Source organism: Flavonifractor sp. DFI.6.63 (assembly GCF_024462255.1).
GTDB lineage: Bacteria > Bacillota > Clostridia > Oscillospirales > Oscillospiraceae > Lawsonibacter_A > Lawsonibacter_A hominis.
The window spans coordinates 1-55,515 of sequence record NZ_JANGBE010000006.1; the positions used below are offsets into that span (position 1 = coordinate 1).

Below are 55,515 nucleotides of genomic sequence, written 5' to 3' on the forward strand. Positions count from 1 at the left end.
CTTTAACAGGGAGCCTTTTTCTTTTCTACTTTTCTCCTCGCTATAAGCTACTTTTTTACCCCCGGCTTAGCCGGGGGTTGCCTGCGGTACTACCAAAGCGACCGCGCGGCAGGCGTACGCCTGCCACGCGGTCGTTATGTTTCACCGGAGAGCAGCTCGGTCAGAGCGCCTGGATCCCGAATCTTGATGCTTTTATATCCGGTCTCGATCCAGCCCTGACGGTCAAATTCACCCAGGACCCGGCTCACCGTGACCCGGCTTACCCCGACGGTGGAACCGATATCTTCATGGGTGCAGTGGAGCAGACCCTGCGGGTCGGGGGAGAGGGAGAGCAGGTGCCGGGCGATGCGCCGGTCGGCCTGGAGAAAGGCGCCGTCCACGTGGACGGAGAGCAGGCGTATGGTACGGGCCAGATATTCCAGCATGGAGACGGCCAGATCCGGATGCAGGGCAAAGACCGTCTCCAGCCGGGAGCGGTCCACGGCCACCAGCTCACACCGCGTGACGGCTACGGCGGAAGAGACCCTGGGCTGGCGGTCGAAGAAGGCGGCCTCCCCGATCAGGTCGCCGGCGTGGTGGAGCGTAAGGGTACGCTCGTCCCCCTCCGGAGAGCTGATAAAGCACTTCACGGTGCCGGAGCGGATATAGTAGAACTGGAGCGCCTGGGTATCCTGGAGATAGATCAGGCGGCCGGGCGGATAGGACTGGGGCTGCTGCTGTTCCGCCAGGGGGGCCCATATGTCTCTGGAAGTCATGCCGTTCACCTCTTTTTTTGATTGTAACACGTTTTACATTCTTTCAGCAAGCCCCATGTTATGCTGTGGAGGAAAATCATAAAGGAGGCGCCCAAAGATGGGAATGACAATGACCCAAAAGATCCTGGCCCGCCATGCCGGGCTGGATCACGTGGTGCCCGGCCAGCTGGTGGAAGGCAAGCTGGATCTGGTGCTGGGCAATGATATCACCACCCCTGTGGCTATCTCAGAATTCAATAAGGCGGGTCTGACCCGGGTGTTCGACCGGGAAAAGATCGCTCTGGTGCTGGATCATTACACCCCCTGTAAGGACATCAAGGCGGCTCAGCTCTGCGCACAGGTACGGGAATTTGCACAGAAGTATGAGATCACCCATTTTTATGATGTGGGCTGCATGGGGGTGGAGCACGCCCTTCTGCCGGAAAAAGGACTGACCGCCCCCGGAGAGTGCATGATCGGCGCGGACTCCCATACCTGCACCTATGGCGCGGTCGGAATGTTCTCCACCGGTGTAGGGTCTACCGATATGGCGGCCGGCATGGCGACCGGCCTTGCCTGGTTCCGCATCCCCGCCGCCGTCAAAGTCACCCTGAAGGGGAAGCTGCAGCCCTGCGTGTCCGGCAAGGACGTGATCCTCCATCTGATCGGGACCATCGGTGTGGACGGCGCGCTGTACAAGTCCTTGGAGTTTGCGGGGGAGGGAGTGGGCTCCCTGTCCATGGACGACCGGTTCACCATCGCCAACATGGCCATCGAAGCGGGCGCCAAGAACGGCATCTTTCCGGTGGACGGCAGGACCCGCGCCTATCTGGAGGGCCGCGTGACCCGCCCCTGGCAGGCCGTGGAGGCCGACCCGGATGCGGAGTATGAGCGGGAAGTGGTCATCGACCTGGACCAGCTCCAGCCCACCGTAGCGCTGCCCCACCTGCCCTCCAATACCCGCACCGTGGACCAGGTCGCGGGCACCCACATCGATCAGGTGGTCATCGGCTCCTGCACCAACGGCCGCCTGGAGGACCTGCGCCAGGCGGCGGCGGTACTCAAAGGCCGCCGGGTGGCCAAGGGCGTGCGCTGCATCGTCATCCCAGCCACCCAGCAGATCACTCTGGACGCCATGGCCGAGGGGCTGATCCAGACCTTTATCCAGGCCGGCTGCGCCGTGTCTACGCCTACCTGCGGCCCCTGCCTGGGCGGCCATATGGGCGTGCTCTCCGACGGGGAGCGGGCCATCTCCACCACAAACCGCAATTTCGTGGGCCGCATGGGTCCCGTCACCTCGGAGATCATTCTGGCCAATCCCGCGGTGGCCGCCGCATCCGCCGTGGCGGGCTGCGTGGCCGACCCCAGGACGCTGTAAACGGCGCCGCTTCCGTTTCCCCTTGGGGCGGGTCAGCCTGTCCCTGCGGCAGGCGCTTGCGGTCCAGGCCGCTTGCTGCGCTCCGCTTGCGCGTCCCGTCTGCGACGGGTCCAAAATGACCGGGCGGGAACGTTCCCCGCCGCGTTAAGAAAGGATCGTTACCATGAAGGTTTACAAATATGGCGATAACGTGGATACCGACGTGATCATCCCCGCCCGGTATCTGAACGCTCCCGACGAGAAGTCTCTGGCCTGCCATTGTATGGAGGATATCGACGCGGGTTTTGCTTCCACCGTAGAGAAAGGCGATATCGTGGTGGCTGGGGCCAACTTTGGCTGCGGCTCCTCCCGGGAGCATGCGCCCCTGGCCCTCAAGGCCTGCGGCGTCAAGTGCGTCATCGCCCCGTCGTTTGCCCGTATTTTCTACCGCAATGCCATCAACATCGGTTTTCCCATCCTGGAGTGCGCCCAGGCGTCCCGGGAGATCCGGGCGGGGGACCAGGTGAGCGTGGACTTCGCCACCGGGCGCATCACCGACGAGACCACCGGAAAGACCTATCAGGCCGCGCCCTTCCCGGAATTCGTCGGCAATATCATTGAAAGCGGCGGCCTGCTCAAATCGCTCAAGGACCGGGGGGTGGCACGGTAATGAACTACAGGATCGCACTGATCCGCGGCGACGGCATCGGCCCCGAAGTGGTGGGGGAGGCCGTCAAGGTACTGGAGCGCGTGGGGAAAACGTTTGGACACACTTATGAATTCGTGGACGTACTGCTGGGCGGCTGCGCCACCGATGCGGTGGGGAAGAGCTACCCCGACGGCACGGCGGAGAAATGCAGGGCCTGCGACGCGGTGCTGCTGGGCGCCGTGGGCGGCCCCAGGTGGGGCGCGGACAAGCCCGCAGAGCAGCGGCCCGAGACCGCCCTTCTGGCGATCCGGAAGGATTTGGGGCTGTATGCCAACCTGCGCCCCGCCACGCTGCGTCCCGCCATGATTGACGCATGCCCCCTGAAAACCGAGACCGCCCAAAGGGGCATCGACCTGATGATGGTGCGGGAACTCACCGGCGGCATCTACTTCGGCCGGCGGGAGAAGTATGAGACGGACGATCGGGGCGTGGAGTGTGCCGACCGGATGGCTTACTCCGAGCATGAGATCGAGCGTATCGGACGCCGCGCCTTTGAGCTTTCCCGCTTGCGCCGCAGGAAGGTCACCAGCGTGGACAAGGCCAACGTCCTGGAGACCAGCCGCCTGTGGCGCAGCGTCATGCACCGGCTGGCCCAGGAGTATCCCGACGTAGCCTACGAGGATTTTCTGGTGGATAACTGTGCCATGCAGCTGGTCCGGGACCCCGGCCAGTTCGATGTTTTGGTCACCGAGAACATGTTCGGCGACATTTTGTCCGACGAGGCCAGCATGGTCACCGGCTCCATCGGACTGCTTCCTTCCGCGTCCATCGGGGACAGGGCGCCCGGCCTGTATGAGCCCATCCACGGCTCTGCTCCCGATATCGCCGGCCAGGACAAGGCAAACCCCATCGCCACGATTCTGTCGGCGGCCATGATGTTCCGTTACTCCTTCCAGCGGGCCGCTGAGGCCGACGCCATTGAAGCGGCGGTGGACGCAGTCCTGGCGGAGGGCTGGCGTACCGCCGACATCGCGGAGCCTGGCGTAACGCCCGTCGGCACCCGTAAAATGGGCGAGCTGATCTGCCAGAAGTTGTAAAGGCAGTACTGCAAAACAAGCGCAAGCCTGCCGGAAAGGCCGTGCCCCGCGGACAAAATTGCCGCGCGGGGCGCGGCTTTCTTGACGTGCCGCCGTCTTTCTGCTAGAATGATGCCTGACGGACCGGCCGGGAAGGGCGGATTCCGTGCGGCAGCGCCGCGCACCCAGCGGTTTTGCCTTACGTGCACTCAAAAAGCGCTGGAACAACGAAACGATAGGGGAGGGGGAGCGTCCGTGATCCTGGCGGTAGATGTAGGCAACTCCAATACCACGGTCGGCCTGTTCGACGCCGCGGGCAGGCTGTCCTTCCTCTCCGCGTTGGAGACGGACAAGGACAAAACGAAAGACCGCTGCGCCATCGACCTGCTGGGGGTATTCGGCCTTTATGGGGCGGAGATCGGCTCGGTGGACGGCGCGATCCTCTCCAGCGTGGTCCCCTCCCTGACGGCCACGATGACGGCTGCCGTGGGACGCTTGATTGGATGCAGCCCCATGGTCGTGGGACCCGGCATCAAGACCGGTCTGAACATTAAGGCGGAGATCCACAACCAGCTGGGCAGCGATATCGTGGCTTCCTCCGTGGCGGCCATCCATAAGTATCCCAGCCCTTCTGTGGTCATCGATATGGGCACGGCCACCTCCATGTCTCTGCTGAAGGGCAGCGTATATGAGGGGTGCATTCTTATGCCGGGCCTGCGCTTGGCGCTGGAAGCCCTCTCAGAGCGGGCGGCGGCCCTCCCGCCCATCTCCATGGAGACGGCCGCGCCGGTGCCCTTGCTGGGCCGCACCACCGAGGATGCCATGCGTTCCGGCGTGCTTTACGGCCATGCCAGCATGGTGGACGGCATGATCGGGCGTATGGAGGAAGTGGCCGGACAGCCGGTCACGGTGGTGGCTACCGGCGGAAACGCCGCCAAGGTACTGAAATACTGCACACACAATATCATTTACGATGCGAACCTGGTCATGGACGGGCTTTATCTGCTGTATCAAAAAAATGCGGAGAAGCACCGGAGGGCGTGACCCATAAAACGGTACTCAACGGCGTAAGCCGTGAGTAAATATTTGCGCTGCATCTCGGAAAGAGAGCGGCAGCAGGAGGTAATTTTCCTATGAAAGCAAGCGCAAAGACCCAGCGTCTGACAGGACTGGCCCTGATGACGGGCACTATCATTGTCCTGCAGATAGTAGCATCCTTCATCAAGTTCGGACCCTTTACCATTACGCTGGCCCTGGCTCCCATTATCATCGGCGCGGCGCTGTACGGCGCGGGCGCGGGCGCCTATCTGGGCAGCGTGTTCGGCGTCGTGGTGTTCATCGCCTGTGTGGCCGGCTGGGACATGGGCGGCAATATTCTGTTTACCGCCCGGCCTTTGGTTACATTGATCCTCTGCGTCGTCAAGGGCGCGCTGGCCGGGCTGGCCGCGGGGGCGGTCTACCGTGCGCTGGCACAGCGCAGCCCCATGGCCGGTTCCATCCTTGCGGGCATTATGTGTCCGGTGGTGAACACCGGCATCTTCTGCCTGGGACTGGCCGGGTTCTACTATGACACGCTGGTGGCATGGGCAGGCGGGACTGCGCTGGTCTACTATGTCATCACCGTTCTGGTGGGGTTGAACTTCCTTCTGGAGATGGCGATCAATCTGGTGCTCAGCTCCGTCATCGTACGGGTCGTCAAGGCCAGAACGGCAGCCTGAACCGCATCTGCGGGGGACATCCATTGGCAGATTGCCATGGATGTCCCCCTTTTTGCATTATAGACATCATCAACATTCACATTTTGCGGAAAATCAGAAATAAGGACTTGCAATTTTGCAAGTTGGCGCATATAATATGTCATGATTTTGAGTTCAAGGGAGAGATTTCATTGAAAGAGTTGTCCAGGATCGCAGAGGCCGTACAGGCCTCCACCACGATGGCCATCGACGCCATGTTTAAACAGATGAAAGCCGATGGGATCGACGTGATCGGCTTCGGCGCGGGCGAGCCTGATTTTGACACCCCGGACGAGATCAAAGCGGCGGGGATCGCCGCGATTGAAAGCAATTTGACCCGTTATACGCCGGCCGCAGGCACTGTGGAGCTGCGTCAGGCGGTGTGCGACCGCATGAAGATCGACTGTGGGCTGGAGTATGTGCCCAGCCAGGTGGTGGTGAGCAGCGGCGCGAAACATATCGTATATCTGGCCCTGCGGGTGCTGGTCAACCCCGGGGACGAGGTGATTCTGCCCGCGCCCTTCTGGGTGAGCTACTATGAGCTGATCCGCATGGCGGGCGGCGTACCCGTTGTGGTCACCGCTACGGAGGCGGAGGATTTCAAGCTCTCCGCCGAAAAGCTGGCGGCGGCCATTACCCCCAGGACCAAAGCGCTCATCCTCAACAATCCCTCCAACCCCACCGGCATGATGTACGGCAGGGAGGAGCTGGAGGCCATCGCCAAGGTCTGTGTGGAGAACGAGCTTTATGTGATCTCCGATGAGATCTACTACGGTCTGGTCTATGACGGCAAGTCCTTCACCAGCTTCGCCGCACTGAGCCCCGAGGCCAAGGAACAGACGATTCTCGTCAACGGCGTATCCAAGTCCTATGCCATGACCGGCTGGCGCATCGGCTACGCCTGTGCCAACGCCAGGATCGCCAAGGTCATGGCCAATTACGTCAGCCACTCCACCGGCTCTCCGGTGACCATGTCCCAAAAGGCATCGGTACAGGCGCTGACCGGCCCGCAGGAGAAGATCGAACGGATGCGCCGGGCGTTCGAGGAGCGGCGCGATTACATCGTTCAGCGTATGAACGCCATACCGGGGGTCAGCTGTATCAAACCGGAGGGCGCCTTCTATGTGATGATGAACCTGGAACAGCTGATCGGCAGGACCATCCATGGCGTGGAGATCACCAACGACGACGTGTTTGCCGACGTATTCCTGAAATACGGCCTGGTCGCGGTGGTACCGGGCTCCGGCTTTGGTGCGCCCAACTTTGTCCGCTGGTCCTACGCCACCTCTATGGGCAACATCAAAGAGGGACTGGACCGTCTGGAAAAGTTCCTGGCGGGGGAGTAGAGAAATACAGTCTGAACGGCGGGGGCTTGCTCCCGCCGTTCAGACTGCCGGGAAAGCGCCGCCGAGCTCTGCCGCCCGCTCCGCGCCAAGCACCGCCGCAAGGCGGCTTGGTACTTTTTCGGGCGCCGCTGCGGCGGGGGCTTGCCCCCGCCGTGTTCCTGTGGTATGATGTTCCCGTTAAAAAACAAGAAAAAAGAGGTCTTTGCATGAACGATCGCTATGAAAGCCCCCTGTCTTCCCGCTACGCCAGCGACGAGATGCAGTTCATCTTCTCTCCGGACAAAAAGTTCTCCACCTGGCGCCGCCTGTGGGTGGCCCTGGCCCGGGCCGAGATGGAGCTGGGTCTGCCGGTGACGCAGGAGCAGATCGACGAGATGGAGGCGCATCTCACCGACATCGACTACGACAAGGCCGCCGCGTACGAAAAAAAACTCCGCCACGACGTCATGGCGCATGTCCACACCTTTGGCGAGGTGTGCCCCAAGGCGATGCCCATCATCCATCTGGGCGCCACCAGCTGTTACGTGGGGGATAACACCGACGTGATCCTGATGCGGGAGGCTCTGCTGCTGATCCGGGAAAAGCTGGTGCGGGTGCTGAAGCACTTGGCCGACTTTGCCGGGCGCTATCAGGCGCTGCCGACCTTGGGTTTTACCCACTTCCAGCCCGCCCAGCTGGTTACCGTGGGCAAGCGGGCCACGCTGTGGATGAACGAGCTGTTGATGGATCTGGACGAAGTCAGCTACCGGATCGACAGCCTGAAGCTGTTGGGAAGCAAGGGCACCACCGGTACCCAGGCCAGCTTTCTGGAGCTCTTTGAAGGAGACCATGAGAAATGCAAGGAGCTGGATCGGAAGATCGCCGCCGAGATGGGCTTTGCCGCCACGGCGTCCGTGTCCGGCCAGACCTATTCCCGGAAGGTGGACGCGGCGGTGCTGGCCACCCTGTCCGGGATCGCGCAGTCGGCCAGCAAATTTGCCACGGACCTGCGTCTGCTCTGCCACCTGAAGGAGGTGGAAGAGCCTTTTGAAGCCAGTCAGATCGGCTCCTCCGCCATGCCCTACAAGCGCAATCCCATGCGCTGTGAGCGCATCTGCGCGCTGGGACGCTATGTGATGTGCGACGCGATGAACCCGGCCGTCACGGCCGCCTCCCAGTGGTTTGAGCGTACGCTGGACGATTCCGCCAACAAGCGCATCTCGGTACCGGAGGCGTTCCTGGCGGTAGACGCCATCCTGAATATCTATGCCAACGTGGCCTCCGGACTGGTGGTGCATGAGCAGGTGATCCGGCGCCACGTGCTGGAGGAGCTGCCCTTCATGGCCAGCGAGAATATCATGATGGACGCGGTGAAACGGGGCGGAAACCGCCAGGAGCTCCACGAGCGCATCCGGGTTCTGTCTCAGCAGGCCGGGGCCAACGTGAAGGACCGGGGCGAGGCCAACAATCTGATCGATCTGATCGCCGCGGATCCGCTGTTCGGAATGAGCCGGGAAGAGCTGACCGCTCACCTGGAGCCCGAGCGCTACATCGGCCGCTGTCCTCAGCAGGTGGAGGATTTCCTGCGGGAGGACGTACAGCCGGTGCTGGAACGATATGCCGACGCCCTGAATGGGAAGGAGACCGAACTGAAGGTTTGAGCCGGTTCGGCCCCAGATGATTGATAGGAGGTAGTTTTCATGGATCAGCCTGTACGCCGGATCGGCGTTTTCACCAGCGGCGGAGACGCCCCGGGTATGAACGCCGCCATCCGCTCCGTGGTGCGCACCTGCCTGCACATGGGCATTGAGTGCATCGGCGTCCGCCGGGGCTATCACGGCCTCATCAACGGTGACTTTGTGCCCCTGACCTTTGAAAGCGTCAGCGGCTTGTCCCGCCGGGGCGGAACGATGCTCTACTCTGCCCGCAGCGAGGACTTCAAGGCCAAGCTGGGCCAGGAGAAGGCGGCCGCCACCTGCAAACTGCTGGGTCTGGACGCGCTGGTGGGCATCGGCGGCGACGGTACCTTCCGCGGACTGCTCTGCCTGGCGCAGCAGGGGCTGAGCGTCATCGGCATCCCCGGCACCATCGACAACGACATCGCCTGCTCTACTTATACCATCGGCTACGATACCGCATGCAACACCGCCGTGGAGTGCATCGACAAGCTGCGGGATACCATGCAGTCTCACGAACGCTGTTCGGTGGTGGAGGTCATGGGGCACCATGCCGGCCACCTGGCCCTGAACGTGGGCGTAGCCTGCGGCGCTACCGCCGTATTGGTGCCCGAACGCACCCCCGACTATGAGCAGGATGTGATCGAACCCATCCGCCGGGCCCGTTTGGGCGGGCGTACCCATTTCATGGTCATCGTGGCGGAAGGCGTGGACAGCGCCTATAACGTGGCGCAGAAGATCAAGGACGCCACCTCTTTGGATACCAGGGTCACCGTGCTGGGGCATGTGCAGCGGGGCGGGGCGCCCACCTCCCGCGACCGGACCGCCGCCACCTATATGGGTTATGAGGCAGTCCGCCTTCTGGCGGAGGGAAAGACCTGCCGGGTGGTCGCCATGCAGGGCGACGCCTATGTCGATTATGATATCACCGAAGCCCTTGCGATGCAGAAGGGGCTGGATGAGCAGACGTATACCGTCATGCGCGCCCTGACCGGCGTGCAGTAACAGAACTGGTCCGGCAAGGCAGGCGCCTTGCCGGACCAGTTCTCCAGTCTATGCGGTTTAGTGGGCCAGCACCTTCTTGAGCTTGGCGAAGCGGGGAAGGGAGTTGTTTCTGGGGGCGTCGGGCTCGCCCTGGATCAGGGGGAGCACGTAGTCGATAAAGGGCTGTTCCACGCCGTTGCCCACTGCATTGATCCATTCACGGGGGACCTTTTTCTCTGCATTGGCTACGATCTCCAGCGGTTCCAGGCTGGTCTGGCACGTATAGCCGCCTTCGCGGGTGCACCGGAACGCCACCATCTTATCGGTGATGCCGGATACGGCGGCCTCCACGGCTGCCTTGCCCGCAAGGAAAGCCTCGTCGATGTCGGTCTTGGAGGCAGTGTGGGAGCCGCAGCGCTGGAGCAGGGAGAGTTCGATGCCGCGGACCTTGGCCCCGGTCTCCAGCTTTACCGCGTCAGCCAGCATGGCGGCCAGGCCGCCCAGCTGCGCATGTCCAAAACCGTCGGTAGCAGAGGTCTTGGCCTCGGAAATAAACGTGCCGTCGGCACGGTGGATGCCCTCGGACACAGCCACCATGCACTTGCCGGTCTTGTCATACACCCGGTGCACATCGTCCAGGAAGTCGGTCAGATCAAAATCGGTCTCGGGCAGATAGATCAGATCGGGGCCATACCCCGCCCAGGTGGCCAGGGCGGCGGAACCGGCCAGCCAGCCGGCGTGCCGGCCCATGATCTCGATGATGGTCACCATGCCGGTATCATACACGTGGGCGTCCCGGTGGACCTCCATACAGGTGGTGGCGATAAACTTGGCGGCGGAACCAAAGCCGGGGCAGTGGTCGGTGCCGTTGAGATCGTTGTCAATGGTCTTGGGCACGCCCATGATACGGCATTCATAGCCGGCCTTCTGCATATATTTAGAGATCTTATTGCAGGTGTCCATGGAGTCGTTGCCGCCGTTGTAGAAGAAGTAGCGCACATCATATTTGCGGAAAATCTCCAGGATCCGTTTGTAGTCGGTGTCGTCCTTGTCGGGGTCCGCCAGCTTATAGCGGCATGAGCCGAGGGCAGAGGAGGGGGTGTACTTCAGAAGCTCCAGCTCGGCGGCGTCCTCCTGGTCCATATCATACAGCCGATCGTCCAGCACACCTTTGATGCCGTGGGCGGCCCCCAGCACGCGGGTGATGCATTCCGTGTCCAGCGCGGTTCGGATGACGCCCAGCGCACTGGCGTTAATCACCGCGGTAGGACCGCCGGACTGGCCGATAATGCAAGCGCCTCTCAATTCACTCATGGATACTATGCCTCCTGTTAACTCGAGAATTTTTGTCTTTAATGCAAGATTTGCGTGAATATCATACCATGTCCTATTGCAATTATCAATGATAACTGATAAAATTATGAAGCAAACTAAAAAGGAGATGAGCTTCTATGCCATTGGTTACCACTAAGGAAATGTTTAAGAAGGCATATGACGGCGGTTATGCGATCGGTGCTTTCAACGTGAACAACATGGAGATCGTACAGGGCATCACCGAGGCCGCTAAGGAAGTCAACGCCCCCCTGATCCTCCAGGTGTCCAAGGGCGCCCGCGCTTATGCCAACCACACCTACCTGATGAAGCTGGTAGAGGCCGCCATCCTCGAGACCGGCCTGCCGATCTGCCTGCATTTGGATCACGGCGATTCCTACGAGCTGTGCAAGTCCTGCATCGACGGCGGCTTTACCTCCGTTATGATCGACGCCAGCTCCAAGCCCTTCGCCGAGAATATCGAGATCACCAAGCAGGTCGTCGCCTACGCGCACGACCATGGCGTGGTGGTGGAGGCCGAACTGGGCACCCTGGCCGGGGTGGAGGACGAGGTAAAAGTCTCCGCCGAGGATTCCTCCTACACCCACCCCGACGAGGTGGAGGAGTTCGTGACCAAGACCGGCTGTGATTCCCTGGCTATCGCCATCGGTACCAGCCACGGCGCGTACAAGTTTAAGCCCGGCACCAAGCCCCAGCTGCGTTTTGACATTCTGGAGGAGGTCTCCAAGCGTCTTCCGGGGTTCCCGATTGTGCTTCACGGTTCCTCCAGCGTGCCCCAGGAATATGTGCAGATGATCAACGAGAACGGCGGCAATATGCCGGGCGCGATCGGCGTGCCGGAGGATCAGCTCCGTCATGCGGCTTCTCTGTCGGTGTGCAAGATCAACATCGACTCCGACCTGCGCCTGGCCATGACCGGCACCATCCGCAAGTTCTTTGCCGAGCATCCCGACAAGTTTGACCCCCGGGAGTACCTGAAACCCGCCCGAGCCAATATCAAGGAACTGGTCAAGCACAAGCTCATCGACGTGCTGGGCTGCGACGGCAAGGCGTAACGATCGCCAAAGAAAAGGAGAGGGGAGACCCCTCTCCTTTTTGGAAGGAGGGCGGCTGGCAATGACACTGGCGGAATACCTGGATGCCATGGGGATTCTTGCATGCAATCGAAATCCTTACCTGCCGTCGCTGGATGACTTTGGATTCGCTTGGGGCGAGATGACTGCGCTCATCGACCGGAAAGCCCTCTTTTTGAGTAAATTCTTCCGACACAGGACCGTGTATTTGGCGCCTCGGGTCTACTTCCTGTTGCGGCAATGCCGCCCACGCAGACCCATGCCGCCGGATGCCGCCAGTCTTTACGGAATTTTAGAGAACAGCCCGCCCCTGGAGACCGGTGAATGGAAGCAATTGTCCCTGCTGGACCATACGCGGTATCAAAAAGCGTTCCAGTTTCTTCTGGAACAACGGTACGCAACGGCGCTTGCAAACGGGTCGGTCCTCAATCCAAACTGGTCGACACTGAAATACGGCACAGCGGAGGCTTGGGAGGCGTGTTCAGTGTCTCCGCCGCCCTCCCGAGATCCGGAGGAAGAGTTGCGGGCTATCCTGGGCCGTACGCTGCCGGAGGGGGAGGTAGCAAGGCTGCCCCGGGGCGCATAGGATGCCACAGCATCAGGAAAGGACTGACCGCTGTGACCCGTGTGATCCCCTATAACCGGCAGGCTGCTGTGGCGTATGCCCACAAATGGGCTTACAGCCGCAATCCGGCCTTTTATGACTATGAAGAGATTGGGGGAGACTGTACCAATTTTGCCTCCCAGTGTCTCTATGCAGGGACCGGCGTGATGAACTTTACACCGGTTTTCGGCTGGTATTACATTGACGCCAATAACAAGGCGCCCGCATGGACGGGAGTAGAATACTTTTACCGTTTTTTGACCCGCCAGGAGCAGTCTCCCGGCCCGTTCGGCAGTTCCACGACGTTGGAGCAGATGGAGCCGGGCGACTTTGTTCAGTTCCGCTTTCAGAAGGAAGTGTTCAGCCATACGCCTATCATCGTGGAGATCGGCCAGCCCGCTACGCTGGAAAATACGCTTGTCGCCGCTCACTCTTATGACGCGGATTGGCGGCCGCTGAGTACTTACTTTTTTGAAGAGATCCGCTTTCTTCACGTGCTGGGCGCCTATCCGCCCGAGGGGGCGGCGGGTCCGGAAGAAGGGGAGAAGTCCAAACCGCCGGTCCTCCCGCAAAATCAAATGCCGCCCCGTCCGCCAGGCCCTTCCTGAGGTCTGGCGGCGGGGCGGTCTCTGCTTTATTCATCTGTGGGATCGCTTTTCGGCGCTTTTCGCTGCGGTCTGAGGCTCCCAAGCGGATTGGCCCGGGCCGCGATGCGCAGATCGTCATTATCCACGTGGGTATAGATCTGCGTCGTATTTAAATGCTCGTGCCCCAACACCTCCTGAAGCGTACGCACGTCCACACCGTTTTGGAGCATCAGGGTCGCCGCTGTATGGCGCAGCTTGTGACTGGAATAGAGGGAGGCGTCCAGTCCGGCCTTTTTCAGACGCTGCTTGACCATATAATGGACCGCGTCCGTGGTCATTCGGGTATGCTTCCGCGTCAAAAACAATGCGTTTTTGTCCGCAGCCGCCAAGCGGCTGCGCTCGTCCCGCCACGCATCGATGGCCTGACGGCAGGCGTCGTTGAGGAAGATGATCCGCTCTTTGTTTCCCTTGCCGAGTACCCGCAGCTGATCATCTCGAACATCTGTTAGATTCAATCCAACTAACTCCGAAATACGCAGGCCACAGTTTAAAAACAGGGTCAGAATGCAGTAATCACGGACTCGATTCGGCTCGTCCACAGATTCCAGAAGCCGAATGCTTTCCTCCAGATCCAGATACCGGGGCAATGCTTTCTTTTGACGCGGAGCATCCAGATCCTGCATGGGATTTTCGCTGATTAATTTCGCCTTGTTGGTGAGATACTTATAGAAAGAACGGATGGTAGCGATTTTTCTGGCCCGCGCGGCGGGCGTCAGCCCATAGGCGGTATTGGGACTGTTGGCGTGTTTGGCGCGGTCCCGGCTGAGATAGCTCATATAGGCGTACACGTCCGTAAGCGTTACCGCGCGGACCAGTGCAAGGTCAACGTCGTCAATGGGAATGTCATCGAGTTCCGCAGTGCGCGGAGCCCGGCCTTTTTCCAGTTTGATGAAACGAAAAAAGTTGCGCAGATCCAAATAGTATTCATCGACCGTTTTGCGGGAGTGACCCTGGATCGTCTCATGGTAAACCAGAAAATCCCGTAAAATGGCTGGAGCTTCCGAACGATAGTCCATAGAGCGGGCCGGCTCAATTCTCCTCCCTCCAACTCAACAAAATTTTTATTTTGTTGAGTTGGAACAAAGCCTGAGCAGACCCGATCCCCCCCTTCGTTTGGGTATTCTAATGAGGAATGGATGGATTCCGTTGAGCCTGATCGCCTGTACCAGCAATTGTGTCTACCAGCAGGACGGTTACTGTTCCCTGGAACGGGCCGCATCCTGTGGCCTGCCCAGCGTGGAAACACCCTGTGTCAACTTTGTGCCGCGGCATAGGCCGCAGGATGCGCCTACAAAAGCGCAGCCAAAGCCTCCCGGATATTATGGACCTTGATCAGCTGCAGTCCCTCCGGGATCTCCAGACGCGCCCCCAGGCGGAACGGTACCAGGCACTTGGTAAAACCCAGGCGCCGCACTTCGCTCAGACGTTGCCCCAGTGCGTTTACAGAGCGCAGCTCCCCGGTCAATCCGACTTCGCCCACAGCGGCCAGGTCGCCGGGTACGGGCTTGTCCCGAAAGCTGGAGGCCAATGCCATGATCGTGGCCAAATCGGCGGCAGGCTCATCCAGATACAGTCCGCCGATCACATTGATGTAGGCGTCGCAGACGCTTACCCGCAGCCCGCCCCGCTTCTCCAGCACAGCCAGCAGAAGATTGGCCCGATTATAGTCAAAACCGTTTGAAGTCCTGCGGGGGACGTTGGCGCTGGCGGGCGCCAACAGAGCCTGCACCTCGGCCAGGACAGGACGAACGCCCTCCATCACGCAGGTCACACAGGTGCCCGGTGCGTCCTGGGGGCGCCCGGACAGGAGCATTTCCGACGGATTGGGAACTTCGGTCAATCCGCTGTCTCCCATATCGAACACGCCGATCTCATTGGTCGCACCGAAACGGTTTTTGGCGGCACGCAGGATGCGGTACGAGTTTTGCTGCTCCCCCTCAAAGTAGAGTACGCAGTCCACCATATGTTCCAGAACCTTCGGTCCTGCGATGGAGCCCTCCTTATTCACATGGCCGATGACGAAAACGGTGATCCCCTGCCCTTTTGCGATTTGCATCAGGGCCATGGTACAATCCTTTACCTGACCCACGCTGCCGGGTGCAGCCGTCAGATCGCCGTTGTAGAGGGTCTGGATGGAGTCTACGATGAGTACGTCCGGCCTGCGCTCGTTGACGGCTTCGATCACGTCCTCCAGATTGGTCTCTGCCAGCAGATACAGCCCCGCTCCCCTCACGTGGAGCCGCTCGGCCCGCAGCTTGATCTGCCGCTCCGACTCCTCGCCGGATACATACAAAACGGTGGCAAAGCGGCACAGATGATCACAGATCTGAAGCATTAGGGTCGATTTCCCGATTCCGGGCGCGCCGCCCACGAGGACCAGGGACCCTTTTACCGCGCCTCCGCCCAGCACCCGGTCCAGCTCGTTCATGCCGGTCTCAAACCGCAGTTCCGAGGTGGAGCTCACCTCCGCGATGAGCTTCGGACGGTTGATGCCGCGAGGGGTACCGGAAGGGGCGGCCGATACGGGGGCTTTTTTTCTGAGTTCGGCCGGCTGTTCCACCAGGGTGTTCCAGGCCTTACAGGCGGGACACTGCCCCGCCCATTTTGGAGTTTCGTTGCCGCACTCGGTACAGTAAAAAACAGTCTTTGCCTTCATACGAGGCTATGCCTCCTCATTGGTGGTCGGTACGGGCTCCAACTCCTGGAACTGGAGCCAGGCCGCAGCCAGGGTGGATGCCAGTTTGGTCTGATAACCTGCCGTCTGGAGCAGCAGATCCTCCTCTGGATTCGAAAGAAAGCCGCACTCCACCAGGATGGCCCGGCATGTGATGTGATTCATCAGATATACCGTGTCCGGAATTGGCTTGGGCGCCCTGGCGTTTCCTGGGTCCAGCGTCTGCCGAAGCAGGTCCTGCGTCAGCTGCGCCAGAGGAAGACTCAACTCCGGATTGGCATAAAAGACCTGGGCTCCGTGATAGCGCGCCCCTTGAAAGGTATTCTGGTGAATGCTGATCAGCGTGGCGTTTTCCGCCGCTTCGATGACGGCCACCCGGTTATGCAGGTCGGAAACCTTTTTTTCCCGGAGCGTCTGGGCGGAACTGTCATGCAAGGACACGTCCTCGCTCCGCAAAAGTACCGGCGCTACGCCGTACAGGCCCAAAATCTGATCCAGTTTCAGAGCAATGGAAAGATTGATGCCGCTCTCCGGCACACCGGACAGAGATACCGCTCCGCCGTCCTCCCCGCCGTGACCGGCATCGATCACCACGGTCTGGCCTGGGCAGCGTACGGCAGAGAACACGCTGCGTTGTTCCAGCCCGGGCTGGAACAACAGATAATAGCAGGTTGCCGACGCCAATGCGCCAAGCAGGGCCCAGCTCAGGAGCTTCCGTTTCATGTAGTACATCCCCCCTCTCGCAGTTTACGGGAGAAGGAAGCGCATTATACCAGAAACGCAAAGCGTTTTGTTATGTGTCCATTATACCACAGGATACGGCATTTTTACAGATTCTTATTGTTTTTTTCAAAGGACTGGAGTAGGATAACATCAACAGAAGGAAAAAGGAGATGATTTCATTGGTGATCGACAAGATCGAAAACGCACCGCTCTACTATGGCCTGGGTGAGCGCTTCCGCAAGGCCCTGGAGTGGCTGGCCGCGGTGGATCCGTCCACGCTGTCCCCCGGTGAAAAGGTACCGATCGACGGAGAGAATGTATACGGACTTCTCTTTCAGGTGGACACGCTTGCGCCGGAAGACTGCAAACTGGAGGGGCATCAGAATTACGCCGACATCCAGTGTCTGGTCAGCGGCCTGGAGGCGGCAGGCTATGCCTTGACGGATACTCCGCTGGAACCGCTGGGCGAATATGACGCCAAATCGGATGTACAGTTTTTTACTGGGGATTGGGATACGCTTACGATCCGGCCCGGCACATTTTATATCGTCTGGCCGCAGGATCTCCATGCTCCGCGTATGGCCTGCGGCCGTGTGGGACCGGTAACGCGCCTGGTGGCAAAAGTAAAATTATAAGGCGTTAATAGGATTACTTTCTTGTTTTTTACGGCAAACGGAGCCAACCGCCCGCATCTGCCCCCACTCGGGGCAATGCGGGCGGTTTCGCTTTTCCATGACCGGCATAGAATGGAACGAAGGGGTACGGGCAGGAGTGCCTCTCCCCTTCTACTTCCTATGCAAGGAGGAAATGCATTTGTATCCCGAAAATGGCAGTCAGGCACCAGGCGCCTGTGCGGATCACTGCGGCACGCTTCCGGAGTGCGCCCCCCTGGCAGTGCCTTATGTGCCCTTTCAGCAGACCGGTTCCAAGCGCTATACACAGCAGGAGGCGCTGAACAACGGAACCTTGTTTCCCGGGCTGAACCTTCCGTTCCATCTGAAGGCAGATGCCCGCAATGTGGTCAACAGCCCCTTGGCGGAGCTTCAGGCACTAGAATTCGTGCTGGTAGAGCTGGGGCTCTACCTGGATACGCATTCCGGCGATGCGGAGGCCTTTGAGCTTTATAAACAGTACGCCGCGCTTGAAAAAGAAGCGCGCGAGAAATATGAGGCTGCCAACGGCCCGCTCTTCCAGCGCTCCACCGCCAACAGCAAGACCTGGAACGCATGGCTCAGCGACCCATGGCCCTGGAATTATCAGGAAGGAGCGGAGCGCTGATGTTTGTATACGAGAAGAAGCTGCAATATCCCATCCGCATCAAAAATACTAATCCACAGCTGGCCTCGTTTATTATCAGCCAATATGGCGGACCAGATGGAGAATTGGGAGCTTCCCTGCGCTACCTCTCCCAGCGCTATGCCATGCCTTATCCGGAACTCAAGGCCGTACTGACCGACATTGGCGTAGAGGAACTGGGGCATCTGGAGATGATCGGAACCCTGGTACACCAGTTGACCCGGAAGCTTTCCCCGGACGACCCCCGAATGGGAAATTTCGCGCCATACTTTACCGACCACGGTGTCGGTGTGTACCCAGTCGCAGCCTCGGGAAGCCCCTGGAGCGCCGACTACATCGGCGTCAAGGGTGACGTAATCTGCGACCTGACCGAGGATATGGCAGCAGAACAAAAAGCGAGGGTTACCTACGATAATATTCTGCGCCAGTCAGACGACCCGGATGTGAGCGATGTCATACGCTTTCTGCGGGAACGTGAGGTGGTCCACTTCCAGCGCTTCGGCGAGGCAGTTCGCCTGGCCAAGGAAAAAATGGACCAGAAAAATGTCTACTTCACCAATCCCATTCTGGACAAATAGCAGTCAAACAGGGGTGCGGGACTTTGCCCCGCACCCCTGCCGGTCCGATCAAACTTACTCTTTCGCGATCAGCGCCAAAAATTCGCCCTCGGTGAGCACCGGGACGCCAAGCTCCCGGGCCTTGCGCAGCTTGGAGCCTGCCGCTTCACCCGCCACCACGTAAGACGTCTTTTTGGATACGGAACCGGATACTTTGCCGCCCAATGCTTCAATTTTTGCGCCCGCTTCATCGCGGGTAAACTGCGCCAGCGAGCCGGTAAGCACGAACGTCTTCCCTACCAGCTGATCGCCTGCAGGCGCTTCTTTGCTCTGCAGATTTACGCCGGCCGCACGCAGCGTTTCGATCAGATGGCTGCTCTGCGGGCTCCGGAACCATTCGATCAGGCTCCGCGCCGTAATCGCACCGATATCAGGAACAGCGGTCAGTTCCTCCTCTGCAGCCGACATCAGGGCATCCAAACTGCCAAACCGGGCGGCAAGCACCTTGGCGGCCTTCTGTCCCACCTGGCGGATCCCAAAGGCAAATAAAAGTTTGGAAAGATCGTTCCCCTTCGAGGTTTCAATGGCGGAAATCAGGTTTTCCGCAGACTTCTTCCCCATGTGCTCCAGCTTTGCCACCGACTCCACATCCAGATGATACAAGTCGCCCGGTCCCGTGACCAGACCGGCACTTACCAGCGCCTCCACCACCGCCGGTCCCATGCCCTCGATATCCATGGCGTCACGGGATGCAAAGTGGGTCAGATGCCGCAGCCGCTGGGCAGGGCATTCCGCGCCGGTACAGCGGATATGGGCTCCATCCTCGTCCCGAACCACCGGGGCGCCGCAGACCGGGCAGTGGTCGGGCAGTCGATAGGGAGTACTGTCTGCCGGCCGGAGCTCCTTTTGGACAGAGACGATCTCCGGAATGATCTCCCCTGCTTTCTGGATCAGTACGGTATCTCCGATGCGGATATCCTTTTCCGAAATAAAATCCTGATTGTGGAGCGTAGCATTGGTAACGGTGGTTCCGGCCAAGCGCACCGGCTCCACTACCGCCTTGGGTGTGAGTACGCCTGTGCGGCCCACCTGAACCACAATGTCCATCACCTTGGAGCACTTTTGCTCCGGAGGATACTTGAATGCGGCCGCCCAGCGGGGAAATTTTGCAGTGCTGCCCAGCACGTTCCGCTCTGAAAGGCTGTTTACCTTTACAACCGCGCCGTCGATATCAAAGCTGTAAGCGTCACGGCCTTCCCCCATTTCCCGTATCCGCTCCGCGGCTTCCGCAATAGTCTTACAGGTGTAATGCGGAATCACTTTAAAGCGCTGTTGTCCCAAGTATTCCAACGTTTCTGTATGGGTCTGAAATTCTCTTCCAGACGCCGCCTGAATATTAAATACCCGGATATCCAGGCGGCGCGCGGCCGCCACCTTTGGATCCAATTGCCGCAGAGAGCCCGCCGCCGCATTTCTGGGATTGGCAAAAAGCTTCTCGCCTTTCAGCTCCTGTTCTTCGTTGAGCCGTTCGAAACTTCGTTTGGGCATAAAGACCTCGCCCCGGACGATCAGGCTGGGCAGGGCCTCCGGAAGACGCAGCGGGATGGAGGGGATGGTCTTGAGGTTTTCCGTCACATCCTCCCCGATCCGGCCGTCTCCACGGGTGGCGCCCCGGACAAAGATGCCGTTTTCATACTCCAGGGCCACGGAAAGGCCGTCCACTTTGGGCTCTACGTCGTACTCCACGTCCGCATCCAGGGCGTCGCGCACCCGCTGATCAAATTCCTTCAGCTCTTCTGCAGAGAAGACGTCCTGAAGGCTCTCTAAGGGCACCCGATGGATGACCTCCCGAAAGCCGTCGGCCACCTTCCCCCCTACCCGCTGGGTAGGGGAATCCGGGACGATCAGCTCCGGGTGCGCATGCTCCAGCTCCTCCAGACGGCGGAGTTTATGGTCAAAGTCATAATCGGACATGCTGGGATTGTCCAGCACGTAATATTCATAGTTGGCCTGCTCCAGTTCCCGGCGCAGGCTTTGGATCTCCTGTTTCTCGTCCATGGCGGACCTCCACTTGGAATGTTCGGGTGAATTGGGGGGCGAGGCGTGCTGACAGCAGGTAAAAAAGCCAGCCCAGGAATGCTCCTGCAGTATTTAAAATGACATCGTCAACGTCTGTGGCGCGCCCGACAAAGAGCTGGAGAAACTCGATGGAGCCGGAAGCAAAAAGTCCCGCCAGTATCGATCGCCGGCAACTGCCCTGCCGCCAGAGCAGCGCCGGAAAAAAAACCACCGGCAGAAAAATCAGGGTATTGGCCAGGACCATATAAGCGCTCCACGCCCCGAGCGTCTTTCCGAGCAAAAAAGAGGGGATCCAATTGATCCGCCGGACCGCCGCCAGAAACTCCACCCGAGGGAAAAGGACAGCCAGACGCTTCTCCCCTTCCGGAGACAGCCCAAGGCGCAGAAACGTCTCCCAAAAGCCGGAGGGAAACAGCGTCAGAGCGGCAAGACCCGCACAGAAAGCCGCAAACAGCAGCAGCGTCGCCTCACGCCGGGGGCTGCTGGTCAGCTCCAGCCGCACCAATCGCTTTTTCCGCCAAGGACGCACCGCAAAAAAGACCGCCGCGGCGAGCAGGATGCCGGGCAGCATCTGCCGGATATAATCCCAGGTGACGGCTGCATACCAAAGAATCCGCCCCATAAAAGCACCTTCTTGCATTGATATTGTTATTATGGTAATCAATATCAGTGACAAATGCAAGAAAGGGGAAAAATCTTCACTCTTTTGTCAGAATTCCATCCCCGCCGAATTGGAGGTACGCATCGGGGACCTGGCCCACGATGACCGTTTCCGCAACACAGACCTGTGCTGATACGACGGATGAGGTCGTGCCGCCGGGCAGCAGCAGCGTGACCTCTACCGATACGTCCAGCATGACCTGGTGCAGGGTCTGATTGATCCCAGCAGATTGAAATGCGTTGCGGAAGGATGCCCTCGGCGCGGCCGCGGCCAGCACCCTTACCGGCAGCAGCGGTCCGTAGCCGGACAGCGGGATCAGACTGGTCAGATTGCCCAGCGGTATCCCCAGATCCTTGCTGTCAAGTGAATCCACTTGCTCAACGAGATCGCCCAAAAGCTGGGTCCGCAGTGTGTTCAGCTTGATGGGATCGGTCAGGATCGCAGTGATACCGCCGGAAAGGTCTGTCTGAAGGGTGACGATATCCGAATAGGATACTGCGCCGGAAGCCATGGCCTCCTCCACCGCCTGATTGACAATGGCGGTTACGGCGTTGTTCAGCTTGGCCAGGGCCAGCTCTTCCGCCACCGGGCGTACTCTGGCGTTGACGGCGCAAATGACCAGAAGCGCCGCAGCGATGCCCGCCAGACCCGCCAAAAGCAGTGCGCGGCGTCCGGTTTCCCCTCTGCTGCGCCGGCGGCGCGGCCGCCGGGGCCAGGGCCGACAGATTGGTCTGCCCATGGCGCTCACCCCCCATGGTGAGATACTATGCGCAGACCGGCTTGTTTCAATCCTGTTTGCCGTTCAAAAGCGCCTCTACCGCCAGCAGGATGCCGGCTTTGCCCGACTCATAGGTCAAACCGCCCTGAAGGTAAGCGGTGTAGGGCGGGCGCATCGGCGCGTCACAGGACAGTTCGATCGAGGCGCCTTGGATGAAGGCGCCCGCGGCCATAATGACCGGGCAATCATAACCAGGCATATCCCACGGCTCCGGCGTTACATAGGAGTCCACCGGTGCACCGAACTGGATGCCCCTGCAAAACTGTTTCAACGGCTCCGGCGTGCCAAAGTGGATCATCTGGATGATGTCGTGACGCACTGCATCCGAGGCGGGCTCGGTACGATACCCCAGCAGCTCCATGATCTTTGCCGCAAATACCGCGGTCTTCACCGCCTGAGCCGTGGTGTGTGGGGCAAGGAAAAGGCCTTGATAGAGGCTGCGGTTATGGCCCAGCGTACAGCCGCATTCTTTCCCAATGCCCGGCGTGGTCAGGCGCATGGCCGCGCCCTCCACCAGATCCCGCCGTCCGGCAATATACCCCCCGGTGGGGGCCAGACCGCCGCCCGGATTTTTGATGAGCGAGCCCACCACCAGGTCGGCCCCCGCCTGAATCGGCTCGCGCGTCTCCACGAACTCACCGTAGCAGTTGTCCACCAGGATGGCGGCATGGGGGTTGTGCTTTCGTACGACGGCACACAGCGCCCCGATCTCATCCACTGACAGCGAGGAACGAGTCGAGTAACCTTTGGAGCGCTGGATCAGCACCGCCTTGACCTTGGGATCGGCCACGGCCTCAGCCAGCCCGGCCGGGTCGGGCGCATCGTCCACCGGATCGACCTGGCGGTACGCCACTCCGTAGTCCTTGAGCGACCCAGGTCCCTTATCCACCACACCGATGGCGCCCAAAAGGGTGTCATAGGGCGCGCCGACGGCGGAAACCAGTACGTCGCCCGACTTCAATGCCCCAAACAGGGCGCAGGTGATGGCGTGGGTGCCGTTGACGAACTGCAGCCGCACCAGGGCGTCCTCGGCGTCAAAGAGGTCGGCATAGATCTCGTCCAGCTTGTCCCGGCCGATATCGTCGTAGCCGTAGCCGGTGGTCCCGGCAAAGTAGCTCTCCGCGACCCGATGCCGCTGAAAGGAGGCGAGTACCTTTTGGGTATTCGCCTCCGCAATGGAGTCGATGCGGTCAAAGTGATCCCGCACCTCTGTCTGCGCCTGGCGGGCCAGCGCCAGAACACGTGCGCTAATTTGTAACGTCATTTCCCTTGTTCATCCATTCTATTCCATGGTTTTGCCCATCCGGTACCATCATCGTCCTGCACCGGCGGGCCGCTTTGGGTCCGGCGTATAATCTTGCTGCAGCAAACTGAAGATAGCGTCGTCCCATAGAACGCCGTTTAACTCATGATGCTGACGCAGAATCCCTTCCTGTCGGAACCCCACCCGTTCCAGCAGCCGGATGGATGGGGCGTTGAAGGCTCCGGTCTGCGCATAGAGCTTATTCAGTCCAAATTCCAGCAGGAGCATGGAGCAAAGGACGGAGAGCGCCTGCCGCATGAGGCCCTTCCCTCTCCACGGCGGAGCGAGAAAATATCCTACCTCGGCGCTGCGGTTGCGGGAGTTGTAGTTCGAGGCGGTGAGTTTGCCCACGGGGCGGAGCGTTCCCCGCAAGTAGACCCCGCAAATCAGCGTTGCCGGATCCTCCAGCGCCGTTTGATACCGTATCCGCAGCTCGTCGGCCCCGCGCAGATGCACCGGCCGACAGGTCAGGCGTTCAAATCCTTCCTCGTCCTCCAGATGACGCAGGCAAAGCAGCGCTTCAACCGTCAAGGTATCCAGTCGGATACACCCCGCCTGCCAGGGCAGCAGCGCCCTGGCGTCCGAGAGGCGGTCCATCAGTCCAGCTTGCTCTGGGCATAGGCGGCGACCAGGGCGGCGCAGGCCTCCACATCACCCACATCCGCCATCTCCATTGGGGAGTGGACATAGCGGGTGGAAATCGAGATGCCGCCGGTGCAGACGCCGCCGCGGGTCTGATGGATGGCCCCCGCATCGGTGCCGCCGAACCGGAGCACATCCCTCTGGAAGGGGATGTGCTGTGCCTTCGCCAGCGCCTCCAGCTTGGCCACCATGGCAGGATGACAGATGACGGAGCTGTCCATCACCTTGATGGCGGCGCCTCCGCCGGCGACGCTGCTGCAGTCATGGGGTGCCTCCGGGATATCGTCGGAGTCGGTCACGTCCACGGCGATGCCGTAGTCCGGATCCACCCCATAGGCGGCGGTACGGGCGCCGCGCAGCCCCAGCTCCTCCTGAACGGTAAAGATGAAGTACAGGTCGTTTTCGCGCTTCACCAGCCGCTCCATGGCCATCAGCAGCACGACGCAGGCGATACGGTCGTCCAGATAGGGGGAGAAGATACGGCCGCCGGTACGAAAGGCGGGCGTATCATAGACCGCGGTATCGCCGATCTGCACCATCGCTTTGGCCTGGGCACGATCAGCGGCTCCAATGTCGATATAGAGATCGTCCAGCTTACTGTTTTTGGCCTCTACCTTTCCCTCCAGGGCCACCACGCCCCGGACGCCGTTTTTGAAGCGGATGGGAGTGCCCAGAAGATCCGGGGCGGAGAGCCCGCCCAGCTTTCCAAAGCGCAGAAAGCCCTTTTCGTCGATGTGTGTGACGATAAACCCAATGGAATCCATATGGGCGGCAAACATCACCCGCGGGCCGCTCCCTTTCTTGCGGCAGATCAGATTGCCCAGGGTATCCACTCTGCACTCGTCCACATAGGGGGCGGCCAGCTCACGGAGCTTGGCGGCCACTTGAGCTTCGTCTCCCGCAGGGCCGTGGCAGGCGTTGAGCGCCTGCAGCGTCTTTAAAATATCCATGGTATCCTCCCTCAGCCTTCCGCCAGGCTGCTGATGAACAGTCGGGCCAGGCGCAGCATATCTTCAAAATCCCGGATGGCGCCCACACTGGACGGAGCATGCAGATAGCGCACCGCCGCCGACAGCACCAGGGTGCGCACCCCTTCTTTGGTTCGCTGGATGGCCGAGGCGTCGTTGCCCCCGGCCAGGTAGTGTTTCGTCTGCCAGGGGATGTGGTTGTCCTCTGCCAGAGCGCGCATCCGTTCGAACAGCCCGCGGTCTGCGACGGAGCCGTTGTCCATATAGAGGATCACCGGCCCTTTCCCCGGGGAACAGACCTTCTTGTGCTCCGGCGCGCCCGCCAGGTCGGCGGCGGTGGTGGTCTCCAGCACCAGCGCGATCTCGGGCGTCACCGAGAACGCGGCGGCAAACGCGCCGCGGGTGCCCACTTCCTCCTGAACGGTGAAGGCGAACGTCACGTCCATGGGAAGCTCCTCTTTCAGCAGCTCCAGCAGAATGGCGCAGCCGACCCGGTCATCCAGCGCCTTTGCCTTGAGAAAGCCGTCCCCAAACGCCACTACGTCGCTGTCAAAAACGGCACAGTCGCCCAGATTCACTTTGGACTCGGCTTCCTCCTTGTCTTTGGCGCCGATGTCGATATAAAATTCCTCCAGCTTGGGGACGGTTTTTTCCTCTTCCGCGGAGACCAGATGGTAGGCCTTCAGGCCAATGACGCCCGGGACGCCCTTCTCTCCGATCCGGACCGGCTTTCCAAGGAGCACACGGCGGTCGATCCCGCCTACGGCGCTGAATTTTAAATAGCCCTCATCGGTCACAGAGCGGATGATGAGCCCTACCTCATCCATATGCGCAGCCAAGAGCAGCTTGCTGCCCGTGGACTTCCGCCCCTTCTTGAAGACGATCAGGTTTCCCATGGCGTCGGTGCGGATGTCGTCGGCGTAGGGCTCCGCCCTGGCGCGGAGAAAGGAACGCACCGGTGCTTCGAAGCTGGATACGCCGGGCAGCAGGCAGAGTTCACGAATCTGATTCAGCACAGCGCCTCAGCCTCCTTTCCAAGATTCTGGGCGAAGGCGGCCAGCAGCCGGGCCGCCGCCTCCAGATCACTCAGATCCAATACCTCCACGGGCGAGTGCATATACTTCAGCGGTACGGAAAGCACCGAAGTGGCGATCCCCTCCCGGCTGATCTGGAAATACCAGCCGTTGGTGCCGGTATGACCGCCCATGACCTCCAGCTGATAGTCCAGCTCCAGCTCCTTGGCCTTGGATACCATACGCCGGGTCATCCAATGGGTCATGTTGGGCCCCACACCGATGGCCGGGCCGCCGCCCAGCGGGAAAGTCCGGTCCTTCTGGCCGTCCGGCGTGGCGCCATGGGTCACATCCACCGCCACGCAAAAATCCGGTGCGATGGAAAAGGCCGCGGTCTTGGCCCCTGCGCCGGAGAACTCCTCTCCGGTACTGCCCAAAAGGTAGAGATCGACGTCCAGCGATTTGTCCAGCAGCAGTTCCGCCGCCCGCAGAAGCGCCGCAAAGCAGGAGCGGTCGTCCATAGACTTGCCGCACATTTGCCGTTCCCCCAACGGGGCGCAGCCGCCCCGAAAGACGATAGGGGTGCCAAGTGCAACCGCCTGCACCGCCTGCTCCTGCGTCATGCCGATGTCCACCATCAGCTCCGGGATGGGGATGGATTTGCCGCTGTCCCCCGCCTTCTGCACATGAGGCGGCAGACAGGCCACCACGCCGAAACGCGGAGGATCGGTGAGCACCGTCACCTCCCGGTCGGGCAGCATCCGGGGATCGACTCCGCCGATGGAGCGGAAGCGGAGAAAGCCCTCCTCAATGCCGATGGTGATGAGCCCGATCTCATCCAGGTGGGCGTCCAGCAGCAGCTTCTTGGCGTTGGGCCTGCCGCAGTGGCGCACGCCCACCACGCTTCCGCTGCGGCTGATGGAGACCTCGTCCACCAGGGGCCGCAGCAGCTCCGCGGCCATCCGGGCCGCCGGTCCCTCGAAGCCGGAGGGCGCGGTCTGGGTACACAGGCGCTCCAGCGCTTGTCGGATATCCATTGTTTCAACTCCTTATTTTCCGTCGGAACGGCGGAAACGGCTGTCCCGCTTTACGGCAGCTCGTAAATGATTTTTTTAAAGGCCGCGCCCCGTTCCATGAAATTTTTAAACCGATCAAAGGAAGCACAGGCCGGGGACAGGAGAACCACGTCGCCGGGGCGGGCAAGTTTGTGGGCCTCCAGCACCGCCTGGGTAAAATCCTCGCAGGTTTCGATGGAGGGCTGTCCCGGGCGATAGCCGGGGGCGGCCTCCACGCAGGCACGAATCTTGGGCGCCGTGTCTCCGGTGAGTACCAGGGCTTTCACATGCGCAATGATCTCAGGACCGAGCGCGTCGAAGGGGATATGCTTGTCATAGCCGCCCGCAATGAGGATGACCTTCTCCCGGAAGGAGCGCAGCCCGGCCGTGGTGCGGGAGGGGCTGGAGGCGATGGAATCGTTGTAATAACGCACACCGTTTCGTGTGCGCACCAGCTCGATCCGGTGCTCCACTCCCGCAAACGTTCCGGCAAAGGCACGGATGGTCTCGTCCGGGACCAGACCGTCCACTGCGGCGATGGCCGCCATGTAGTTCTCCACATTATGCGCTCCGGGGAGCAGAATCCCATCCAAGGAAAGCACCGGCCTGGAATGCAGGTCGGTGGTGCTCCAGATGGCATCGTCCTTCAGGAAGACGCCGCGCGCCAACGCTTCCCTGCGGCTGAACAGGACGACCCGGCCGGGGGCAGCCGCGGCAAAGCCCCGGGTAATGTCGTTGTCCTGATTGAGTACCACCAGACCGTCCGCCGTTTGATGGGAAAAGATGTTCTCCTTGGCGGCGATGTACTCGCTCATCGATTTGTGGACATCCAGGTGGTTGGGGGCCAGATTCGTGACCACGGCGATATCGGGACTTCGGTCCATGGTCATGAGCTGGAAGGAGGACAGCTCCAGCACGGCCAGATCCTCCGCTTCCATGCCGTCCACGTCCGGCAGGAGCGGCTTGCCGATATTGCCGCCCACATACACGTTCCGTCCTGCCGCCTTTAAAAGCTCCGCGATCATGGTCGTGGTCGTGGTCTTCCCATCACTGCCGGTAACGGCGATGATGTTACAGGGGCATACCTGAAAGAAAACCTCCATCTCGGAGGTGAGCACGCTTCCACGCTCCACCGCCGCCAGAAGCTGTGGGACGTCGGGCCGCAGGCCGGGCGTACGGAAGATCACATCGTGGTCCAGCCCCTCCAGATAGTCCGGGCCCAGGCGCAGTTCGGCGCCCAGGCTCTCCAGTGCTTCGGCCTGCCCGCCGAACTCCTGTTTCTGCCGTTTATCGCAGGCGGTGACCCGGATCCCCGCACGCAGCAGCATTTTAATCAGCGGCGTATTGGACACGCCGATCCCGATCACAGCGACTCGCTTGCCCTTCAGTTCGGCCAGATAGTCCTGTATGGTGGAACGCATGGCGCTTCCTCCTTTTTCCGTTTACAAATCAAGACAAAATATTATATCCCATCCAGGCAGAAATTTCAATCGAAAGCACTCCATTGATTTGACAAGAAGCGTGAAATCAGGTACAATGTCCTTCGCAAGTAAGCTGGACAGCCGCGCGGACGGGGCGAAAGGCCCGCCTGTGAGGAAAGTCCGGGCTCCACAGGGCAAGGATAACGGGTAACACCCGCCGGGGGCGACCCTAGGAAAAGTGCAACAGAGATAAACCGCCTCGTCCCCCCAAAAGGGGCCGGCGCAAAAACTTGGTTTTTGCGCCGACGAGGTAAGGGTGGAAAGGCGGAGGTAAGAGCCCGCCCGACGGCGTGCCAAGCGTCCGTCGCTGTAAACTCTATCCGGAGCAACGCCGTGGAGGGACACTTGGTCGGCCCGACCGTCCCAGGGAGGCGGCTGGAGCGTACCGGCAACGGTACGTCGAGATAGATGGCTGTCTTAAATGACAGAACCCGGCTTACAGGTTTGCTTGCAGCTTAAAAAGTCCGCTTCCGTCTCGGAAGCGGACTTGAGCTTGTCGAAAAAGGCCAAAGGCCTTTTTCGACAGAGGGATGCATGACGGCCAGGGCTCGATTCCTGCGGAAAAGTCGCCCTGTCCGTCATGAGAGGTGTCATTTCCGACGCACGTGTCGCCGGAAATGACGGAGCTTCCTTTCCTTCCGTCGTCTGCGGACGGCTCAACTCTGCCAGGCTCTTCTCCAGGAGGGTTTTTCGACCGCCTGAAAGTCCGCTTCCGTCTCGGAAGCGGACTTTTTTGTATGGACTCAATCCTGATCCCAGTTGTGCCAAACGTTCTGGACGTCGTCGTTTTCTTCCAGCAGGTCGATGAGCTTTTCCATGTTCTTGATGTCGTCCTCGTTCTCCAGCTTGACATAGTTCTGGGGAACCATTTCTACGGCAGCCTGGACAAACAGATAGCCCTTCTCCTCCAGTGTGGCCAGCACGGCGCCAAAGGCGTCGGGGTCGGTATAGATCTCAAAGGCCTCACCCTCTGCCTGCATGTCGTCTGCGCCGGCGTCCAGGGCGTCCATCATGACGGTGTCTTCGTCCAAATCTTCCTTCTCAATGACGATGACGCCCTTGCGGTCAAAAGACCAGGACACGCAGCCGGTAGCGCCCAGCCCCTTGCCGTACTTGTCCAGCAGATGGCGCACCTCGGGGGCGGTGCGGTTGCGATTGTCGGTCAAAGCGTCCACGATGACGGCCACACCGGAGGGGCCGTAGCCCTCATAGGTCACATTTTCATAGGCGTCGGCATTGCCGGAACCCAGCGCCTTGTCAATGGTGCGCTTGATATTGTCGTTGGGCATATTGGCGGCCTTCGCTTTCGCTACGACCGTAGCCAGGCGGGAGTTGTTGTTGGGGTCGCCGCTGCCGCCGGTCTTGACCGCCACGATCATCTCGCGGGCAATTTTGGTGAATATCTGAGAACGCTTGGCGTCAGCCGCGCCCTTCGTTTTCTGGATATTATGCCATTTGGAATGTCCTGACATACTACTCGTTCCCTTCCTTAGTCGAAAATCAGCGCAAACAGTTTATCACGTTACGAAAGCATTGGCAACCCCTTATCCATAAGAAAACGCCTCTTTGTGCCGGGCTGTGGCAAAAACCTCCACCTTGGGGAAGGCATCGGAGAGCCACTTTGCCAGTACGGGCACCACCACCTGCTCCGTAGGATAGTGGCCAGCGTCGATCAAATTGATGCCAAGGGCCTTGGCGTCCAAAAAGCCGTTATACTTCACATCGGCGGTCACAAACGTGTCGCAGCCCAGAGCCAGCGCGTCGGAAAGCAGATCCGCGCAGGCGCCGCCGCCCACGGCTACCCGCCGCACAGGGCGGCGGGCATCCACGTAGCGCACGCCGTTGGCGCCCAGCTGCTGCTTGACAAAGGCGGCGAAGGCCGGGGCATACATGGGCGCACCCACGGTGTTGCCTATCCGGCCGATGCCGTAGGGCCGCCCGGAGGCGTCCACGCCGCCCTGCTTGAGCGGCTCGATCTGTACCAGATCCAGCCGGTGGGCCAGCGCGTCGTTGACGCCGCCCGCGACTGCGTCCAGATTGGTGTGGGCGCAGATAGCGGCGATTTTGCGTTCCACAAGCGCGAGCAGGATGCGCCCGGTGGGATCGCCGTCTGTGATGCTGCGCGCCGGGTGAAAGAGCACCGGGTGATGGGAGACGATCAGCTGGGCGCCGCGCTCCCTGGCTTCGGAGACTACCGGCTCGGTGATATCCAGGGACACCAGAATCCTGTCGACCGCCTGATCCCCGCGGCCCACCAGAAAACCAGCATTGTCAAACTCCATCTGGATGGAAAAGGGGGCCAGGGTATCCAGAAGCTGATAGATCTCTCTTACGGTTGCCATGTGATCCACTCCTCTCTCATTTTCGCTAAACCACGATGTACGGCCTCCAGCGCCTCCAACCGCGGCGCGTCGGAAGCCCGCGTGGAGCGGCGCAGTCCCGTTACGGCCCGGGCAGCCCGGGCTTCCAAGCGGGTCAAATATTCCAGCCGCAACGGGTCCGCCGTTTCCCTGCTCTGCCGTCCGGCCCACTGCTCGGCGGGAGTGAGCGCTTCCATGAAGCCCGCCCTGACTTGAAGGGCGGTATAAAGGGTATCCCCTTCCCGGCTCAGATGCTCCCGCTCAATCCGATAACCCTGCCGCTGCAGCCACGGCCGCAGGGCGCTCTGGGCGCTCATGGGCTGGAGCAGCAGCAGACACCCCTGCTCCCGCACCCAAGGGGCGGCCGCCAGAATAGCGGCGATGGTCTCCCCGCCCATCCCGGCTATGGCAATGGTATCCGCCTCGGCTGGCGCAATGCCGGAAAGACCGTCGCACAGGCGGAATTCCATCCGCTCCGCCAGACCGTACCGGGCGGCGGTGCTTCGGGCTCGGTCCAACGGACCGGGGCGCAGGTCGGAAACCAGCGCATGCTCGATGATCCCCTGCTGGAGCAGCCAGACCGGCAAATAAGCGTGGTCAGTGCCTACGTCGGCAAAACGCGCCCCCGGGGGCACCAGTCCGGCAACGGAGCGCAGGCGCGGAGAAAGTTCCATGGGGCTATCCTCCTCTCTTCTCTTGCCCAGGATAAAAAAAGAGCGGCCAAGGCCGCTCTTTTTTCGGATGTTTCTTACTTCGCGGCGCCGACGCTGGCGTTGATTTTGGCCAGCAGCTCGTCTACGTCCACGCCGTGCACCATGCAGGCCTGCTCTACGGTTTCGCCGCGGGAAGAGGGGCAGCCCAAGCAATGCATACCGATGGACAGGAAGATGGGCGCGGTCTCGGGAGCGATGTCCAGAATATCGCCGATAATGGTATCTTTCGTGATCTGAGCCATTTCAGATAGACCTCCAAATTTCTAGGATATTAGTAGTATATCCTATCTTTCGTCTTTTTTCAAGACACAGATCAATTTTCTTGTTTTCCCTGCAGAGCCAACTTCCTTGACGGCCCTCGCGCCGCCGCATCAAACCGATCTGTTATCCCCCTGTGCTCTTTCCCTCCGCCGTGGCTGCACGTTTCCCCCCATTTAAACCGGAGGCCGCAGGGGATGCATCCGAAACCGAATCCACGCCCATTCGGCAAGCGGTCAGAGAAAGACGCAAAAAAGGGACGCCCATGCGGGCGTCCCTTTCTCTCTTCAGGCTGTTAGCCCTGCTCACGCATACGAGCGAAGCAATCGCTGCAGTACACGGGACGATCGGACTTGGGCTCGAAGGGCACCTTGGCCTCACCGCCGCAGGCAGCGCAGGTCGCGGTGAAGTACTCGCGAGGACCGCGGGAAGCGGCCTTGCGGGCGTCACGGCACGCCTTGCAGCGCTGGGGCTCGTTCTGGAAGCCGCGCTCGGCATAGAACTCCTGCTCACCGGCGGTGAACACGAACTCCTGGCCACATTCCTTACATACCAGAGTCTTGTCTTCGTACATGATTTTACCCTCTCTTTGCTTTGTTGCCCAGGTCCGGAATAACCGATTATGCTGGGACAGTGTAATATTGCGTTCAGCTCTCGCTGAAATCGCCAAAAGAATGGTGCTGTGCCAATTTGCGCCGGATGCGCTGGACAGCGTTGTCCACCGATTTCGGGGACTTGTTTACCTCGGCTGCAATTTCGGAATAGGACAGACCGTTCAGATACAACCGAAGTATGCTTGCTTCGAAACCGGACAATTGGCCCTCCAGCGCCCGCATCCGCTCCTGAAACGCCTCCCTGCCGAGCAGGATGGCCTCTGGGTCTTCCTGGAGCTGATCCGCCGCGCCGTAAGCATAATGGTCGCCGTTCCCGCTAAAAAGAGGGGTTTCGAACGAGACATAGTTGTTCAGCGGTATGTGCTTATCTCTTGCTGCTGCTTTGATGACGGAAATCAGACGGTTTTTGATGCAGACCTCCGCAAACGTACGAAAGGAAGCCGCTTTCCCGGAATCGTATTCCCGAATCGCGGCCAGCAGGCCCACCATTCCTTCCTGGATAAGGTCCTCACTGTCCCCCCCCGCCAGAAAATACGGGCGGGCACAAATACGCACCAGGCGATGATAGCGCATCACAAGGGCTTCTTCTGCGATGCGGTCGCCTGATGCGGCCAACGTACACAGAGCTTCGTCCGCGCGTTCCGATTGCCGGGTATGATCTGCTTTCATGCCGGATCTCCTTGCATATTATACGCAGATAAAAAAGGCTTTGTCAAGCTTTTGCGCAAAATATTTCGAGCTTATCCATAGATTTTTATGATATTTGCCAAAGCCTCTGCAGCGTTTCGTGCATCACCCTCGCTTTGGGCCTCCACCATGACCCGGATCAGGGATTCCGTGCCCGAAGGGCGCACCAGCACGCGCCCCGTCCCGGCCATCGCGTCTTCCTGGGCGGTCACCGCATCCCGGATCGATGGGTCGGCCATAATCGCGCTCTTCTGCGCCTGACCTGCCACAGGGACATTGATGAGCACCTGAGGATAGCGCCGGCAGCCTGCCACCAGCTCCGAAGCGCGCTTACCCGATTTGTGGAGCAGAGACAGGAACTGCAGCGCCGTCAGCTGGCCGTCGCCGGTGGTGGCATACTTGCGGAAAATGGTATGGCCGGACTGCTCGCCGCCCAGCATATAACCGCACGCCTCCATCTTCTCCAGCACGTTGCGGTCCCCTACGTCGGTGCAGTGGAGATCGATCCCGTTTTCCCGGCAGAAGACCCGCAGGCCCATATTGCTCATCACGGTAGCGACCAGGGCGTTTCCGGGAAGCTTTCCCTCCTGCTTCAGAGCCAGCCCGCAGGAGGCGACGACCTGATCGCCGTCGATCTCCTCTCCGGTTTCGTCTACCATCAGGCAACGGTCTGCGTCGCCGTCAAATGCGATGCCGAGATCATAGCCGCCCGCCTTCACCATGGCCCTGAGGCTGTCCAAATGGGTGGAGCCGCAGCCGTGATTGATGTTCACTCCATCCGGGTCGGCATGGATCACATCGGTATGCAGGTCGGGGAAACGGTCAAACAGACGCGCGGCGGTGGCGGAAGCGGCGCCGTTGGCGCAGTCCACCAGAATGTGCAGGCCCGAAAGGTCTGTGTCCACCGTGGAGACCAGATAGTCGATGTAGTCCTGCGCCTCCTTCTCGTCGGCATAGATGACCCGGCCGATCTCACCGTGGGTCTTGAGCGGCACGGCGGTCCGGCTCAGGACGATCTCCTCGATCTTTCCCTCCAGCGCGTCGGAGAGCTTGAAGCCCCGATGGTCGAAGATCTTGATGCCGTTGTGTTCAAAGGGATTGTGGGAAGCCGAGATCACGATGCCCGCGTCGGCCTTGGCGTCCACCGTGATCCAGGCCACGGCGGGCGTTGGGATGACCCCCAGATGGAGCACGTCCGCCCCGGCGGAGCACAGTCCCGCGACCAGCGCCCCCTCCAGCAGGTCTGAGGAGATGCGGGTGTCCTTGCCGATGGTGAAACGAGGCTGTCCTCCGCCCTTCGCTTCGGCCATAACATAGGCGGCCGCCATGCCCACTTGGAACGCCAGCCGGGCGTCCAGCCCGGCGTTGACCACACCACGGATCCCGTCGGTGCCAAATAATCTGCCCATAAAAATCCTTCCTTTCCGTCCGATCACACATTAGAATGAAAGCTGGTCCAGTGCTCCGCCCGGGACGCTCAGGCCCAAGTGTTCGTAGGCCCGCCGGGTGACGCAGCGTCCCCGGGGCGTGCGGGTCAGAAAGCCCATCTGCATCAGATAGGGCTCATACACGTCCTCCAGAGTCACGGCCTCCTCGTTGATGGTAGCGGCCAGGGTCTCCAGGCCCACAGGCCCGCCGGAATAGTGCTCAATGATACTGGTGAGCATCCGACGGTCAATGGCGTCCAGTCCCAGATAATCCACCTCCAGCGCGGAGAGCGCCTGGTCGGCCACGCCCCGGGTGATCACGCCGCCGGCCTTTACCTGGGCGAAGTCCCGCACCCGCCGGAGCATCCGGTTGGCGATCCGCGGAGTGCCCCGGCTGCGCCGGGCGATCTCCATGGCGCCCTCCTCTTCGATGGGCACGTTCAGGATGCCCGCCGACCGCTTGACGATGAGCGAAAGCTCCTCTGGGGTGTACAGCTCCAGCCGCAGCGTAACGCCAAAACGGTCCCGCAGGGGCGCGGAGAGCTGTCCGGCACGGGTGGTAGCTCCAATCAGCGTGAAATGCGGCAGGTCCAGCCGGATGGAGTTGGCGGAGGGGCCCTTGCCGATGATGATGTCGATGGCGTAGTCCTCCATGGCCGGGTAGAGGATCTCCTCCACCGAGCGGTTGAGCCGGTGGATCTCATCTACGAAAAGGATATCGTTCTCATTCAGGTTGGTCAGCAGGGCGGCCAGGTCGCCGGGCTTTTCGATGGCGGGGCCGGAGGTAATGCGGATATTGACCCCCATCTCGTTGGCAATGATCCCGCTGAGCGTGGTCTTGCCCAGGCCCGGGGGGCCATGGAGCAGCACGTGGTCCAGCGGCTCGGAACGCATTTTTGCGGCCTGGATGAAAACAGACAGGTTCTCCTTGGCCTTTTGTTGTCCGATGTATTCGCTGAGCGCCTTGGGCCGCAGGGAGTATTCCCCTTCGTCCTCACGGGTCAGCGAGGTGGTGACCAGCGGCTCCTGGGTCTCAAAGCCGCCCTGCTCGGAAAAATCGATACTCAATGGGTCCACTCCTTTGAAACGGCTGGAGAACCTATTTGCGCCTCACCGTTTTGGATGTATTTCGATAGATGACTCCGGTCACGACCGTAAGGAAGAAGAGCGCCAGCCCGACCCACAGAAGTATCATCGCATCGAATACCGCGCTCAGCGCGATGACCGCCCAGCAGGCAGCCAGGGCCAGCATAAGCCGGCCCATGCAGCGGCACAGGGCACTCTCGTCATAGTTTGCCTTTTCTTCGGGACTGGCGGTGTTGTACCCTGCGATCAGGAACGCGCCCTTTCCGCGGAAAAAAACGGCGGCCAGAGTCAGAAACAGCAGGATGAAGATTCCGTGGACGATTAACAGCATGGCGCCCTCCCCTACTTTACCATCTTTTTCAAGGCGTGCTTGACGATCTCCTCCAGCTTGAGCTGCTCCATGTCCAAGCCCTTGAGGGCGGCGGCGATTTCGTTCTGACTGTAGCCCAGCACGGCCAGCGCGGCGGCGGCCTCACTGGATTTGTTCTCCGGAATGACGGTCACGCCGGTGCCGCCGTAAGTCTCCCCGGATGCCGCAAGCTGTCCCTTGGCCAGCTTGTCTTTCAGCTCCAGAATAATGCGCTGGGCAATCTTTTTCCCGATGCCCTGGGCCACCGTGAGCGACTTCTCATCCCCAGTGATGATGCTCATGGCCAGTCCCTCCGGCGTGGTGGCCGAGAGGATGGACAGCGCCGCCTTGGGCCCCACGCCGGATACCCCGATGAGCATTCGAAAGCAGTTGAGTTCATTTTCTGAATAAAAACCGTACAGCTCCATGGCGTCCTCACGCACGTTCAGGTGGGTATAGAGCGTGGCGGGCGCTCCCTTTTCCAGGCGGGAGAGCGTAGTATTGGTGGTCCGGCAGGCATAGCCGACCCCCCCGCAGTCGATCACGGCCAGAAAGGGAGCCACGTGGGCCACGGTGCCTTTGACATAGTAAAACATCGTATCGTCTCCTCAGAACCGGTATTCGCAAGGATTGCGCACCGTCCGGGCGGGCCGGCTTCCGCCGTGCCGCGTTGCTTCTCCCTGCCATACACAAACGTATGGCTTGCGTCAGATCGCCTTGTACGGCAAACACTCGCCCGGACCATGCCCCGCCCCGGCAAGTACGGGTCCTAATCCTTTCGCACCGCGTACCGGCCGCTGCCCGGCCGGGCGGCATCCGGGCTTTGAAGGCGGGAGGTGTACGACCGGGCGTGGCACAGGGCAATGGCCAGCGCATCGGCGGCGTCATCCGGCCTGGGCACGGTCCTCAGGCTCAGCAGGCGCTTCGTCATATCCATTATCTGGCGTTTTTCCGCCTTGCCATAGCCCGCCACCGCCAGCTTGACCTGAGAGGGAGCGTACTCAAAGATAGGCACGCCGAAGCGCTCCGCCTCGGTCAGGATCACACCGCGGGCCTGCGCCACCCCGATGCCGGTGGTAATATTGTTGTTGAAAAACAACTCCTCCACCGCCATGGCATCAGGCTGGAACAGCTCGAACAGCCGGTCCATATCATTGGCGATCTGCAAAAGCCGTTTGGGCAGCGGTTCCCCCGCCGGAGTGTTGATGGCCCCGCACTGGACCAGCCGCTGCCGTCCCCGTTCGGCCTCTATTACCCCAAAGCCCACGATGGCGAAGCCCGGGTCGATGCCCAAAATCATCATAGGGGACCTCACCTTCCTCAATCCATACGCAGAATATTGTATCACAGCAGAAAACCCTGCGCAATAAGCAAATGGGTGCAAAGAGGGCCGCGGAAAACACCGCGGCCCTCTTTGTTCAAAAGAAGAATCTGCCGTTGAGAAGTCCGGCACAATCATTCTATGCCCGTGGATGTGCTTTATTATAGACATCCTTCAGCTTTTGGTTTACCAGCTGGGCGTAAATTTGAGTGGAGGAAATGTCTGCGTGCCCCAGCATCTCCTGGATCGAACGCAGATCGGCGCCGTTTTCCAGCAGGTGAGCGGCAAAGGAGTGGCGCAGCGTATGGGGCGTGATGTCCTTCTGGATCCCAGCCTTCTCCTGATAGTGCTTGATGATCTTCCAAAAGCCCTGGCGGCTCATGCGCTCTCCGCTCATATTCACGAACAAGGCGCTGGTGTCGGGTCGCTCCACCATCTGGGGCCGCACATGCTCCACATAATCACCCAGCGCCCGTACCGCCGTCTGGTACAATGGAATGATGCGTTCCTTCCCACGGCCGGGGCATCGGATGAAGCCGGCAGAGAGATTCAGGTGTGCCAGATCCAGACTGATGAGTTCGGAAACGCGGATCCCGGTGGCGTAAAGCAGCTCCAGCATGGCCTTGTCCCGGCAGCCCTTGGCGTCGGCCGGATCAGGCTGTTCCAGAAAAAGCTCGACTTCTTTTGAAGTGAGGATCTGGGGCAGTTTGCGTTCCACCTTGGCGGGCGCGATTCCTCTGGCAGGGTTAAGCGCCACATGGCCCGCTCCCAACATATAAGTATAAAAGGATTTCAAGGAGGCCAGGGACCGTGTGACGGTGGCCACCGATTTCCCTTTGGACGACAAGTGCTTGGTGTAGCTCTCCACATCCGGCTGGGCAGCCTGTTCCGGAGAAAGCCCCTCCCCTTCCAGCCAGCGGACAAACTGGTTCACATCCCGCAGGTAGGAACTGAGCGTGTTGGAGGATGCCTTTTTTTCTGTGACCAGATACGCTTCATAACCCTCCAGATACTCCATTGTCACCAACACCCTCTTACTTCCTGTTTTGCTCAGGCGGCAGCCAGCAGACCCGCCATCCCGGAAATCAGGGCAGGTACGACCAGCTGCTCCAGCAGCACACACACACACAGCGCCGCGGCACACCCGCCGCAGCGCAGAAAATAGGCCTTTCCGTAGGGAGACGGACGTTTCCCCTCCCCCAAAAAGCGGCTGGCCAAGACCCGCGCAGCCAGCAAACTCTGCACGCCCAGAACAAAAAGCGCCGGGATCGCCACGGCGCCGGTGATCCCAAAGACCAGAAACGCCAGCAGGCAGCCGGTGCTGCCAAACAGGCGCACAAAGGAGGCGATGGAAAAGGCGAGCAGAAAACCGCGCGCCGCGAAGAGGATCGGCAGGCCCAGCAGTCCCAAGGCGGTGAAGCCAAGCAGCAGTGCCAGCAGGGGCCACCGGATCGTACTCCATACCAGAGACAATACGGCCGGCGCGTCCACCGCGCCGGCACGCGCAGCGCTTAAAAAGCTTTGAAGATAGGCGCTCAAGCTCTCGCCGCCGCCGCCGTCCACGCAAGAGGCGAGGATGCAGCCTGCCAGGCCGCCTGCCAGAAAAAAAGCCCCTACTATGGCCAGTGCGGGGAAAAAACCGCCATCCGGCACATCCCAAACGCCTGCGACCGCCCTGCGCATCCAGCCTCACCTCCGTGAGAGCATATGCGCGCGCCGGGACAAGTAGAAGCGGCAAAAGTGGAAGCGGTATATACAAATATAGACCACTCGATCGGCTTGTGCAAGAAATCTTTGCAAAAAATCGCATTTTTGTATATTATGCCAATGTATTATGTAAATTAAATTATGTAAACCTTGTGATCAAAAGAGTACGGCGCCGCAGCGTGCGGCGCCGTACAGGCTCTATATGTGGTATTGTCCGTAGGCTTTTGCGCAAGATATTCGTTTTTGCGGGCCAATCCTGCCGATTACAGTCTGTATAATTACAATTTGTATACCCTACGCTCCCATACCGGCGGCGATGGCCTTCAGCGCGATGGCGCATTCCAGCCGCTTGCGCTCCAATTCACATCCGACACGGTGGGGGCGTTTTATGTCACCGTTGACAAGCAGATTGGATGCGCTGCAGCCGCCGGAGCAGTAAAACCGGGCCCAGCAGCTCCGGCACTCCTCTCTGGTATAGATGTTCAGGGCGGCAAATGTTCCGGACAACGCCTGATCAAAGCTTCCATCGTACAGACTGCCCAGCTTGTATTCCTCGTTGCCCACAAACTGGTGGCAGGGGTAGATATCCCCCTCCGGCGTGATGGCCACATATTCGCAACCTGCGCCGCAGCCCCGCAGGCGTTTGATCACGCAGGGGCCCTGGGCCAGATCTACGTTGAAATGGAAAAAGTTCGTCTCCGGATGATCCCGCAGGTATTCGGCCAGGCGTTCATACTCTGCCTTCAGCGCAGGCAGGTCGGCCTCCTGGAGAGCATAGGGATCCGTCTCCTTCCCCACCACCGGCTCCACGGAGATGTTTTTGCCGATTGCGGCCAGGGCCTTCACATCCTCTGCAAAGTCCTGGTGGAAGCGGGTAAACGTACCGCGGAGATAATAGTCCTTGGTTCCACGGCCTTCGATCAGCTTTCGAAACTTCGGTACGATCACGTCGTAGCTGCCTTTGCCGTTGATTGTGGGACGCAGATCGTCGTTGACCGCTTTGCGTCCGTCCAGAGACAGCACCGCATTGGACATTTCACGGTTGATGTATTCGATGGTTTCGTCGTCAAGCAGTACGCCGTTGGTGGTAATGGTAAAGCGGAAACACTTTCCGTGTGCTTCCTCGATGGAGCGGGCATATTCCACCGTCCGCTTCACCGTATCCATGGCCATCAGCGGTTCGCCGCCGAAGAAGTCCACTTCGATGTTCCGGCGATGGCCGGATTTGGCGATGACAAAGTCGATGGCCCGCTTGGCGGTCTCGGCGTCCATGGTCAGGCGATGGCCGGTGCCGAAGTCTCCGGTAGAGGCAAAGCAGTATTTGCACCGGAGATTGCAGTCGTGGGAGACGTGGAGGCACAGCGCCTTCACCAGTGCCTGCTGCTGCATGGAGGCCGCCTTCTCCCGGTCGATGTAGTCGTCCTCCTCGAAGAGCAGCCCCTCCGCAGTCAGGCTGCGCAGTTCCTGCCACGCCTCCTCCAGCGCGGCGGGGGCATACCGGGACAACGTCTGGCAGACCTCCTCCGGACAGTGTTCCGCTATGGGGGGCTTCACCTGCTCCAGCAGGTGATACGTCAGCTCGTCCAGCACATGGACGGCGCCGCTGTTGACATCCACGGCGACATTGACGCCGAGGGCTTGAAAGGTATGTACCATAAATTTGATCCTCACTTGGCGCATTCCATGGAAAAAGGGTGGGAAACCCCACCCTCTCCAATCAGCGGTTCTTACTTATTCTCGCACTTCTGGTTTGCCACGGTGCAAGAGGTCTTACAGGCGGACTGGCAGGAGGTCTGGCACTCGCCGCAGCCGCCGTGGGCGGCGCTGTTTTTCAGAGTCGCGCCGTTGAGCGTCTTCACATGCTTCATTCTGGTTTCCCTCCCATAACAAATGGTTTAGGAGGATTATAGCATAGCCGCGGCCCGATTTCAATTATTTTCTGCGCTTTTTCTTTCCACCGCTCCGCTTTCCGCCGCCCAGCAGCCCAGCGGCCGCGCCGCCGCACAGACCGCCGCACAGCAGTCCGATCCCGCCCTGCTCCACCGACATGGTCTCAAAGAACAGCACGCCAACCGTAAGCAACAGCAGAAAAAGCACCGCTCCGGTACACAGCCCTACGATCAGCGTACGCCTGCCGCAGCGGCGAACCGCCAGCATTCCGCCTGCGAACGCCCCCACCACACAGCCGACGATACTCAGCTGATAAGTAAGACCGTCCGCCAAAAGCCCCCGTGAGATGAGCACCGAGGCAGCCAGCAGGAACAAAAGGCATACCGCCAGCGCCGCGGCCCCACCCAAAACGATCCCGACCCCGTAGCGCAGCAGCTTCGCGGCCTGATCCTCCTCTGTTTTCCGCATAAAAACACCCTCCCTTGCCACGTTCCTACTGGAACATATGCCGGGAGGGCGTTTCGTATTACTTCTTGTCCTTGGAATCCTTGGTCTCGCCCGCGCCGTTTTCCGTGGCCTGGGTGCCCTTGGTGGAAATCGCCCACTTGGTGAATTCCATGCGCACGCGGTCGGCGCCGGTCTCAATGACGATGGTGTCCTCCTTGACTGCGCAGATGGTGCCGACGATTCCCCCGATGGTGGTGATCTCATCCCCCACCGCCAGTTCGGAGCGCATCTTGGCAGCCGCTTTCTTCTTTTTGTTCTCGGGCCGGATCAGCAGGAAATAAAAGACTGCGATCAGCAGGACAAAGGGCAGGATCATACTCAGCATGCTTCCGGTGCCGCCCTCCTGCGTCAGCATCGCACTCGTTACCTGTGTCAGCAAAACAATCCCCTCCGATAAATACTTGGATGAACCTCTTCATCACGTAAAAGCTATTATAAAACGAAATGCAGGATTTGACAAGCCTTTTTCGCAGGATTCACAGATTCTTCACAGGCGTCCGGCCAATTTGGGGGAATATTCCGCCCGGAAGTCCGCAAAACAGCCCTCATCCAGGGCCTGCCGGATCCGTCCGGCCAGGGCGTTGTAAAAATACAGGTTATGCAGTACCGCAAGGCGCATGGCAAGCATCTCCCCTGCCGCGAAGAGGTGGCGCAGATAGGCGCGCGAAAAGGAGCGGCACACTGGGCAGGCGCAGTCCGGGTCGATGGGCCGCTCGTCCAGCTTGTATTTTTCATTCTTGATGTTCATGGCGCCCGACCAGGTAAAAAGCTTGGCGTGTCGGGCGTTGCGGGCAGGCATGACACAGTCGAAGAAGTCCACGCCCCGCGCCACGCCCTCAATGATGTTGGAAGGGGTGCCCACGCCCATAAGATAGCGCGGCTTGTCCACGGGCATATAGGGCTCTATCACGTCGATGATATCGTACATGACCTGTGCCGGCTCTCCCACCGCCAGACCGCCGATGGCGTAGCCCTCACAGTCGATCTTTGCGGTTTGCTGCATGTGCCAGATGCGCAAGTCCGGAAAGGTCGCCCCCTGATTGATGCCGAAGAGCATCTGTCCCGGATTCACCGTCTCCGGAAGGGCGTTGAGCCGGTCATGCTCTGCTTTGCACCGCTCCAGCCACCGCAGCGTGCGTTCACAGGAGGCCTTGGCATATTCATAGGTGGCCGGATTTTCCACGCATTCGTCAAAAGCCATGGCAATGTCGCTGCCGAGGTTGGACTGGATCCGCATGGACTCCTCCGGCCCCATAAAGATCCGCCGCCCGTCGATATGCGAGGCAAAGGTGACGCCCTCCTCCCGGATCTTCCGCAGTCCAGCCAGCGAAAAGACCTGGAAGCCTCCGGAATCGGTGAGGATCGGGCCGTCCCAGTCCATGAACCGGTGCAGCCCGCCCAGCGCGCGCACCACGTCGTCTCCGGGGCGCAGGTGCAGGTGATAGGTATTGGACAGCTCCACCTGGCAGCCGATCTCCCGCAGATCGTGGGCGGAGAGAGCTCCCTTAATCGCGCCTTGGGTTCCCACATTCATGAACACCGGGGTCTGTACCGTGCCATGGGCACAGGCAAATTCGCCGCGCCGGGCACGGCCTTCGGTCTGGATGAGTTTAAACACGCAAACGCTCCTTTATTTCAGGCTTTGATAAAAGGTACGCAGCTCGGTCCTGCAGGTATCGGGCAGCTCCTTCTTGCGTACGCCCCGGATCGCCCCTTCCAGGGCCGTCAGCTGGTGCAGGCAGGCGTTGGGGTCCGCCTGGGCGCGGATCTGTATCCGGGCCGCCCGGCTGCCCATGCCCCGCAGCGGTTCCGGGGTATCTACGCCGATTCTGTGAAGATGCTCCGCCAACACCGGGCCGAGATTGGGCAAACGGGTCAATGATTCCATTCCGATTCGCCTGCCTTGAGCGGACCGTCAGGAAAAAGCGGCCAGGCCCTGATTGGTCAGCCGCAGCAAAAGTCCCGCCATTTCACCCGGCGACTTGCGCATGCCGCTTTTCAGCCAATTCTGCAGGATGCCGATGCTGCCGGTGATGACATAACGGTACAAATATTCCACGGTCTCCGGGTCGGTGGAGCGGGACGCCTGCCATTGCTGGGCATACTGCTCCTGAAACAGAGCCGTGACCCGCTTTTGAAAGCTGAAATCGCCCTTCTCGCTCAGCAGCAGGCTGCAGAAGTCGCGGTTATCCGCGATATACTGAAAAATCTGCTCCACGACTTGAAAGGCCTCGCCGATATCGGCGCGAAAATCGAAGGCGGACAGCCGCTCCCGGATCTCGGAGATGATCTCGTCCTCGATCTGCTGCAGCAGATCGTATTGATCCCGGTAATGGGCATAAAAGGTACAGCGGTTGATGTCCGCCCGCTCACAGAGCTCTTTGATGGTAATCTTTGCAAGCGGCTTTTGCTCCATCCACTCGATCAGGCTCTTTTTCAGGACCATCTGTGTATACCGCGTGCGCCGGTCGCTCCGGTCTGCGTGCATACCGTCTCCTCCTTCCTCCGCATCTCCCCCAATGTGCCGCACGGCGTCAGTCCGGCTGATCGTCCCTTGGGATAAGGTCTGTGATGAACATCGCATCCCCGAAGGAGAAAAAGCGATAGCGCTGTTCCACCGCTTCCTGGTATGCCGCCAGCACCTGCTCCCGTCCCGCCAGTGCGGAGACCAGCATGATGAGGGTGGACTCCGGCAGATGGAAGTTGGTAATCAGACCGTCCAACGCCTTAAAGCGATACCCCGGGTAGATGAAAATATTGGTCCATCCGGCGCTCTCCCGAAGCGTGCCGTCCTCCGAAGCCCAGCTCTCAATGGTGCGGCAGGAAGTGGTGCCCACACAGATGACCCGTCCGCCGGTCTGCTTCGTGCGGTTGATGGTCTCGGCCGTCTCAGCCGGAATCATGCAGTACTCCGCGTGCATCTCATGGTCGGTGATCTCGTCTTCTTTCACCGGACGGAAGGTCCCCAGGCCCACATGAAGTGTAACGTAGCATACCTTTACGCCCATTTCGCGCACCTGTTCCAGCAGCGCACGGGTAAAGTGCAGTCCCGCCGTCGGCGCGGCGGCGGAGCCCACCGCCCGGGAGTAGACCGTCTGATAGCGCTCCGGGTCCTCCAGCTCCTGCTTGATATAGGGCGGCAGGGGCATCTTGCCCAGCTGCTCCAGCTTTTCCAAAAAAATACCCTCATAGTCAAAGCGCACCAGGCGGTTGCCGCCCTCGCAGACTTCCAGCACCTCAGCGGTGAGGGCGCCGTCTCCGAAGGAAATGCGCGCGCCGGGCTTGAGCCTGCGTCCCGGCCGGACCAGGCACTCCCACACCTTGTCGCCCCGGTCGATGAGCAGCAGCACCTCCGCTGCGCCGCCGCCGGGCACGCGGTGGCCGACAAGCCGTGCGGGCAGGACCCGGGAGTCGTTGAGCACCAAGCAGTCGCCCGGGCGCAAGAGGGCGGGCAAATCGTAAAAATGCATATGCCGCCGCGCCCCCGTGTTCTTATCCAGCACCAGGAGCCGGGAGGCATCCCGGCGCTCCAGCGGAGTTTGTGCAATCAGTTCCTCCGGCAGGTAAAAATCAAAATCAGCGGTCTTTATGGCTGGCGCACCTCGATTCCGGTATAGTAGAATTGCAGGATATCCCAATAAGTATAGCCCTGCTGTGCCATAGAATACGCGCCCCATTGGCTCATACCCACGTGATGGCCCCAGCCGGTTCCGGCGATGGTAAAGGTATCGCCCCCCGAAGCGGCGGATGGGGCCAACTGCTTCACCGCGGCGTCGCCGCCGATGACATAGGGTTGGCCGGAGGGCAGCTGGGATACCGTTCCGCTTCCGTCCACCGCGTATACGCCGCTCACAGAGGGCAGCGTCCCCTCCCCGTTCACCGCGTAACCTCCGCTTCCGCCCGAAATGCTGTAGCGCTGGGAACGCAGTCCCAGAAATGTCCGGCAGTCTTCCTTCGTCTTCGTGAAGCTTTTTCCCGCCGAATCGGTAAAGGTAATTGCCAGTACATTCCCCGTGGGCGACGTTTTTGTGACCTGAACGTCCACGATGCCGGAATTGGCGTAACCCTTGCCGTTGAGCAGATCAGTCAGCTCCTGGCGGGTATAGGTCACACTCCAGCTGTAGCGTTCAATTTTATCGGATACAGCGGCCTCATAGGGATCCGTCTTCCCTTTCAAATAGGGCGTGTCCTCATACCAGATGTTCCCCGCGTCTTCCGTAGCTCCGCCATCGCAGGAAAAATAGACTGGCTCGGTCAAGCCGCCGTTATACCAGATATATTGGCCATAAGTGGCCTCCACCGCCTGGCGGCTGGCGTCGCTCATGCCGGCGATCCCCCTGTAAGCCTGACAGTGGACCGTGTTGCAGATATCGAAGCCGTCGGAGCTGTGCCGCTGATCCAGCAGCTTGGCATAGCTGTAAGTCCGGGCGCATACCGCCTGGGCCTTCAGTGCCTCCAAGGGCCAGGAGGCGCTCATCTCGGACAAAATGACCCCTTGCACATAATCCTCCATGGGAAGCACGTTGCTCACCGACAGATTGCCGCCGCTGCGCCGGTACTGGAACGCGCCGTAATAGGTATTTCCCCGGAAAATAGTCCGGGTCTTGACCGTATCATCCAGACCGGGCTGGACCGCCATGGCCCATCCGTCGGCGCTGTCGAACTGGAACAGGATCGTTCCGGTCCCCGTCTCCACCACCGAAACGCCCGTGCCCGACGGGGCCGTCACCGACGCTCCGGGCACCGCGGCCTGTGCGTTCTGTGCCGAGGCGCTGTCCAGGTAGGCGCCGAGCCTGACGTAATAGGCTCCGTCGATCCATGCCGGGAAGGCGCCGGCATACCGGCAGGCCGCCGCAGACGCCGACTGGAAGTCCGCATAGCGCTCCGGAAGCTGGAGATGATAGCCCCCCACGGCAATGCCGGAAGAAATGGAGTCGTAATATCCAGCCCAGCCGCCCACAGTGCCGTAATACACGGTCTGATCCTTTACCATGGAGATCGCAGTTTTCGCCGTGCTGCCCAGCGGAACAAAGCGCAGGCTGCCGTCAAAATAGCCGAAGCGGTACCCGGAACCCACTTCGTTGAGCAGATTTGCCCCTGGCAGGGCGCTGCCGCCGTAAAAGAGCCCCACCCGGATGGTCGGATTCACCTGTACCGAGGCCGCCTGGGCAGGCGCTGCACCCATCCATTGGGAAACCATCAGGAGGGCGGCTGCAAGTTGTATAAATTTCAAACATTTCCCTTGCTTCATTTGTCAATTCTCACATCCCGGTTTTGTTGACACGATTCTTCGAATTGTGGTACAATTTTTAAAATTTCAATTCCATAGGCGTTATTAGCATAACAGAGGTCGCGGCTGTTCAACAGTAGCGCGGGGAGGGCTCCGGTGGCCCCTGGAACCGCTGCGAAAGGGGACGCCGCCGAAGGAGCCCGGTCCACGGAAGCCCCGCTCCTGGTCGCCCGGCGAAGAGCCGTCCGACTGTCGCCGCGCGCCGCGGTGGAGCGCTGTCTGCTTTTGGGGTATCTTGTCAAAGGCAAATCGTCTTTGACATTATAGTACAAAATCAGCAGTTCTGTAAACTGCTGATTTATTTTTTGCTTCGATCCGGTTTTGCCGGTCTCAAACGAGCCGGCAATGGAATAGGATACATCATGAACGATGGAGGTCATTGATTATGGAAAAGTACAAGGTCGGCGTCATTGGCGGTACCGGTATGGTCGGTCAGCGGTTTGTGACCCTTTTGGAAAACCACCCCTGGTTCCAGCTCGCCGTTATCGCGGCCAGCGGCCGTTCGGCCGGCAAGACCTATGAGGAAGCCATCGGTACCCGCTGGGCCATGGATACCCCCATGCCTGAGGAGGCGAAAAACCTCGTCGTCATGAATGCCGCCGAGGATGTGGAACGGATCGCCGCCCAAGTGGATTTCGTCTTCTCCGCCGTGGACATGAAGAAAGAGGAGATTCAGGCGCTGGAGGAAGCGTATGCCCGCCATGAGTGCCCCGTGGTCTCCAATAATTCCGCCCACCGCTGGACCAGCGACGTGCCCATGGTGGTGCCGGAGATCAATCCGGAACACATTCAGGTCATAGAGGCCCAACGAAAGCGACTGGGGGTGGAGCGCGGGTTCATTGCCGTCAAGTCCAACTGCTCCCTCCAGAGCTATGTCCCCGCACTGCACCCCCTGCGCGGCTTTGGTCTGGAAAAGGTGCTCGTCTGCACCTACCAGGCCATCTCCGGTGCGGGCAAGACCTTCCAGACCTGGCCGGAAATGGTGGATAATGTCATCCCCTACATCGGCGGCGAAGAGGAGAAGAGCGAGCGTGAACCGCTGAAGCTCTGGGGCAAGGTGGAAAACGGCGTGATCGTCAACGCCGCGTCGCCCGCCATCACCGCGCAGTGCCTGCGCGTCCCCGTCTCCAACGGCCATATGGCCGCTGTTTTTGCCACCTTCCAAAACACCCCTTCCCCGGAGGAGATCAAAGACAGTTGGGCAAATTTCAAGGGCCGCGCCCAGGAGCTGGCCCTGCCCACCGCGCCCAAACAGTTCCTGCATTATTTTGAGGAGCCAGACCGCCCCCAGACCCGTCTCGACCGCGCGCTGGAGGGGGGCATGGCCGTATCCGTGGGCCGTCTGCGGCCCGACACCCAGTACGATTATAAGTTTGTCTGTCTTTCCCACAATACCCTGCGCGGCGCAGCGGGCGGAGCCGTCCTGCTGGCCGAACTGCTGTGCGCGGAGGGGTACATTCTAAGGAGGTAACCCCCTATCATGAGAGAACCTGTTTTTACCGGAGCCTGCTCCGCCATTGTGACCCCATTTGACCAGAGCGGCGCTGTCAATTACGATCGGTTCGGCAGACTGATCGACGAGCAGATCGCACGCGGCCTGGACGCTATCTGCGTCTGCGGCACCACCGGCGAGTGCGCCACCCTTTCCATTCGGGAGCATATTGCCGCCGTGGAATACTGTGTCAAGCGGGTCAATCATCGGGTCAAGGTCATCGCCGGCGCGGGAAGCAACGATACATCCGCCGCCGTTTACCTGTCCCAGCACGCTCAGGACTCCGGGGCCGACGCTCTGCTGCATGTGACTCCCTATTACAACAAGGCGTCTCAAACTGGTCTCATCAAGCATTATGAATACATAGCCGACCGGGTGGATCTGCCCATCATCCTCTATAACGTCCCCTCCCGGACCGGCGTTTCCTTCACGGCGGAGACCTATCAGATTCTCTCCCGGCATCCCAAGATCAACGGCGTCAAGGAAGCCAGCGGAAACTTTTCCCTGCTGGCGCACACCCGCGCAATCTGCGGCGACGATTTTTACGTCTGGTCCGGCAACGACGATCAGGTGGTGCCCATGATGAGTCTGGGCGCCAAGGGCGTCATTTCCGTGGTGGCAAATATCGCGCCGGAGATCATGATCCAAATGACCCACCTCTGCCTGGAAGGCAGATTCGGGGAAGCCGGCGCGCTTCAGCTGCGGTATATGGATTTTATCGACGCGCTCTTTCTCGAAGTCAACCCCATCCCCATCAAGGCCGCTATGAATTTGGCCGGCTATGATGTGGGCTCTTTGCGGCTGCCCCTGTGCGATATGTCCAACGGGCATCTGGAAACGCTGCGCCAGACCATGATAAGCGCCGGGATCCTTTCTTGACGCGGGAGGGATGTGGAACATGGCAAGGCTGATCATTTCCGGCTGTAACGGCCGGATGGGCCGGGCGGTGGAGGCGATCTGCACCGCCGAAGCGGATGTTGAGATCGTCGCAGGCTTTGACCTTCTTGGGGCGGGAGAGCGGGAGTTTCCGGTCTTCGCCTCCCCGGCCGACTTCCGGGGCGAGGCCGATGTGGTCGTGGATTTTTCCTCACCGGCGGCGCTGAACGCGCTGCTGCACTTTGCAATGACCCGCCGGATACCTCTGGTACTGTGCACCACCGGATATCTTCCGGAGCAGCTGTCCGCGATTGACGCGGCCGCACGGCAGATCCCTATTTTCTGCTCCGCCAACATGTCGTTTGGGGTAAACGTGCTTTTGGACCTGGTGCGCAGGGCGGCGGCAGTGTTGGGCGAGCGCTTTGACGTGGAGATCGTGGAGCGCCATCACAACAAAAAATTGGATGCGCCCAGCGGTACGGCTCTGATGCTGGCGGAAGCGGCGGCGGATGGGCTTTCCGATACGTCGGAGTACGTCTATGAACGCCAGAGTATCCGCAGGGCCCGTCAGGCCCACGAGATCGGGATCTCCTCCGTACGGGGCGGCGGTATTGTGGGGGATCACGAGGTCCTTTTTGCCGGGCGGGACGAGGTCATCGAATTGCGTCACTCCGCGCTGAGCCGCGAGGTCTTTGCCTCCGGCGCGGTGAAGGCGGCGCGTTTCCTGGCCGGCATAGACGCCCCCGGTCTCTATTCCATGGCAGACCTGGTCGAACAATTCAAGTAACCTGAAGCGGGGCCCGGGATTCTCCGGGTCCCGCTTTTTCAGGGCGCAAAAACGACCGCTTAGCCGCTTGAAAACGCCGTTTGGGCAAAAGCACTGCAGGCTGAAAAAAGATAACGGCAGCACCCGCTCCATTTTTCAAAAAAGCCCCTCAGAGTACGCGCCTTCGGGCGCGTACTCTGAGGGGCTTTTTTGTGTCGGTTCCGTCCAGGCTGTCCCATCATATAATATATTCGTTGCCCGGTCGGCCTGATACCATGAGGTCCGCAATGGTGATGCCGTCGAAAAACGTACGGATCATGGCATCCAGCTTTCGCCACATGGGCAGCGTGCGGCAGTCCGCCATGCGGGGGCACTGGTATGCGTCATCCTCCAGGCAGGCAACCGGAGCGAGACTTCCCTCGGTCAGGCGCAGGATGCTGCCAACGGTACAGCGCTCCGGCGGCTTGGCCAGACGGTAGCCTCCCCCCTTCCCACGCAGACCGGTCAGTATCTTTTCCCGTACCAGCGCTTTCAAAATGCTCTCCAGATACTTTTCAGAGATATCCTGCCGCTCCGCGATCACCTTTAAAGGAATATAGCCGTCCGCTTGATGTTCTGCCAGGTCGATCATGACCCGCAGCGCATAACGGCCTTTGGTCGAGATCATCATTGAGGACATCCTCACTTTCGTTGGTTTAACCAATTATACAATAGGTTTAATAGGTTTTCAATGGGCGGATAGAGAAAATGTGGCAGAAGGATTGACAAGGTCGATGACAAGGTATATTATTCATATAAACCTAGTATGAAAGTAGGTATTAAATATGAGCAACATCTATTCCCGTGCAGACCAACTGATTGGCAAGACCCCCCTGCTGGAGCTGACTCACATCGAACGGGAAATTGGCCTAGAGGCCCGTATCCTGGCCAAGCTGGAGTATTTTAACCCCGCAGGTTCCGTCAAGGACCGCATTGCCAAAGCCATGATCGACGATGCGGAGCAAAAGGGGCTTTTGAAGCCCGGTTCCGTCATCATCGAACCCACATCGGGCAATACCGGGATCGGCCTTGCCTCCGTAGCGGCGGCCCGGGGCTACCGCATCCTCATCGTCATGCCGGAGACCATGAGCATAGAGCGCCGCCAGCTGATGCGCGCCTATGGCGCCGAGCTGGTGTTGACCGAGGGCGCTCTGGGGATGAAGGGGGCGATCGCCAAGGCCGACGAACTGGCGCGGGAGATTCCAGACAGCTTTATTCCCGGTCAGTTTGTCAACCCGGCCAATCCCGCTGTGCATAAGGCTACCACCGGCCCGGAGCTCTGGGCGGATACGGATGGGACGATAGACCTCTTCGTATCCGGCGTCGGCACCGGCGGCACCATCACCGGCGTGGGCGAATACCTGAAAAGCCAGAACCCGGCGGTTCGGATCGTAGCGGTGGAGCCGGCGGCCTCCCCGGTGCTGAGTAAGGGTACCGCCGGAAGCCATAAGATCCAAGGAATTGGCGCCGGATTTGTCCCTGCGGTGCTGGATACCAACGTCTATGATGAGATCATCGCCGTGGAGAACGACGACGCCTTTGCCACCGGCCGTCAGATCGGCCGCGCGGAGGGGATTTTGGTGGGTATCTCCTCCGGCGCAGCCGTATGGGCGGCGATCCAGCTGGCCCGCCGTCCGGAGAACAAGGGTAAGACCATCGTCGCCCTATTGCCCGATACCGGCGACCGCTACCTTTCCACCCCCCTGTTTGCAGACTGACCCTGCCATAAAAATGAGAAACAGAAAGAGAGAGAGGCCGCTTTATGCGTAAGCAACCTTATCATTTTGAGACGCTCCAGCTTCACGTTGGCCAGGAGCAGCCCGATCCTGCCACTGATGCCCGGGCGGTGCCCATTTATCAGACCACCTCTTACGTGTTCAAAAACTCGGCTCACGCGGCAGCCCGTTTCGGGCTGGCGGACCTCGGCAACATCTACGGCCGGCTGACCAACTCGACGCAGGATGTACTGGAGAAGCGTCTGGCGGCGCTGGAAGGCGGCGTGGCCGCCCTGGCGCTGGCTTCCGGTGCGGCGGCCATCGCCTATACCATTCAGGCGCTTGCGCAGGCGGGAGAGCATATCGTGGCGCAGAAGACCATTTATGGCGGCAGCTACAACCTGCTGGCGCATACCCTGCCCCAGTACGGCATCTCCGCTACGTTCGTAGACGTCCACGACCTGGCGCAGGTGGAGCGCGCCATTCAGGCGAATACCAAAGCCATTTATCTGGAGACCCTCGGGAACCCCAACAGCGATATTCCGGATATCGACGCCCTTGCAGCCCTTGCCCACAAGCACGGCCTGCCCCTGGTCATCGACAATACCTTCGGCACGCCTTATCTGATCCGCCCCATTGAGCATGGCGCAGACCTGGTGGTCCACTCCGCCACCAAATTCATCGGCGGTCATGGCACTACGTTAGGCGGTATCATCGTGGATTCCGGAACGTTTGACTGGGCCGCCAACGGAAAATATGCCCCTATCGCCGCTCCCAATCCCAGCTACCATGGCGTTTCCTTCACGGATACCGCAGGTCCCGCCGCCTTTGTCACCTACATCCGCGCCATCCTGCTGCGCGACACCGGGGCCACCCTCTCCCCCTTCAACGCTTTCCTGCTGCTCCAGGGCGTGGAGACCCTCTCGCTGCGCTTGGACCGGCACGCAGAGAATACCAGGGCAGTGGTGGGCTATCTGTCCAAGCACCCCCTGGTGGAGCATGTCAACCACCCCTCGCTGCCCGACCATCCCGACCACGCGCTTTATGAGAAGTATTTCCCCCACGGCGGCGCTTCCATCTTTACGTTTGAGATCAAGGGCGGTCAGGCGGAAGCCCACAAATGGATCGACCATCTTGAGCTCTTTTCTCTGCTGGCCAATGTGGCGGATGTAAAGAGCCTGGTCATCCACCCGGCCACCACCACCCATTCCCAGCTCTCTCCTGCGGAGTTGCTGGATCAGGGCATCAAGCCCAATACCATCCGCCTGTCCGTCGGTACAGAGCACAAAGACGATATCATTGCTGACCTGGAGCAGGCCTTTGCGGCCCTTTCGTAATCAGGGATCTCCCCGAAAGATACCTGTATTTTTCAAGAAGCGTACCGAGCGGTTTCGGCACACCGGGCGGCAGCCCCTCCTACGCGGGAGGGGCTGCCGTTTTTGTACAAAGAACCCCCTCGGCTGTGCCGAGGGTAAGAGCTTATAGCAGAATAAAGACAAAAACTCCTTTTGATTTAAAATAGGTTTGCGGTCTGGCGACTGCAAACGAAAAATCAAAAGAGCGTATGCAACATGGATAGGCGCTGCTAGTATTTCAGAACTTTGCCCGCATAAGAAAATCCACCGGCGTAGCCGGTGGATTTTTATTACCCAATCGCTTTCAGAATCTTCGTGATCAGCTCGACCCGGCGGAATGGCGTCATCAGGTAGATGCCGTCGGTATAGGGCTGGATTTCCCGGGCAATCCGGGTGGAGATGCGCAGCGCCAGCTCCTCGGCCTCAGCCCGGTCCTTGCCCACGTATTGCGAGACGATCTCATCGCAAACATACATGCCTGAGATCTCATTGTTCAGAAAGCAGGCGTTGCGGTGGCTGACCACCGGGAAGATACCGCCCAGCAGCTTTCCTTTCAGCACGGCCCGGGCCTGTATAAGATGTTCCAGCGCCTCCCGCGACAGTACCGGCTGGGTCAGAAAACCGGCTACGCCGCATTCCTCCTTCTCTTGCGCCAGCCGAAGCTGCACCGAAAAATTCCGGGCGTTCAGATTCAGCGCGGCAAAGATCTGGAAGGGGGTGGAAAGGCTCTCTCCATTCAGGCCGCTGACATACCGGGCCAGCTTACGGGAGTTGAAGTTGAATACGCTTTTGACCTCATCCCGGTCGGTGGATGGGATCGGGTCTCCGGTAATCAGCAGAACGTTGTGGACCCCCTCCATGGACAGGCCCAGCAGCAGGGCCTTGGTGGCGTTCAGGTTCCGGTCCCGGCACGTCATGTGGGGAAGCGGCTCCACGCCAAGCTCCCGTTTCAGCTTACAGGCCAGAAGGCTGCTGTCTGCCCGGGGACGCCCCACGGGGCAATCGGCGATGGTCACCGCGTCCACTCCGGCCTCCCGCAGTGTGCGTACCCCCTCCAAAAACGGCGCGAGGTCATCGTCTGCCGGTGAATCCAGCTCCACGGCGACCACCCGTTTACCGGAGCGCAGCTTTTCCCAAAGAGGATTGACATCGCCCGCCTCCACCCGGAGGCGGGCCTTTTCGGCCGGGGCGGCGGGACAGCGTATGCTGGTCCCTTCCAGCGCCCGGGCGGCGCAGGCAATGTGTTCCGGCGTAGTGCCGCAGCAGCCGCCCACAATGGACGCCCCCGCGCCCACGATCTGGACCATCCGCCGGGAAAAGTAATCCGGCGTGCCCTTGTAAAGCGTCCGGCGGCCCACCACGGTGGGATATCCGGCGTTGGGCATCACGGAGAGAAGCGTATCCCCGCGCTCCAGCCCCTCGATGTACCGCAGCAAATGGAGCGGGCCGGAGATGCAGTTGAAGCCTGCCGCATCCACCTCCGTCAGGGCGGCCGTACGGCGGAACAGCTCCCGGCCCAGCGCGCCCTCCTGGGTGACTCCGTCGGCCCCAACGGCAAAGGATACCAGGAGAAACGCGTCCGGGCAGCGGCGTTTCAGATACCGGGCCAGTTCCGGTATTCCTTCGTCTGTCGGCAGCGTCTCTGCCAGAAAACAGGTCAGTCCCTGTTCCAGAAAGAGATCAAGTTGAAGGCAGTAGAGCTCCGCCGGGCTGTGTTCCTTGTCCTGGGGCGCCGGGCCCAGGTCGGCAAAAACGAAGGCGCCGAAGGGCTCTGCCGCCTCCCGGGCCAGCCGGGCTCCCTCCGCGATGATCTGACGGGCCAAAGCGTGCTTCCCCTGCGCCAGGTCCACGCCTACGGAAAACGTATTGGTCTTGATCGCCCGGCACCCAGCCTCCAGATACGCACGGTGGATGGCGGATACCTCCTCCGGGTGCTCCAGATTGGCCAGCTCGCACCGCTCCGCCGCCCGGCCGGGCCGGGCGGCAAAATAGGTGCCCATTGCTCCGTCGAACAGCAGGGGCTTACCCTGCTTCAAATACGCTTTGACTCCCATGTCATCCCAACACCTTCCTCGCGATCTCCACCGACGCCCGGGCGTCTCCCGCGTAGTAGTCCGCCCCCATCCGCCGGGCATGCTCCGGCGTAACGACCGCGCCGCCTACCCAGATGACCGGCGGCTCCGGCAGGCTGTGGAGCAGCCGGATGGTCTCCTCCATGGCGGGCAGCGTGGTGGTCATCAGCGCCGACAGTCCCACCAGACGGACCGCCCGGGCCTGTACCGTCTCCAGAATTGCTTCCGGCGGCACGTCTCTGCCCTGGTCAATGACTTCGTATCCATAGTTTTCTAACATCGTTTTCACGATGTTCTTACCGATGTCATGGATATCCCCTTTGACCGTGGCCACCACCAGCCGGCCCTTTCGCACCGGCTCGCCGCCCCTGGCGGCAAGGGAGGCGCGCACGGCCTCAAAGACGGCCTGCGCCGCCTGGGCCGCGCTCAGCAGCTGAGGCAGAAACACCTTGCCCCGCTCATACCCCTCCCCCACCTTGTCCAGGGCCGGGATCAGCTGGCGCTCCACCAGGGACAGCTCGCTCTCCCTTCCCTGCTGCAGGGCCTGCCGGGCCAGCTGACCCGCCTC

The 55,515-nt window shown here is 60.3% G+C and carries 57 protein-coding genes, 1 other RNA gene, 1 pseudogene and 1 riboswitch (1 of these 60 only partly in view); of the genes and pseudogenes, 20 read left to right on the top strand and 39 right to left on the bottom strand.

Going from position 1 to position 55,515, the window contains the following annotated elements; all coding sequences use genetic code 11:
- Positions 1-134 precede the first annotated feature (134 nt).
- On the bottom strand, positions 135-755 hold the full coding sequence (locus tag NE547_RS04455; RefSeq protein ID WP_256174887.1) for a Crp/Fnr family transcriptional regulator: 621 nt from the start codon (positions 753-755) through the stop codon (positions 135-137).
- A 97-nt stretch (positions 756-852) separates the two neighbouring features.
- Between NE547_RS04455 and leuC the strand changes: the two genes are divergently transcribed.
- The 8 genes from leuC (at position 853) to NE547_RS04495 (ending at position 9,558) form a co-directional block, all read left to right on the top strand.
- On the top strand, positions 853-2,112 hold the full coding sequence (leuC, locus tag NE547_RS04460) for a 3-isopropylmalate dehydratase large subunit (RefSeq protein ID WP_186906457.1): 1,260 nt from the start codon (positions 853-855) through the stop codon (positions 2,110-2,112).
- 163 nt (positions 2,113-2,275) lie between these two features.
- Positions 2,276-2,761, top strand: coding sequence for a 3-isopropylmalate dehydratase small subunit (locus tag NE547_RS04465; RefSeq protein ID WP_186906458.1), 486 nt, complete (start codon positions 2,276-2,278; stop codon positions 2,759-2,761).
- Complete coding sequence (leuB, locus tag NE547_RS04470; protein WP_186906459.1) at positions 2,761-3,837, top strand: 3-isopropylmalate dehydrogenase; 1,077 nt, start codon at positions 2,761-2,763, stop codon at positions 3,835-3,837. The genes NE547_RS04465 and leuB overlap by 1 nt, the downstream gene beginning before the upstream one ends.
- Positions 3,838-4,071: 234 nt before the next feature.
- The gene (locus NE547_RS04475; RefSeq protein ID WP_256174888.1) at positions 4,072-4,860 is read left to right on the top strand and encodes a type III pantothenate kinase; all 789 of its coding nucleotides are present in this window, start codon (positions 4,072-4,074) and stop codon (positions 4,858-4,860) included.
- An 89-nt stretch (positions 4,861-4,949) separates the two neighbouring features.
- Positions 4,950-5,534, top strand: a complete 585-nt coding sequence (locus NE547_RS04480; protein WP_256174889.1) for an ECF transporter S component — start codon at positions 4,950-4,952, stop codon at positions 5,532-5,534.
- A gap of 170 nt (positions 5,535-5,704) precedes the next feature.
- Positions 5,705-6,898, top strand: a complete 1,194-nt coding sequence (locus NE547_RS04485) for a pyridoxal phosphate-dependent aminotransferase (RefSeq protein ID WP_243204646.1) — start codon at positions 5,705-5,707, stop codon at positions 6,896-6,898.
- 206 nt (positions 6,899-7,104) lie between these two features.
- Positions 7,105-8,538 (top strand): adenylosuccinate lyase, encoded by a 1,434-nt coding sequence (gene purB, locus NE547_RS04490; RefSeq protein WP_186906462.1) that lies wholly within the window; start codon positions 7,105-7,107, stop codon positions 8,536-8,538.
- Positions 8,539-8,577: 39 nt separating this feature from the next.
- Positions 8,578-9,558: an ATP-dependent 6-phosphofructokinase gene (locus NE547_RS04495; protein ID WP_186906463.1), complete on the top strand. Its 981-nt coding sequence runs from the start codon at positions 8,578-8,580 to the stop codon at positions 9,556-9,558.
- Between the two features lie 57 nt (positions 9,559-9,615).
- On the opposite strand, the gene NE547_RS04500 is transcribed toward NE547_RS04495, so the two are convergent.
- Positions 9,616-10,851, bottom strand: coding sequence for a diphosphate--fructose-6-phosphate 1-phosphotransferase (locus NE547_RS04500; RefSeq protein ID WP_256174890.1), 1,236 nt, complete (start codon positions 10,849-10,851; stop codon positions 9,616-9,618).
- A gap of 137 nt (positions 10,852-10,988) precedes the next feature.
- On the opposite strand from NE547_RS04500, the gene fba reads away from it, so the two are divergent.
- The 3 genes and pseudogenes from fba to NE547_RS04515 form a co-directional block, all read left to right on the top strand.
- Positions 10,989-11,924 carry a class II fructose-1,6-bisphosphate aldolase gene (gene fba / locus NE547_RS04505; protein ID WP_186906465.1) on the top strand — a complete coding sequence of 312 codons (936 nt, stop codon included), beginning with the start codon at positions 10,989-10,991 and terminating at the stop codon, positions 11,922-11,924.
- Positions 11,925-11,985: 61 nt separating this feature from the next.
- Positions 11,986-12,528, top strand: a complete 543-nt coding sequence (locus NE547_RS04510; protein ID WP_256174891.1) for a hypothetical protein — start codon at positions 11,986-11,988, stop codon at positions 12,526-12,528.
- Between the two features lie 32 nt (positions 12,529-12,560).
- Positions 12,561-13,055 (top strand): annotated as a pseudogene (locus NE547_RS04515) (amidase domain-containing protein); the annotation flags it as partial.
- A gap of 125 nt (positions 13,056-13,180) precedes the next feature.
- Here NE547_RS04515 and NE547_RS04520 read toward each other — a convergent pair.
- The 3 genes from NE547_RS04520 to NE547_RS04530 all read right to left on the bottom strand — a co-directional run bounded on the left by NE547_RS04520 (position 13,181) and on the right by NE547_RS04530 (position 16,590).
- On the bottom strand, positions 13,181-14,209 hold the full coding sequence (locus NE547_RS04520; RefSeq protein ID WP_186906468.1) for a tyrosine recombinase XerC: 1,029 nt from the start codon (positions 14,207-14,209) through the stop codon (positions 13,181-13,183).
- A 272-nt stretch (positions 14,210-14,481) separates the two neighbouring features.
- Positions 14,482-15,849: a DNA repair protein RadA gene (gene radA / locus NE547_RS04525; RefSeq protein ID WP_186906469.1), complete on the bottom strand. Its 1,368-nt coding sequence runs from the start codon at positions 15,847-15,849 to the stop codon at positions 14,482-14,484.
- A gap of 6 nt (positions 15,850-15,855) precedes the next feature.
- On the bottom strand, positions 15,856-16,590 hold the full coding sequence (locus NE547_RS04530; RefSeq protein ID WP_256174892.1) for an N-acetylmuramoyl-L-alanine amidase: 735 nt from the start codon (positions 16,588-16,590) through the stop codon (positions 15,856-15,858).
- Between the two features lie 170 nt (positions 16,591-16,760).
- Here NE547_RS04530 and NE547_RS04535 point away from each other — a divergent pair, with 170 nt between their 5' ends.
- The 3 genes from NE547_RS04535 to NE547_RS04545 all read left to right on the top strand — a co-directional run bounded on the left by NE547_RS04535 (position 16,761) and on the right by NE547_RS04545 (position 18,464).
- Positions 16,761-17,225: a YhcH/YjgK/YiaL family protein gene (locus NE547_RS04535; RefSeq protein ID WP_243204647.1), complete on the top strand. Its 465-nt coding sequence runs from the start codon at positions 16,761-16,763 to the stop codon at positions 17,223-17,225.
- Positions 17,226-17,403: 178 nt separating this feature from the next.
- Entirely contained in the window at positions 17,404-17,868 is a 465-nt protein-coding gene (locus NE547_RS04540) for a spore coat protein CotJB (protein WP_256174893.1), read from the top strand.
- Positions 17,868-18,464, top strand: a complete 597-nt coding sequence (locus tag NE547_RS04545; protein WP_186906472.1) for a manganese catalase family protein — start codon at positions 17,868-17,870, stop codon at positions 18,462-18,464. The genes NE547_RS04540 and NE547_RS04545 overlap by 1 nt, the downstream gene beginning before the upstream one ends.
- 54 nt (positions 18,465-18,518) lie before the next feature.
- Here the strand turns inward: NE547_RS04545 and ligA are convergent, their stop codons facing one another.
- Genes ligA through murD form a run of 9 tightly spaced genes read right to left on the bottom strand, consistent with a single transcriptional unit; the run spans position 18,519 to position 28,363 of the window.
- Complete coding sequence (gene ligA, locus NE547_RS04550) at positions 18,519-20,501, bottom strand: NAD-dependent DNA ligase LigA (protein WP_186906473.1); 1,983 nt, start codon at positions 20,499-20,501, stop codon at positions 18,519-18,521.
- On the bottom strand, positions 20,443-21,204 hold the full coding sequence (locus NE547_RS04555) for a VanZ family protein (protein ID WP_256174894.1): 762 nt from the start codon (positions 21,202-21,204) through the stop codon (positions 20,443-20,445). Before NE547_RS04555 ends, ligA begins: the two co-directional genes overlap by 59 nt.
- A 16-nt stretch (positions 21,205-21,220) precedes the next feature.
- On the bottom strand, positions 21,221-21,922 hold the full coding sequence (yunB, locus tag NE547_RS04560; protein WP_186906474.1) for a sporulation protein YunB: 702 nt from the start codon (positions 21,920-21,922) through the stop codon (positions 21,221-21,223).
- A gap of 46 nt (positions 21,923-21,968) precedes the next feature.
- Positions 21,969-23,225: a methionine gamma-lyase family protein gene (locus tag NE547_RS04565; RefSeq protein ID WP_256174895.1), complete on the bottom strand. Its 1,257-nt coding sequence runs from the start codon at positions 23,223-23,225 to the stop codon at positions 21,969-21,971.
- A gap of 48 nt (positions 23,226-23,273) precedes the next feature.
- Positions 23,274-23,861, bottom strand: coding sequence for a GNAT family N-acetyltransferase (locus NE547_RS04570; RefSeq protein ID WP_256174896.1), 588 nt, complete (start codon positions 23,859-23,861; stop codon positions 23,274-23,276).
- Positions 23,861-24,856, bottom strand: a complete 996-nt coding sequence (locus NE547_RS04575) for a M42 family metallopeptidase (RefSeq protein ID WP_186906477.1) — start codon at positions 24,854-24,856, stop codon at positions 23,861-23,863. Before NE547_RS04575 ends, NE547_RS04570 begins: the two co-directional genes overlap by 1 nt.
- A gap of 11 nt (positions 24,857-24,867) precedes the next feature.
- Complete coding sequence (locus NE547_RS04580; protein WP_186906478.1) at positions 24,868-25,890, bottom strand: M42 family metallopeptidase; 1,023 nt, start codon at positions 25,888-25,890, stop codon at positions 24,868-24,870.
- Positions 25,884-26,924: a M20/M25/M40 family metallo-hydrolase gene (locus NE547_RS04585; RefSeq protein WP_256174897.1), complete on the bottom strand. Its 1,041-nt coding sequence runs from the start codon at positions 26,922-26,924 to the stop codon at positions 25,884-25,886. Before NE547_RS04585 ends, NE547_RS04580 begins: the two co-directional genes overlap by 7 nt.
- 50 nt (positions 26,925-26,974) lie before the next feature.
- The gene (murD, locus tag NE547_RS04590; RefSeq protein ID WP_256174898.1) at positions 26,975-28,363 is read right to left on the bottom strand and encodes a UDP-N-acetylmuramoyl-L-alanine--D-glutamate ligase; all 1,389 of its coding nucleotides are present in this window, start codon (positions 28,361-28,363) and stop codon (positions 26,975-26,977) included.
- Positions 28,364-28,488: 125 nt separating this feature from the next.
- Here murD and rnpB point away from each other — a divergent pair.
- An RNA gene (gene rnpB / locus NE547_RS04595) (RNase P RNA component class A) lies at positions 28,489-28,878 on the top strand.
- 288 nt (positions 28,879-29,166) lie between these two features.
- Here rnpB and NE547_RS04600 read toward each other — a convergent pair.
- From NE547_RS04600 to NE547_RS04705, 22 genes are all read right to left on the bottom strand, one after another.
- On the bottom strand, positions 29,167-29,895 hold the full coding sequence (locus NE547_RS04600; protein ID WP_256174899.1) for a YebC/PmpR family DNA-binding transcriptional regulator: 729 nt from the start codon (positions 29,893-29,895) through the stop codon (positions 29,167-29,169).
- Between the two features lie 72 nt (positions 29,896-29,967).
- Positions 29,968-30,765 (bottom strand): Nif3-like dinuclear metal center hexameric protein, encoded by a 798-nt coding sequence (locus NE547_RS04605; protein ID WP_256174900.1) that lies wholly within the window; start codon positions 30,763-30,765, stop codon positions 29,968-29,970.
- Entirely contained in the window at positions 30,753-31,457 is a 705-nt protein-coding gene (locus NE547_RS04610; protein ID WP_256174901.1) for a class I SAM-dependent methyltransferase, read from the bottom strand. Before NE547_RS04610 ends, NE547_RS04605 begins: the two co-directional genes overlap by 13 nt.
- A 74-nt stretch (positions 31,458-31,531) precedes the next feature.
- Positions 31,532-31,738 (bottom strand): DUF1858 domain-containing protein, encoded by a 207-nt coding sequence (locus tag NE547_RS04615; RefSeq protein ID WP_186906483.1) that lies wholly within the window; start codon positions 31,736-31,738, stop codon positions 31,532-31,534.
- A gap of 311 nt (positions 31,739-32,049) precedes the next feature.
- Positions 32,050-32,328, bottom strand: a complete 279-nt coding sequence (locus tag NE547_RS04620; protein WP_007487901.1) for a zinc-ribbon domain containing protein — start codon at positions 32,326-32,328, stop codon at positions 32,050-32,052.
- 73 nt (positions 32,329-32,401) lie between these two features.
- Positions 32,402-33,037, bottom strand: a complete 636-nt coding sequence (locus tag NE547_RS04625; RefSeq protein WP_186906484.1) for a sigma-70 family RNA polymerase sigma factor — start codon at positions 33,035-33,037, stop codon at positions 32,402-32,404.
- 71 nt (positions 33,038-33,108) lie between these two features.
- Positions 33,109-34,464 (bottom strand): phosphoglucosamine mutase, encoded by a 1,356-nt coding sequence (gene glmM / locus NE547_RS04630; RefSeq protein ID WP_256174902.1) that lies wholly within the window; start codon positions 34,462-34,464, stop codon positions 33,109-33,111.
- A gap of 30 nt (positions 34,465-34,494) precedes the next feature.
- Complete coding sequence (gene ruvB / locus NE547_RS04635) at positions 34,495-35,550, bottom strand: Holliday junction branch migration DNA helicase RuvB (RefSeq protein WP_186906486.1); 1,056 nt, start codon at positions 35,548-35,550, stop codon at positions 34,495-34,497.
- Positions 35,551-35,581: 31 nt separating this feature from the next.
- Entirely contained in the window at positions 35,582-35,899 is a 318-nt protein-coding gene (locus NE547_RS04640; RefSeq protein ID WP_186906487.1) for a DUF3784 domain-containing protein, read from the bottom strand.
- 11 nt (positions 35,900-35,910) lie between these two features.
- On the bottom strand, positions 35,911-36,513 hold the full coding sequence (gene ruvA / locus NE547_RS04645) for a Holliday junction branch migration protein RuvA (protein ID WP_186906488.1): 603 nt from the start codon (positions 36,511-36,513) through the stop codon (positions 35,911-35,913).
- Positions 36,514-36,686: 173 nt separating this feature from the next.
- Positions 36,687-37,220 carry a crossover junction endodeoxyribonuclease RuvC gene (ruvC, locus tag NE547_RS04650; RefSeq protein ID WP_186906489.1) on the bottom strand — a complete coding sequence of 178 codons (534 nt, stop codon included), beginning with the start codon at positions 37,218-37,220 and terminating at the stop codon, positions 36,687-36,689.
- A 157-nt stretch (positions 37,221-37,377) separates the two neighbouring features.
- Entirely contained in the window at positions 37,378-38,256 is an 879-nt protein-coding gene (gene xerD, locus NE547_RS04655; protein ID WP_186906600.1) for a site-specific tyrosine recombinase XerD, read from the bottom strand.
- A gap of 32 nt (positions 38,257-38,288) precedes the next feature.
- A complete protein-coding gene (locus NE547_RS04660) occupies positions 38,289-38,921 on the bottom strand; it encodes a hypothetical protein (protein ID WP_186906490.1) in 633 nt (210 codons plus the stop codon).
- A 318-nt stretch (positions 38,922-39,239) separates the two neighbouring features.
- A complete protein-coding gene (gene scfB, locus NE547_RS04665) occupies positions 39,240-40,601 on the bottom strand; it encodes a thioether cross-link-forming SCIFF peptide maturase (RefSeq protein ID WP_256174947.1) in 1,362 nt (453 codons plus the stop codon).
- 71 nt (positions 40,602-40,672) lie between these two features.
- Positions 40,673-40,813: a six-cysteine ranthipeptide SCIFF gene (scfA, locus tag NE547_RS04670; protein WP_186906492.1), complete on the bottom strand. Its 141-nt coding sequence runs from the start codon at positions 40,811-40,813 to the stop codon at positions 40,673-40,675.
- A gap of 64 nt (positions 40,814-40,877) precedes the next feature.
- A complete protein-coding gene (locus NE547_RS04675) occupies positions 40,878-41,303 on the bottom strand; it encodes a TIGR04086 family membrane protein (protein WP_186906493.1) in 426 nt (141 codons plus the stop codon).
- A 58-nt stretch (positions 41,304-41,361) separates the two neighbouring features.
- A complete protein-coding gene (gene yajC, locus NE547_RS04680; protein ID WP_186906601.1) occupies positions 41,362-41,658 on the bottom strand; it encodes a preprotein translocase subunit YajC in 297 nt (98 codons plus the stop codon).
- A gap of 171 nt (positions 41,659-41,829) precedes the next feature.
- Positions 41,830-42,960, bottom strand: coding sequence for a tRNA guanosine(34) transglycosylase Tgt (gene tgt / locus NE547_RS04685; RefSeq protein ID WP_256174903.1), 1,131 nt, complete (start codon positions 42,958-42,960; stop codon positions 41,830-41,832).
- A 12-nt stretch (positions 42,961-42,972) separates the two neighbouring features.
- The gene (locus tag NE547_RS04690; RefSeq protein ID WP_186906495.1) at positions 42,973-43,230 is read right to left on the bottom strand and encodes a TfoX/Sxy family DNA transformation protein; all 258 of its coding nucleotides are present in this window, start codon (positions 43,228-43,230) and stop codon (positions 42,973-42,975) included.
- A gap of 27 nt (positions 43,231-43,257) precedes the next feature.
- On the bottom strand, positions 43,258-43,830 hold the full coding sequence (locus NE547_RS04695) for a TetR/AcrR family transcriptional regulator (protein ID WP_186906496.1): 573 nt from the start codon (positions 43,828-43,830) through the stop codon (positions 43,258-43,260).
- A 46-nt stretch (positions 43,831-43,876) separates the two neighbouring features.
- Complete coding sequence (gene queA, locus NE547_RS04700; protein WP_186906602.1) at positions 43,877-44,932, bottom strand: tRNA preQ1(34) S-adenosylmethionine ribosyltransferase-isomerase QueA; 1,056 nt, start codon at positions 44,930-44,932, stop codon at positions 43,877-43,879.
- A complete protein-coding gene (locus NE547_RS04705) occupies positions 44,929-46,575 on the bottom strand; it encodes a SpoIID/LytB domain-containing protein (RefSeq protein WP_256174904.1) in 1,647 nt (548 codons plus the stop codon). The genes queA and NE547_RS04705 overlap by 4 nt, the downstream gene beginning before the upstream one ends.
- Positions 46,576-46,678: 103 nt before the next feature.
- Positions 46,679-46,858, top strand: a riboswitch (Lysine riboswitch).
- A gap of 159 nt (positions 46,859-47,017) precedes the next feature.
- Here NE547_RS04705 and asd point away from each other — a divergent pair.
- The 3 genes from asd to dapB are packed head-to-tail and all read left to right on the top strand — an operon-like array spanning position 47,018 to position 49,787.
- Positions 47,018-48,103 carry an aspartate-semialdehyde dehydrogenase gene (gene asd / locus NE547_RS04710; protein WP_186906499.1) on the top strand — a complete coding sequence of 362 codons (1,086 nt, stop codon included), beginning with the start codon at positions 47,018-47,020 and terminating at the stop codon, positions 48,101-48,103.
- Positions 48,104-48,112: 9 nt separating this feature from the next.
- The gene (gene dapA / locus NE547_RS04715) at positions 48,113-49,003 is read left to right on the top strand and encodes a 4-hydroxy-tetrahydrodipicolinate synthase (protein ID WP_256174905.1); all 891 of its coding nucleotides are present in this window, start codon (positions 48,113-48,115) and stop codon (positions 49,001-49,003) included.
- 19 nt (positions 49,004-49,022) lie between these two features.
- Entirely contained in the window at positions 49,023-49,787 is a 765-nt protein-coding gene (dapB, locus tag NE547_RS04720; RefSeq protein ID WP_256174906.1) for a 4-hydroxy-tetrahydrodipicolinate reductase, read from the top strand.
- Between the two features lie 217 nt (positions 49,788-50,004).
- Here the strand turns inward: dapB and NE547_RS04725 are convergent, their stop codons facing one another.
- A complete protein-coding gene (locus NE547_RS04725; protein WP_186906502.1) occupies positions 50,005-50,436 on the bottom strand; it encodes an Rrf2 family transcriptional regulator in 432 nt (143 codons plus the stop codon).
- 154 nt (positions 50,437-50,590) lie between these two features.
- Between NE547_RS04725 and cysK the strand changes: the two genes are divergently transcribed.
- Both cysK and NE547_RS04735 read left to right on the top strand, forming a co-directional pair.
- The gene (gene cysK / locus NE547_RS04730) at positions 50,591-51,523 is read left to right on the top strand and encodes a cysteine synthase A (protein WP_256174907.1); all 933 of its coding nucleotides are present in this window, start codon (positions 50,591-50,593) and stop codon (positions 51,521-51,523) included.
- A gap of 44 nt (positions 51,524-51,567) precedes the next feature.
- Positions 51,568-52,857 carry an O-acetylhomoserine aminocarboxypropyltransferase/cysteine synthase family protein gene (locus NE547_RS04735; protein WP_256174908.1) on the top strand — a complete coding sequence of 430 codons (1,290 nt, stop codon included), beginning with the start codon at positions 51,568-51,570 and terminating at the stop codon, positions 52,855-52,857.
- A 308-nt stretch (positions 52,858-53,165) separates the two neighbouring features.
- On the opposite strand, the gene NE547_RS04740 is transcribed toward NE547_RS04735, so the two are convergent.
- Positions 53,166-54,929, bottom strand: coding sequence for a bifunctional homocysteine S-methyltransferase/methylenetetrahydrofolate reductase (locus NE547_RS04740; protein ID WP_256174909.1), 1,764 nt, complete (start codon positions 54,927-54,929; stop codon positions 53,166-53,168).
- Between the two features lies 1 nt (position 54,930).
- Positions 54,931-55,515 carry the 3' end of a homocysteine S-methyltransferase family protein gene (locus NE547_RS04745; protein ID WP_256174910.1) on the bottom strand. 1,782 nt of this gene lie beyond the right edge of the window, so 585 of the gene's 2,367 nt are visible here — the last part of the coding sequence; its start codon lies off the right edge, out of view; the stop codon is at positions 54,931-54,933.

What these genes read in the sequence shown, in the direction of transcription:
- NE547_RS04455 (WP_256174887.1), bottom strand. Translation starts at nt 755, where the DNA reads ATGACTTCCAGAGACATATGGGCCCCCCTGGCGGAACAGCAGCAGCCC.
- leuC (WP_186906457.1), top strand. Translation starts at nt 853, where the DNA reads ATGGGAATGACAATGACCCAAAAGATCCTGGCCCGCCATGCCGGGCTG.
- NE547_RS04465 (WP_186906458.1), top strand. Translation starts at nt 2,276, where the DNA reads ATGAAGGTTTACAAATATGGCGATAACGTGGATACCGACGTGATCATC.
- leuB (WP_186906459.1), top strand. Translation starts at nt 2,761, where the DNA reads ATGAACTACAGGATCGCACTGATCCGCGGCGACGGCATCGGCCCCGAA.
- NE547_RS04480 (WP_256174889.1), top strand. Translation starts at nt 4,950, where the DNA reads ATGAAAGCAAGCGCAAAGACCCAGCGTCTGACAGGACTGGCCCTGATG.
- purB (WP_186906462.1), top strand. Translation starts at nt 7,105, where the DNA reads ATGAACGATCGCTATGAAAGCCCCCTGTCTTCCCGCTACGCCAGCGAC.
- NE547_RS04495 (WP_186906463.1), top strand. Translation starts at nt 8,578, where the DNA reads ATGGATCAGCCTGTACGCCGGATCGGCGTTTTCACCAGCGGCGGAGAC.
- NE547_RS04500 (WP_256174890.1), bottom strand. Translation starts at nt 10,851, where the DNA reads ATGAGTGAATTGAGAGGCGCTTGCATTATCGGCCAGTCCGGCGGTCCT.
- fba (WP_186906465.1), top strand. Translation starts at nt 10,989, where the DNA reads ATGCCATTGGTTACCACTAAGGAAATGTTTAAGAAGGCATATGACGGC.
- NE547_RS04510 (WP_256174891.1), top strand. Translation starts at nt 11,986, where the DNA reads ATGACACTGGCGGAATACCTGGATGCCATGGGGATTCTTGCATGCAAT.
- NE547_RS04520 (WP_186906468.1), bottom strand. Translation starts at nt 14,209, where the DNA reads ATGGACTATCGTTCGGAAGCTCCAGCCATTTTACGGGATTTTCTGGTT.
- radA (WP_186906469.1), bottom strand. Translation starts at nt 15,849, where the DNA reads ATGAAGGCAAAGACTGTTTTTTACTGTACCGAGTGCGGCAACGAAACT.
- NE547_RS04530 (WP_256174892.1), bottom strand. Translation starts at nt 16,590, where the DNA reads ATGAAACGGAAGCTCCTGAGCTGGGCCCTGCTTGGCGCATTGGCGTCG.
- NE547_RS04535 (WP_243204647.1), top strand. Translation starts at nt 16,761, where the DNA reads ATGATTTCATTGGTGATCGACAAGATCGAAAACGCACCGCTCTACTAT.
- NE547_RS04545 (WP_186906472.1), top strand. Translation starts at nt 17,868, where the DNA reads ATGTTTGTATACGAGAAGAAGCTGCAATATCCCATCCGCATCAAAAAT.
- ligA (WP_186906473.1), bottom strand. Translation starts at nt 20,501, where the DNA reads ATGGACGAGAAACAGGAGATCCAAAGCCTGCGCCGGGAACTGGAGCAG.
- yunB (WP_186906474.1), bottom strand. Translation starts at nt 21,922, where the DNA reads ATGGGCAGACCAATCTGTCGGCCCTGGCCCCGGCGGCCGCGCCGCCGG.
- NE547_RS04565 (WP_256174895.1), bottom strand. Translation starts at nt 23,225, where the DNA reads ATGACGTTACAAATTAGCGCACGTGTTCTGGCGCTGGCCCGCCAGGCG.
- NE547_RS04570 (WP_256174896.1), bottom strand. Translation starts at nt 23,861, where the DNA reads ATGGACCGCCTCTCGGACGCCAGGGCGCTGCTGCCCTGGCAGGCGGGG.
- NE547_RS04575 (WP_186906477.1), bottom strand. Translation starts at nt 24,856, where the DNA reads ATGGATATTTTAAAGACGCTGCAGGCGCTCAACGCCTGCCACGGCCCT.
- NE547_RS04585 (WP_256174897.1), bottom strand. Translation starts at nt 26,924, where the DNA reads ATGGATATCCGACAAGCGCTGGAGCGCCTGTGTACCCAGACCGCGCCC.
- murD (WP_256174898.1), bottom strand. Translation starts at nt 28,363, where the DNA reads ATGCGTTCCACCATACAGGACTATCTGGCCGAACTGAAGGGCAAGCGA.
- NE547_RS04600 (WP_256174899.1), bottom strand. Translation starts at nt 29,895, where the DNA reads ATGTCAGGACATTCCAAATGGCATAATATCCAGAAAACGAAGGGCGCG.
- NE547_RS04605 (WP_256174900.1), bottom strand. Translation starts at nt 30,765, where the DNA reads ATGGCAACCGTAAGAGAGATCTATCAGCTTCTGGATACCCTGGCCCCC.
- NE547_RS04610 (WP_256174901.1), bottom strand. Translation starts at nt 31,457, where the DNA reads ATGGAACTTTCTCCGCGCCTGCGCTCCGTTGCCGGACTGGTGCCCCCG.
- NE547_RS04615 (WP_186906483.1), bottom strand. Translation starts at nt 31,738, where the DNA reads ATGGCTCAGATCACGAAAGATACCATTATCGGCGATATTCTGGACATC.
- NE547_RS04620 (WP_007487901.1), bottom strand. Translation starts at nt 32,328, where the DNA reads ATGTACGAAGACAAGACTCTGGTATGTAAGGAATGTGGCCAGGAGTTC.
- NE547_RS04625 (WP_186906484.1), bottom strand. Translation starts at nt 33,037, where the DNA reads ATGAAAGCAGATCATACCCGGCAATCGGAACGCGCGGACGAAGCTCTG.
- glmM (WP_256174902.1), bottom strand. Translation starts at nt 34,464, where the DNA reads ATGGGCAGATTATTTGGCACCGACGGGATCCGTGGTGTGGTCAACGCC.
- NE547_RS04640 (WP_186906487.1), bottom strand. Translation starts at nt 35,899, where the DNA reads ATGCTGTTAATCGTCCACGGAATCTTCATCCTGCTGTTTCTGACTCTG.
- ruvA (WP_186906488.1), bottom strand. Translation starts at nt 36,513, where the DNA reads ATGTTTTACTATGTCAAAGGCACCGTGGCCCACGTGGCTCCCTTTCTG.
- ruvC (WP_186906489.1), bottom strand. Translation starts at nt 37,220, where the DNA reads ATGATGATTTTGGGCATCGACCCGGGCTTCGCCATCGTGGGCTTTGGG.
- xerD (WP_186906600.1), bottom strand. Translation starts at nt 38,256, where the DNA reads ATGGAGTATCTGGAGGGTTATGAAGCGTATCTGGTCACAGAAAAAAAG.
- NE547_RS04660 (WP_186906490.1), bottom strand. Translation starts at nt 38,921, where the DNA reads ATGCGCAGGGCGGTCGCAGGCGTTTGGGATGTGCCGGATGGCGGTTTT.
- scfB (WP_256174947.1), bottom strand. Translation starts at nt 40,601, where the DNA reads ATGGTACATACCTTTCAAGCCCTCGGCGTCAATGTCGCCGTGGATGTC.
- scfA (WP_186906492.1), bottom strand. Translation starts at nt 40,813, where the DNA reads ATGAAGCATGTGAAGACGCTCAACGGCGCGACTCTGAAAAACAGCGCC.
- NE547_RS04675 (WP_186906493.1), bottom strand. Translation starts at nt 41,303, where the DNA reads ATGCGGAAAACAGAGGAGGATCAGGCCGCGAAGCTGCTGCGCTACGGG.
- yajC (WP_186906601.1), bottom strand. Translation starts at nt 41,658, where the DNA reads ATGATCCTGCCCTTTGTCCTGCTGATCGCAGTCTTTTATTTCCTGCTG.
- NE547_RS04690 (WP_186906495.1), bottom strand. Translation starts at nt 43,230, where the DNA reads ATGGAATCATTGACCCGTTTGCCCAATCTCGGCCCGGTGTTGGCGGAG.
- NE547_RS04695 (WP_186906496.1), bottom strand. Translation starts at nt 43,830, where the DNA reads ATGCACGCAGACCGGAGCGACCGGCGCACGCGGTATACACAGATGGTC.
- asd (WP_186906499.1), top strand. Translation starts at nt 47,018, where the DNA reads ATGGAAAAGTACAAGGTCGGCGTCATTGGCGGTACCGGTATGGTCGGT.
- dapA (WP_256174905.1), top strand. Translation starts at nt 48,113, where the DNA reads ATGAGAGAACCTGTTTTTACCGGAGCCTGCTCCGCCATTGTGACCCCA.
- dapB (WP_256174906.1), top strand. Translation starts at nt 49,023, where the DNA reads ATGGCAAGGCTGATCATTTCCGGCTGTAACGGCCGGATGGGCCGGGCG.
- NE547_RS04725 (WP_186906502.1), bottom strand. Translation starts at nt 50,436, where the DNA reads ATGATGATCTCGACCAAAGGCCGTTATGCGCTGCGGGTCATGATCGAC.
- cysK (WP_256174907.1), top strand. Translation starts at nt 50,591, where the DNA reads ATGAGCAACATCTATTCCCGTGCAGACCAACTGATTGGCAAGACCCCC.
- NE547_RS04735 (WP_256174908.1), top strand. Translation starts at nt 51,568, where the DNA reads ATGCGTAAGCAACCTTATCATTTTGAGACGCTCCAGCTTCACGTTGGC.
- NE547_RS04740 (WP_256174909.1), bottom strand. Translation starts at nt 54,929, where the DNA reads ATGGGAGTCAAAGCGTATTTGAAGCAGGGTAAGCCCCTGCTGTTCGAC.